The sequence below is a fragment of the Amedibacillus sp. YH-ame10 genome (assembly GCF_053848885.1).
Window position 1 is genome coordinate 1 of record NZ_JBSPFA010000020.1, and the last position, 57,671, is coordinate 57,671.

General features: G+C 35.7%; 52 protein-coding genes, 1 rRNA gene and 1 other annotated feature (1 of these 54 running past the window's edge). Of the genes, 9 read left to right on the forward strand and 44 right to left on the reverse strand.

Annotated features, from left to right (window positions below; genetic code table 11):
- The 8 genes from ACWG42_RS09615 to spx form a co-directional block, all read right to left on the reverse strand.
- Positions 1-87: ribosomal RNA gene (locus tag ACWG42_RS09615) — 16S ribosomal RNA — on the reverse strand; the annotation flags it as partial.
- A gap of 380 nt (positions 88-467) precedes the next feature.
- Positions 468-845 carry a DUF956 family protein gene (locus ACWG42_RS09620; RefSeq protein ID WP_455791899.1) on the reverse strand — a complete coding sequence of 126 codons (378 nt, stop codon included), beginning with the start codon at positions 843-845 and terminating at the stop codon, positions 468-470.
- Positions 846-914: 69 nt separating this feature from the next.
- A complete protein-coding gene (locus ACWG42_RS09625; RefSeq protein ID WP_455791900.1) occupies positions 915-1,832 on the reverse strand; it encodes a PTS system mannose/fructose/sorbose family transporter subunit IID in 918 nt (305 codons plus the stop codon).
- Between the two features lie 22 nt (positions 1,833-1,854).
- Positions 1,855-2,667: a PTS mannose/fructose/sorbose transporter subunit IIC gene (locus ACWG42_RS09630; RefSeq protein WP_455791902.1), complete on the reverse strand. Its 813-nt coding sequence runs from the start codon at positions 2,665-2,667 to the stop codon at positions 1,855-1,857.
- Between the two features lie 13 nt (positions 2,668-2,680).
- Positions 2,681-3,661: a PTS sugar transporter subunit IIB gene (locus ACWG42_RS09635; protein WP_455791904.1), complete on the reverse strand. Its 981-nt coding sequence runs from the start codon at positions 3,659-3,661 to the stop codon at positions 2,681-2,683.
- A 230-nt stretch (positions 3,662-3,891) separates the two neighbouring features.
- Positions 3,892-4,719, reverse strand: a complete 828-nt coding sequence (locus tag ACWG42_RS09640; protein ID WP_455791906.1) for a PRD domain-containing protein — start codon at positions 4,717-4,719, stop codon at positions 3,892-3,894.
- 16 nt (positions 4,720-4,735) lie between these two features.
- Positions 4,736-6,832 (reverse strand): glucose PTS transporter subunit IIA, encoded by a 2,097-nt coding sequence (locus tag ACWG42_RS09645; RefSeq protein WP_455791907.1) that lies wholly within the window; start codon positions 6,830-6,832, stop codon positions 4,736-4,738.
- Between the two features lie 99 nt (positions 6,833-6,931).
- Positions 6,932-7,363, reverse strand: coding sequence for a transcriptional regulator Spx (gene spx / locus ACWG42_RS09650; protein ID WP_455791909.1), 432 nt, complete (start codon positions 7,361-7,363; stop codon positions 6,932-6,934).
- Between the two features lie 131 nt (positions 7,364-7,494).
- Positions 7,495-7,686, forward strand: a binding site (T-box leader).
- Positions 7,687-7,717: 31 nt separating this feature from the next.
- Here spx and trpS point away from each other — a divergent pair.
- Positions 7,718-8,707 (forward strand): tryptophan--tRNA ligase, encoded by a 990-nt coding sequence (trpS, locus tag ACWG42_RS09655; protein WP_455791910.1) that lies wholly within the window; start codon positions 7,718-7,720, stop codon positions 8,705-8,707.
- A 36-nt stretch (positions 8,708-8,743) separates the two neighbouring features.
- On the opposite strand, the gene ACWG42_RS09660 is transcribed toward trpS, so the two are convergent.
- The 14 genes from ACWG42_RS09660 to ACWG42_RS09725 form a co-directional block, all read right to left on the reverse strand.
- Positions 8,744-9,544, reverse strand: a complete 801-nt coding sequence (locus ACWG42_RS09660) for a hypothetical protein (RefSeq protein WP_455791911.1) — start codon at positions 9,542-9,544, stop codon at positions 8,744-8,746.
- The gene (locus ACWG42_RS09665; protein WP_455791912.1) at positions 9,538-10,233 is read right to left on the reverse strand and encodes an ABC transporter ATP-binding protein; all 696 of its coding nucleotides are present in this window, start codon (positions 10,231-10,233) and stop codon (positions 9,538-9,540) included. Before ACWG42_RS09665 ends, ACWG42_RS09660 begins: the two co-directional genes overlap by 7 nt.
- Positions 10,230-10,601 carry a GntR family transcriptional regulator gene (locus ACWG42_RS09670; protein ID WP_455791913.1) on the reverse strand — a complete coding sequence of 124 codons (372 nt, stop codon included), beginning with the start codon at positions 10,599-10,601 and terminating at the stop codon, positions 10,230-10,232. The genes ACWG42_RS09665 and ACWG42_RS09670 overlap by 4 nt, the downstream gene beginning before the upstream one ends.
- A gap of 208 nt (positions 10,602-10,809) precedes the next feature.
- Positions 10,810-11,337: a cysteine hydrolase family protein gene (locus ACWG42_RS09675; protein WP_455791914.1), complete on the reverse strand. Its 528-nt coding sequence runs from the start codon at positions 11,335-11,337 to the stop codon at positions 10,810-10,812.
- 49 nt (positions 11,338-11,386) lie between these two features.
- Positions 11,387-12,217: an undecaprenyl-diphosphate phosphatase gene (locus ACWG42_RS09680; RefSeq protein ID WP_455791915.1), complete on the reverse strand. Its 831-nt coding sequence runs from the start codon at positions 12,215-12,217 to the stop codon at positions 11,387-11,389.
- An 89-nt stretch (positions 12,218-12,306) separates the two neighbouring features.
- Positions 12,307-13,620 carry a UDP-N-acetylmuramoyl-L-alanine--D-glutamate ligase gene (gene murD, locus ACWG42_RS09685; RefSeq protein WP_455791916.1) on the reverse strand — a complete coding sequence of 438 codons (1,314 nt, stop codon included), beginning with the start codon at positions 13,618-13,620 and terminating at the stop codon, positions 12,307-12,309.
- A 1-nt stretch (position 13,621) separates the two neighbouring features.
- Positions 13,622-14,584, reverse strand: a complete 963-nt coding sequence (gene mraY, locus ACWG42_RS09690; protein ID WP_455791917.1) for a phospho-N-acetylmuramoyl-pentapeptide-transferase — start codon at positions 14,582-14,584, stop codon at positions 13,622-13,624.
- Positions 14,575-16,002 (reverse strand): UDP-N-acetylmuramoyl-L-alanyl-D-glutamate--2,6-diaminopimelate ligase, encoded by a 1,428-nt coding sequence (locus ACWG42_RS09695; RefSeq protein WP_455791918.1) that lies wholly within the window; start codon positions 16,000-16,002, stop codon positions 14,575-14,577. Before ACWG42_RS09695 ends, mraY begins: the two co-directional genes overlap by 10 nt.
- Positions 15,980-17,899, reverse strand: a complete 1,920-nt coding sequence (locus tag ACWG42_RS09700) for a penicillin-binding transpeptidase domain-containing protein (protein ID WP_455791919.1) — start codon at positions 17,897-17,899, stop codon at positions 15,980-15,982. Before ACWG42_RS09700 ends, ACWG42_RS09695 begins: the two co-directional genes overlap by 23 nt.
- Before the next feature lie 89 nt (positions 17,900-17,988).
- Positions 17,989-20,172, reverse strand: a complete 2,184-nt coding sequence (locus ACWG42_RS09705) for a penicillin-binding protein (RefSeq protein ID WP_455791920.1) — start codon at positions 20,170-20,172, stop codon at positions 17,989-17,991.
- 15 nt (positions 20,173-20,187) lie between these two features.
- On the reverse strand, positions 20,188-20,499 hold the full coding sequence (locus ACWG42_RS09710) for a cell division protein FtsL (RefSeq protein WP_455791922.1): 312 nt from the start codon (positions 20,497-20,499) through the stop codon (positions 20,188-20,190).
- Positions 20,500-20,504: 5 nt separating this feature from the next.
- On the reverse strand, positions 20,505-21,440 hold the full coding sequence (rsmH, locus tag ACWG42_RS09715; RefSeq protein ID WP_455791924.1) for a 16S rRNA (cytosine(1402)-N(4))-methyltransferase RsmH: 936 nt from the start codon (positions 21,438-21,440) through the stop codon (positions 20,505-20,507).
- Positions 21,437-21,868 carry a division/cell wall cluster transcriptional repressor MraZ gene (mraZ, locus tag ACWG42_RS09720; RefSeq protein WP_455791925.1) on the reverse strand — a complete coding sequence of 144 codons (432 nt, stop codon included), beginning with the start codon at positions 21,866-21,868 and terminating at the stop codon, positions 21,437-21,439. Before mraZ ends, rsmH begins: the two co-directional genes overlap by 4 nt.
- 277 nt (positions 21,869-22,145) lie before the next feature.
- Positions 22,146-26,483 carry a PolC-type DNA polymerase III gene (locus ACWG42_RS09725; protein WP_455791927.1) on the reverse strand — a complete coding sequence of 1,446 codons (4,338 nt, stop codon included), beginning with the start codon at positions 26,481-26,483 and terminating at the stop codon, positions 22,146-22,148.
- A gap of 145 nt (positions 26,484-26,628) precedes the next feature.
- Between ACWG42_RS09725 and ACWG42_RS09730 the strand changes: the two genes are divergently transcribed.
- On the forward strand, positions 26,629-27,057 hold the full coding sequence (locus tag ACWG42_RS09730) for a potassium channel family protein (RefSeq protein WP_455791928.1): 429 nt from the start codon (positions 26,629-26,631) through the stop codon (positions 27,055-27,057).
- A gap of 134 nt (positions 27,058-27,191) precedes the next feature.
- On the opposite strand, the gene ACWG42_RS09735 is transcribed toward ACWG42_RS09730, so the two are convergent.
- From ACWG42_RS09735 to ACWG42_RS09760, 6 genes are read right to left on the reverse strand one after another with little or no spacing between them, the layout of a single operon-like run.
- Positions 27,192-28,148 (reverse strand): sodium:calcium antiporter, encoded by a 957-nt coding sequence (locus ACWG42_RS09735; RefSeq protein ID WP_455791929.1) that lies wholly within the window; start codon positions 28,146-28,148, stop codon positions 27,192-27,194.
- A gap of 13 nt (positions 28,149-28,161) precedes the next feature.
- Entirely contained in the window at positions 28,162-29,340 is a 1,179-nt protein-coding gene (locus ACWG42_RS09740) for a MalY/PatB family protein (RefSeq protein ID WP_455791930.1), read from the reverse strand.
- Positions 29,341-29,397: 57 nt separating this feature from the next.
- Positions 29,398-30,081: a ribonuclease III gene (gene rnc, locus ACWG42_RS09745; protein ID WP_455791931.1), complete on the reverse strand. Its 684-nt coding sequence runs from the start codon at positions 30,079-30,081 to the stop codon at positions 29,398-29,400.
- A gap of 33 nt (positions 30,082-30,114) precedes the next feature.
- Complete coding sequence (gene recG / locus ACWG42_RS09750) at positions 30,115-32,124, reverse strand: ATP-dependent DNA helicase RecG (protein ID WP_455791933.1); 2,010 nt, start codon at positions 32,122-32,124, stop codon at positions 30,115-30,117.
- Between the two features lie 50 nt (positions 32,125-32,174).
- A complete protein-coding gene (locus ACWG42_RS09755) occupies positions 32,175-32,888 on the reverse strand; it encodes an alpha/beta fold hydrolase (protein WP_455791934.1) in 714 nt (237 codons plus the stop codon).
- Positions 32,889-32,898: 10 nt separating this feature from the next.
- On the reverse strand, positions 32,899-33,741 hold the full coding sequence (locus ACWG42_RS09760) for a radical SAM/SPASM domain-containing protein (RefSeq protein WP_455791935.1): 843 nt from the start codon (positions 33,739-33,741) through the stop codon (positions 32,899-32,901).
- Between the two features lie 204 nt (positions 33,742-33,945).
- On the opposite strand from ACWG42_RS09760, the gene ACWG42_RS09765 reads away from it, so the two are divergent.
- From ACWG42_RS09765 to ACWG42_RS09775, 3 genes are read left to right on the forward strand one after another with little or no spacing between them, the layout of a single operon-like run.
- Positions 33,946-35,028 carry a hypothetical protein gene (locus ACWG42_RS09765; protein WP_455791936.1) on the forward strand — a complete coding sequence of 361 codons (1,083 nt, stop codon included), beginning with the start codon at positions 33,946-33,948 and terminating at the stop codon, positions 35,026-35,028.
- 12 nt (positions 35,029-35,040) lie between these two features.
- Positions 35,041-35,796, forward strand: a complete 756-nt coding sequence (locus ACWG42_RS09770) for an ion transporter (RefSeq protein ID WP_455791938.1) — start codon at positions 35,041-35,043, stop codon at positions 35,794-35,796.
- On the forward strand, positions 35,783-36,409 hold the full coding sequence (locus ACWG42_RS09775; protein WP_455791939.1) for a hypothetical protein: 627 nt from the start codon (positions 35,783-35,785) through the stop codon (positions 36,407-36,409). Before ACWG42_RS09770 ends, ACWG42_RS09775 begins: the two co-directional genes overlap by 14 nt.
- A 40-nt stretch (positions 36,410-36,449) precedes the next feature.
- Here ACWG42_RS09775 and ACWG42_RS09780 read toward each other — a convergent pair whose 3' ends face one another.
- From ACWG42_RS09780 to ACWG42_RS09810, 7 genes are all read right to left on the reverse strand, one after another.
- On the reverse strand, positions 36,450-37,784 hold the full coding sequence (locus ACWG42_RS09780) for a uracil-xanthine permease family protein (RefSeq protein ID WP_455791940.1): 1,335 nt from the start codon (positions 37,782-37,784) through the stop codon (positions 36,450-36,452).
- 94 nt (positions 37,785-37,878) lie between these two features.
- Complete coding sequence (locus ACWG42_RS09785) at positions 37,879-40,452, reverse strand: calcium-translocating P-type ATPase, PMCA-type (protein ID WP_455791941.1); 2,574 nt, start codon at positions 40,450-40,452, stop codon at positions 37,879-37,881.
- A gap of 120 nt (positions 40,453-40,572) precedes the next feature.
- Positions 40,573-41,013, reverse strand: coding sequence for a hypothetical protein (locus ACWG42_RS09790; protein ID WP_455791943.1), 441 nt, complete (start codon positions 41,011-41,013; stop codon positions 40,573-40,575).
- Positions 41,014-41,015: 2 nt separating this feature from the next.
- A complete protein-coding gene (ftsZ, locus tag ACWG42_RS09795; RefSeq protein ID WP_455791944.1) occupies positions 41,016-42,107 on the reverse strand; it encodes a cell division protein FtsZ in 1,092 nt (363 codons plus the stop codon).
- Positions 42,108-42,126: 19 nt separating this feature from the next.
- Entirely contained in the window at positions 42,127-43,383 is a 1,257-nt protein-coding gene (locus tag ACWG42_RS09800) for a cell division protein FtsA (RefSeq protein ID WP_455791945.1), read from the reverse strand.
- A gap of 169 nt (positions 43,384-43,552) precedes the next feature.
- Positions 43,553-44,989 carry a cadherin-like beta sandwich domain-containing protein gene (locus ACWG42_RS09805; RefSeq protein WP_455791947.1) on the reverse strand — a complete coding sequence of 479 codons (1,437 nt, stop codon included), beginning with the start codon at positions 44,987-44,989 and terminating at the stop codon, positions 43,553-43,555.
- A 13-nt stretch (positions 44,990-45,002) separates the two neighbouring features.
- Positions 45,003-46,919 carry a dockerin type I domain-containing protein gene (locus tag ACWG42_RS09810; RefSeq protein ID WP_455791948.1) on the reverse strand — a complete coding sequence of 639 codons (1,917 nt, stop codon included), beginning with the start codon at positions 46,917-46,919 and terminating at the stop codon, positions 45,003-45,005.
- Positions 46,920-47,134: 215 nt separating this feature from the next.
- On the opposite strand from ACWG42_RS09810, the gene rpmB reads away from it, so the two are divergent.
- From rpmB to ACWG42_RS09825, 3 genes are all read left to right on the forward strand, one after another.
- Positions 47,135-47,326: a 50S ribosomal protein L28 gene (gene rpmB, locus ACWG42_RS09815; RefSeq protein ID WP_004799868.1), complete on the forward strand. Its 192-nt coding sequence runs from the start codon at positions 47,135-47,137 to the stop codon at positions 47,324-47,326.
- A gap of 187 nt (positions 47,327-47,513) precedes the next feature.
- Positions 47,514-48,344 (forward strand): MerR family transcriptional regulator, encoded by an 831-nt coding sequence (locus ACWG42_RS09820; protein ID WP_455791949.1) that lies wholly within the window; start codon positions 47,514-47,516, stop codon positions 48,342-48,344.
- A gap of 13 nt (positions 48,345-48,357) precedes the next feature.
- A complete protein-coding gene (locus ACWG42_RS09825; protein WP_455791951.1) occupies positions 48,358-49,338 on the forward strand; it encodes a serine hydrolase domain-containing protein in 981 nt (326 codons plus the stop codon).
- A 49-nt stretch (positions 49,339-49,387) separates the two neighbouring features.
- On the opposite strand, the gene ACWG42_RS09830 is transcribed toward ACWG42_RS09825, so the two are convergent.
- Both ACWG42_RS09830 and ACWG42_RS09835 read right to left on the reverse strand, forming a co-directional pair.
- Positions 49,388-51,013, reverse strand: a complete 1,626-nt coding sequence (locus ACWG42_RS09830; protein WP_455791952.1) for a nucleoside kinase — start codon at positions 51,011-51,013, stop codon at positions 49,388-49,390.
- Positions 51,014-51,141: 128 nt separating this feature from the next.
- Positions 51,142-51,297, reverse strand: a complete 156-nt coding sequence (locus ACWG42_RS09835; protein ID WP_455791954.1) for a hypothetical protein — start codon at positions 51,295-51,297, stop codon at positions 51,142-51,144.
- 58 nt (positions 51,298-51,355) lie between these two features.
- Here ACWG42_RS09835 and ACWG42_RS09840 point away from each other — a divergent pair, with 58 nt between their 5' ends.
- Positions 51,356-51,703: a hypothetical protein gene (locus ACWG42_RS09840; protein ID WP_455791955.1), complete on the forward strand. Its 348-nt coding sequence runs from the start codon at positions 51,356-51,358 to the stop codon at positions 51,701-51,703.
- A gap of 72 nt (positions 51,704-51,775) precedes the next feature.
- Here the strand turns inward: ACWG42_RS09840 and ACWG42_RS09845 are convergent, their stop codons facing one another.
- From ACWG42_RS09845 to rpe, 7 genes are all read right to left on the reverse strand, one after another.
- On the reverse strand, positions 51,776-53,104 hold the full coding sequence (locus ACWG42_RS09845) for an ABC transporter permease (RefSeq protein ID WP_455791957.1): 1,329 nt from the start codon (positions 53,102-53,104) through the stop codon (positions 51,776-51,778).
- Positions 53,101-53,967: an ABC transporter ATP-binding protein gene (locus ACWG42_RS09850; protein WP_455791959.1), complete on the reverse strand. Its 867-nt coding sequence runs from the start codon at positions 53,965-53,967 to the stop codon at positions 53,101-53,103. Before ACWG42_RS09850 ends, ACWG42_RS09845 begins: the two co-directional genes overlap by 4 nt.
- Complete coding sequence (locus tag ACWG42_RS09855; protein ID WP_455791960.1) at positions 53,964-55,088, reverse strand: hypothetical protein; 1,125 nt, start codon at positions 55,086-55,088, stop codon at positions 53,964-53,966. The genes ACWG42_RS09850 and ACWG42_RS09855 overlap by 4 nt, the downstream gene beginning before the upstream one ends.
- The gene (locus tag ACWG42_RS09860; protein WP_455791961.1) at positions 55,085-55,819 is read right to left on the reverse strand and encodes a hypothetical protein; all 735 of its coding nucleotides are present in this window, start codon (positions 55,817-55,819) and stop codon (positions 55,085-55,087) included. Before ACWG42_RS09860 ends, ACWG42_RS09855 begins: the two co-directional genes overlap by 4 nt.
- Positions 55,816-56,331, reverse strand: coding sequence for an RNA polymerase sigma factor (locus ACWG42_RS09865; RefSeq protein ID WP_455791963.1), 516 nt, complete (start codon positions 56,329-56,331; stop codon positions 55,816-55,818). Before ACWG42_RS09865 ends, ACWG42_RS09860 begins: the two co-directional genes overlap by 4 nt.
- Positions 56,332-56,419: 88 nt before the next feature.
- Positions 56,420-57,040: a thiamine diphosphokinase gene (locus ACWG42_RS09870; protein WP_455791965.1), complete on the reverse strand. Its 621-nt coding sequence runs from the start codon at positions 57,038-57,040 to the stop codon at positions 56,420-56,422.
- Positions 57,028-57,671 carry the 3' portion of a ribulose-phosphate 3-epimerase gene (gene rpe, locus ACWG42_RS09875; RefSeq protein ID WP_455791967.1) on the reverse strand. 19 nt of this gene lie beyond the right edge of the window, so the window shows 644 of its 663 coding nt (coding positions 20-663); its start codon lies beyond the right edge, outside the window; it ends in the stop codon at positions 57,028-57,030. The genes ACWG42_RS09870 and rpe overlap by 13 nt, the downstream gene beginning before the upstream one ends.

Here is a 57,671-nt window from a genome sequence, read left to right on the forward strand (position 1 = left end):
GCAAGCTTTCTAAAGACTTCGTTCGACTTGCATGTATTAGGCATGCCGCCAGCGTTCATCCTGAGCCAGGATCAAACTCTCCATTTGATTTAGCTCAGACGTTTTGCCAACGTCTTGTTTTTTGTTTGTTTATCTGGAATATGATTATGTTCATATCTCATTGAAATCAACGTATTTCCTGTTCAGTTTTCAAAGACCGATTTGTTTTCACTCTCGTTGAGTGCCTGTTAATAATACTATACTTATCTCTTTATGTCAACCAAAATTATGCTTTTTTTTCTAAAAATTTAGAATCTATTTTTTCATCAGTTAGTATTACCACAATTCCTGCATTCTTACTCTCTTTTCATTACCTTTTCTCATAGAAAAAGGTCGTATATAGATAGACAGAGATTTCCTTTTCTTTCTATAAAACGACCTAAATTCTAATTTGTTATTATATATATATAATATATAACTATATATAACTATTTTCTATTTGGTATTAAAGCTTTACCACCTCGTTTGATTACATCGAAGAAGCTCAAAGATTTTACCATGCGCTGGGCATCAACATATCCTTGGATGGCTCTTAATAATCTCTTATTGTCTCGTGATGAAAATGTATACGTTCCATTTGTTTTTGTGATGATCGCAAAACGTGGAATCCATCTTCCTTTTAATATCACAGAAGCAGATACAAAATTTATCTCCTGCCAAGGTATTTGGATATAATCTTCTACATTCTTATCATTATAAAATTCAAATGCTTTATCCCCAATCATAACCTTCCCATAGGTCGCCATCCCCATATAAGATGTTGCGTTAATTGTAAGATCAACTTTTGTATTTAATGACTGTGCCATATGCTTCACTCCTTCTCATCAAACGACGTGTTCAATAGTTATAGTGCGTATCCTTTATTACGTATAGAATTACATGATACCTGCAACACGTGCAAGAATACCAATAATGAATAATGCTACGATAATAACGATTGGTGAAATTTTCTTTTTCAATAACCAGCAGCATAACAATGTCAACAATAATGCAGACAACCCTGGAATCAATTGATCAAGATTTTGTTGTAATGTTGTTACTTTATCTACATTTAATCCATTTGCTCCTAAAGAAGCGAATTGTTCCAATGCAGATTTGATACCATTTGCTCCTGGTTCAAGATTTGCCCAATCAATATAAGCACCTGGTTGTTGAGCAACCGTAGATACAATTGGTGTAAAGCTAATGCTTACCCAACGTTGTACCAAGGAACCAATGATGAACATACCTAGGATAGAAGCACCACTTGTGATTTTCCCTAAGATCCCACCAGACATATCCTGTGCGATAGAAGTTCCTACTTTATATCCGAATTCTTGTGTATACCATAAGAACGCAAGACGTAATACATTCCAAACAACAAAGAACAACAAAGGTCCAATGATATTTCCACTCAATGCAAAGGATGCACCTAATGCTCCTAAAATAGGACGAATTGTAAACCAGAATACAGGATCTCCGACACCAGCCAAAGGCCCCATCATACCAACTTTAACACCCTGAATCGCTGCATCTTCTACAGGCGCACCATTTGCACGTTCTTCTTCAAGTGCTAAGGTAACTCCCATAACTGGAGCGGATACATATGGATGTGTATTATAGAATTCCATATGGCGTTTTAAAGCAGCAATTTGATCTTCCTTATTAGGATATAATTTTTTAATTGCTGGAATGATGGAGAATGCCCAACCACCGTTCTGCATACGTTCATAGTTCCAAGACCCTTGAAGGAACTGGTGACGCATAGCTACTGAAAATCGTTCTTTTTTTGTTAATTGAATTTTATCTGCCATTTTCTTTTCCTCCTACGCCTTTCTAGTAATCATTCAGTATATCGCCTAATGGATCAGCGGAACCGCCATTACCACCATTTGAGCTACTGTTTGATTTTAATCCAAGATATACTAATGCAAGCGCAACACCAATTGCACCTAATGCGATCAATGTTAATTGTCCAATTGCTGCAAGAACAAATCCTAGAGCAAAGAATGGCCAAGTTTCTTTTGTAGACATCATGTTGATAACCATAGCATAACCTACAGCTGCAACCATTCCTCCACCAACTGCCATACCACCTGATAACCAAGCTGGCATTGCATTTAAAGCATCCGTTACTGCAGTTGCAGGAACGATACATAATGCTAATGCAGGAATTGCAATACGAAGACCTTGCATACAAATTGCAAGAATGTGCCACATACTCATACCACGCATGTTTCCTTTTTCAGCACAACCATCCATGAAGTGTACCATAGGAATTGCTAATGTACGACAAATCATTGTTAAGAATAAACCAGCTACTGATAATGGAATTGCAACTGCAATAGAAGTATTAATTGCATTTGTTACATCTGTATTTCCACCCTGTAACCCCAATACCATAAGAATGGCTGATGCTACCGATGCTAGTGCCGCATCCGGTGCAATCGCTGCCCCAACATTTGCCCATCCTAGAGCAATCATCTGTAAGGATCCACCAAGGATAACTCCTTCTTTTAAGTGACCACTTACCAAACCAACTAACGTACATGCAACCAATGGTTGATGGAATTGGAATTCATCCACAACACCTTCCATACCAGCCAGAAAGGCTACAATAACAATCAATAAAATTGTAATTACTGACATTTGATATTTCCTCCTACTTTATTTCCGCTTTCGCTTTTTTCATAATTGCTTTAAAATCATCTGCAGAATCGGTTGGTACTTTACGTACATCAATCTCAACTCCTAATGATAATAATTCTTCAAATGTTTCTACATCTTCTTTTCCCATTGCTACTGCTTTGGTAATAACAGCTTTTCCTAAGGAATGTGCCATAGAACCTAAGTTAATAGATTTGATATCTACTCCACCTTTAATTGCACGAAGTGCATCTTGTGGTGTTTCAAACAATAACATTGCTCTTGTAGAACCAAAACGTGGATCTTTTGCAACTTCAATCATTTTATCAACAGGTACAACATTTGCTTTTACTCCTGGAGGAGCCGCCTGTTCAATCATCTTTTTACGTAAATCATCTTTCGCAACTCCATCAGATACGACAATGATTCTTGTTGGTTTCACTGTCTTTGTCCAAGAGGTTGCTACTTGTCCATGTAACAATCGTGTATCAACACGTGCTAGAACATATTTGATATGTCCATCACCTACCACTGTTCCCTCTGGAATAGAACCTTGTACTGGTGCAGCTACAGGAGCTTGTTCACTTTTCTTTGGTTCTAATGCTTCTGGTAAAGGACGAACACCCTCTCTTCCAGTATCTACAATATGTGAAGCGATTTCGTGAGCAGTTTCCATAAAAGAACGAGAACCATAAGTTTCAATCAACATCGGTAAATTTAAACCGGTAACGATTGCCCATGTATCTTCATGTCCATTTAGTAATGTGCTCGCTTGGTTAAATGGAGTGCCTCCCCAAAGATCAACAAGAAACAAAACTTGATCTTTATCTTCAAATCCAGCAATTGCTTCCTCCATTTTGTTGCGAATGTCATCAGGTCCTTCGCTTGGCATCAGTGTACAAGCTTTCACGTTTGCTTGTTCACCAAAGATCATTGCACCAGATTGCAGTATGCCTTGAGCAAATTCACCATGACTAGCAAGAATAATTCCTACCATGTTATATCCTACCTTTCTTTTAAAAGTAAATACTCATTGCGCAAAAAAAGGACAGGCAACTATTCAAAGAATTCACATCTATACAAAAAGATGTTTCATTGCTTTAAATTAGTTAATGCCTGTCCTTAACAGTTACACACTAATGAGTATTCGGTTTTACTTTGCCATGATATCATGTAAAGCGCTTACTGTCAATATCTAATTTTTATTTTTTATACATTTTTTTCCTATTATGTTATGCACGATAAAATCCTTTCCAAATGCAGTGCTAAATATCCAATTTCATTATCTGGAAGATTTTTACTTAATGTTTTTGAGAGAGCCTCACATACATCCTTGGCCTTCTCATAAGCAAATGGAAATTTTTCTTTCGTGAACTCACTAATATCCATTTGTAACTTCTCATTTGTATTCAATCGCAATATCAAAAACTTAATATGATTCATCAAACGAACATACGATATGGATTTTGTATCAATCGTAATACCCAGATCTTGTTGTAAACTATCAATACTTTCATGGATGATGCGTGTTGCCTCCATGGTATCACTTACTTTATTTGCAGAAATAGCAGAATGCACATGCAATGTAATATACCCAATTTCATCTTCGTTGATTGTCTTTGATATCATTGCTTCTATGATATCTTTTCCCTTTTCAGCTACTTCATATTCATCAGGAAACAATAAACGTATATCATTTAGAAATGGATTGGAAGGCATTAAGTCATCCTCCATCCTTTTGATGGCATAACAAATATGATCCGCTAATGGCAACAAGACTCCCTCATCTACTTTTTCAAATTTCTCTTTTGCTAAATAAATGATTTCCGAAGCAATCTCTAAATAAATAGGATCCATTTGATACAAAAGTTCACTCGATCTTCTTGCATCATTGTTATCTTTTTGCATAATGTATTTTTTTGCTTGTTTGCTAACTTCAAATTCTTCATCGACTTTTCTGCCAAAGCCGATACCCTTAAACATAACAACCACTTCTTGTTGATTGTGGGCTGCAAGGATTGTATTATTGTTCAACACCTTAATCACTCGATACATTTGCCTTCCACCTTTCTTAATCACGGATGAGTTTCATCATGACTTCCCCTCTGCTCATTGATTTATATGTTTTTTCAATTTTATAATCATCTGAGAGATTTGTAAATACCACAAGTATATTTTCGCAAGTTGCTTCTTTTTGAATATAACGTAAATCTGCATTCCATAATACATCACCTTTTGAAACAGTCTGCCCGACTCTTACTAGAAGTTCAAATCCTTCTCCTTTGAGATTGACAGTATCTGTACCAAAATGAAGCAACAACTCTATACCATTCTCTAGCAATAGACCAATTGCATGCTTTGTTGGATAAATCATAGTTACAACTCCTTCACATGGCGCAACAATCAAACCATCGTTAGGTTTTACCATCACTCCATCACCAATCAGTTTTTGCGCAAACATCTGATCACAGGATTCTTCGATTGCCATGACTTCCCCATCTACAATACACCCAATTTCAACATTCCCCAAACATAATGATGCTTGTTCTTCTTCCATCTCATCTTTTGTCGTATGCAATAAATATTCTTTGATATTTGTACGAATCATCGAAGCCTTCGGACCAAATATGATTTGTAGTCCATTTCCATGCATAATAATCGCTGCTGCTCCAGCCTGTTTCAACAACGCTTTATTTACCTTTGCACTATCATTGATGGTAAGTCTAAGTTTCGTAATACAACTATCTAGATTACTAATATTATCACGTCCACCTACACCCACAACAATACGTTGTGCCTGTTTATCAATCACATAGGAATCACTTTCCTGTTTATCCTTCTTATTATGAATGGTAAGAGCCAATAAATCTTGCGCCCCTCCTCGCCCAATCGTCTTTAAATTAAAACGGACTATCATAAACTTAAATACAAAATAGTATAAGCAGAAATAGAAAAGCCCTACTGGTATTGCCAAATACCAACTCGTCTTATCATTCCCTTGTAAAACTCCAAACACAATAAAATCCAACAGTCCACCCGAGAACGTAAGTCCAATCGTGATATTCAATATTTGCGCCACCATATAAGCACTTCCCACAAAGATGACATGTATCACATACAAAATAGGCGCAGAGAATAAAAACATAAATTCTACAGGTTCCGTAATCCCCGTTAACACACTCGTCAAACATGCTGTCAAAAGGAAACTTCCCACAATTTTTTTATATTCTTTCTTACAACAGCGATACATTGCCAAACCAGCTCCTGGCAACCCAAAGATCATAAACAGAAACTCTCCCGTAAAATAACGAGTTGCATCTGCACTAAAATGTATGGTATTAGGATCCGCTAATTGTGCAAAGAAAATATTTTGTCCTCCATAAATCATCGTACCATTTACTTCCATTGATCCACCAACAACCGTTTGCCAGAAAGGCAAATAGAATACATGATGTAACCCAAATGGATTTAGTATACGCTTAATACAACCAAACACAAAAGTTCCAATATACCCTGACTGCGTTATAAAGTCCCCTGCTGAAAATATCATATTTTGAAAGAACGGCCAAATATAATACATCAAGAAACCCACAAACAAATATACAACTGCAGATATAATAGGTACAAAGCGCGTACCTTCAAAAAACGATAATACACTTGGTAGCTCGATGCGATAGAAACGATTATGTAAATACGCAACCCCTAAACCAACAAGAATGCCACCAAACACTCCCATTTCTAAAGATTGAATCCCACATACGAAATTGATTGTCCCATCCACTACATCACTTGCTACCTTACCATCAACGATTCTTCCATCCGCAACCAACATTCCATTGATGGTCGTATGCATTACTAAAAAGGCTACGATTGCGGAAAGTGTCGCAATCTCTCGCTCTTTTTTTGCCATACCCAAGGCAACTGAAGCCGCGAATATAATCGGTAGATTATTAAATATTGTACTACCTACTTTTGTTGTCACCTGTAACACATCATGCAAAAACATCCCCTGCCCTAAAATTCCTTCTAAATGCAGTGATGCAATGGTTGCTTCATTTGTCAAACAACTACCCAATCCCAAGAAAAGTCCAGCAATGGGCAATAAGGCAATAGGCAACATAAAGCTACGTCCAACACGTTGCATGATCCCAAATAAATTAGATTTCATAAGCTCTCCCATATCTCAATGATAATTATTACATTTGAACATTGTATCGTCAATCGTTTTGTTGCACAAAAAGAAAAGCAGTATGCTATACACACTACTTTATGCTTCTTCTCTTACTTTACCACAAATTGGATAATTTGCACAACTTGGATTACATGCTTTTTCCGCCATGATTCTAAGGCTCGGTGGAATAAAGGCTGTGATTTCATCATCGTCATACCCCACAACAAAACTTTTTTCATTGATCATAATTGGTCTTTTTAGAATACTAGGATTCTTCTGAATCAAATCAACCAATTCTTTTACGGATAAATCATCCAAATCTTTGTTTAATTCTTGAAATACTTTGGAACGTGTAGATATGATATCCTCCGTACCATTTTCGCTTCTCTGTAAGAGGTATTTAATCTCCTCTTCTTTTAATAGAGTCGTAAAAATATTTTTCTCAACGAACTTCATATCGTTGTCTTTGAGCCATTGTTTTGCTTTTCGACAGCTTGCACATCCTGGTGATGTATATAAGATAATCATCTATATCTGCCTCCTTTTGGTTTCACCCCTCTATTATATAGTATAGTGTTTTTTATGGAAAGCGAAATTTCAAGTTTTTTTGTTTTCCTCTTGCCAAGTATTCGTTGTGATAGTATGATAATACTGTTAATACATATGCAATGAAAAAGTAAGAGTAGAATGTTATGGATGCTAAATAGAGAACTGATGGTTGGTGAAAGTCAGTACACCTAATATTTGAAGTGGGACTTTCGAGCATACTCATCTGAGCGGAAACTCACCGTTATGAGAAGTGGCTTCATATGAAGCAAGTTGGGTGGTACCACGCTATATGCGTCCCTACAGGGTACTTTTTTTATTTTAGGAGGATATTTTATGAAACGAATGCTAAGTGGCATTAAGCCAACAGGAAGATTAACATTGGGAAATTATATTGGAGCCATCCGTAATTTTGTGGAGTACCAAGAAGATTATGAAATGTATGTATTCATTGCCAATATGCATGCTATTACCGTTCCTCAAGAACGTGCAGAACTAAAACAAAATACAAAGGATTTAATTGCTTTATATCTAGCTGCGGGTTTAGACCCAAACAAAGCGACCATCTTTTTACAAAGTGATTTACCACAACATGCAGAGTTGGGTTGGATTATGACGTGTAATTCCTATATCGGAGAAATGCAGAGAATGACGCAATACAAAGATAAAACCGCAAAAGGTGAAACTGGTATCACTGCTGGTTTGTTTACTTATCCAGCTTTAATGGCAGCCGATATTCTATTATATGATGCGGATTATGTACCCGTGGGACTTGACCAAAAACAACACGTAGAACTTACAAGAGATTTGGCAGAACGTTTCAATCATCGTTATGGAGATACCTTCGCGATTCCTGAACCATTGGTAGCTAAAGTAGGAGCGAAAATTTATTCCCTACAAAACCCAACAAAGAAGATGTCAAAATCAGAAGAGAACCCTAAAGGTACCATTGATTTATTAGATGAACCTGCAGTTGCTCGTAAAAAGATTATGTCTGCAGTTACAGATTCTTTAGGTGTTGTTACATATGATGTGGAACAACAACCTGGAATTTCCAATCTTCTTATGATCCTTTCTTCCTTAACTGGAGAAGAAATAGAATCCATCGTTCAACGTTATGAAGGAAAAGGCTATGGAGATTTCAAGAAAGAAGTTGGTGAAGCTGTATTTAACTTCCTTACTGATTTACAAAAGAAATACAAAGAAATCCTAAGTAGTGGTACGTTAGAAAAAGTAATTGCCGAGGGAAACGACAAAGCTCGAGCAATTGCGCAAAAGAAACTTATGAAAGTAAAAAAGAAAGTTGGATTTCAATTGTTCAACTAAAACACATAGAGGATGTCCTAAGACATCCTCTATTTTTTATTCAAGATTTAATTTATAATTCGCAAGAACCACAGATAGGACATGGAACACTACCATAGATATAATTGTAAGAATTGTTGTGGATATAAATATCAATTCTACATATTGCCAAACATCTGATAATAACGGATTCGATGTATTCATAACATCCATTAATTCTGGATTAATGAAAATATCAATCCCTAACATAATAAGACTCAATATGCTTTGAATAACATAGATAATGATAGCAGCTACAATTGAAAACAAGATCTTATTCATATTTTGCGTTTGCCCTATCATCAATGACGTAAATGCCATTTGAACATAGGAGATATAGCTAATCGCAAGTATAACAATAATCCAAATGAGTGCCTTTGTACTATCTACTCCATTTATCGCGAACACTTCACTTATTTGATCTAGGAAAGATTTAACCCCTCCTTGATAAAAGGCAAGGAATACACCAAGGATTACTACTGCTGTCGCAATCACCATGAACACAACAGATGTAAGCTCCTTAGATAAAATGATTTTATTTCTTGTGACTGGAAGAGTATGTGTTAAATACCCTTCATCCTTTAATACATTAAAGTAAAATTGTTTGACCGTCACGATAAATGTCCAAACAACAACCGCAATAAGTGCAAATACACACATCGTAACCATAAAAGAATAGACAACTGATACCACTGGAAATGCATCTACTACATACTTCATCCCACGAGTTGCTAATGCAAATCCTAACGCAATCAAATACATTGGCAACAAACTTTTTCCTTGAGACTTTATATCATACTTTAATAATTTCCCTAACATCTGAATTCCTCCCTAAAAATTTCATCAATAGATTTCCCACTCGCATTACGCAATTCATCCGCAGATGTATTCTTCACAATTTCACCTTTGGAAATAAATACAACATCATCCAAGATACGTTCAATATCCGCAATTAAATGTGTAGATATTAAGATTGATGCATCTTCGTTGAAGTTTGCTAAAATGGTATCCAAGATATAATCACGAGCAGCTGGGTCAACACCCCCAATTGGCTCATCTAGAATATACAACTGTGCATTTCTACTCATTACCATAATCAACTGTACTTTTTCTTTTGTACCTTTTGACATCGTCTTCAATCGATCATTTTCATCGATTTCAAAGTCTGCCAACAACTTATGTGCTTTTTGTTCATCAAAGTCTTCATAGAAGTCTGCGAAATAAGCAATCAGTTCTTTAACTTTCATATTGAAACTCAAATAGCTTCTCTCTGGTAAATAAGAGATTACCTTCTTACTATTCACTCCTGGTTTTTCACCATTGACTAACACATTACCAGTCGTTGGAACTAATAGGTCATTGACAATTTTTATCAACGTTGATTTTCCGCTTCCATTAGATCCCAACAATCCTATAATCTTTCCTTTTTCGATATTCAAGTTTACTTTTTTTAAAGCTTCTTTGTTTCCAAATCGTTTACTAACATTTTTAATTTGTACAATACTCATTTCTTCTCTTCCTTTCTAACATCCCTAATGAATGCGAATAATTCTTCATCTTCATACCCCAACGATTTCATCGCTTCCAGAAATTCTTCCACCTTTTCGACAGCCAATTCTCTTTTCAGCTGTGCGATCACATGTTTATCTTCCGTTACAAATCGTCCATTTGTACGCTCTGTAAATACTAACCCTGCACTTTCTAACTCTGAAAAGGCGCGTTGCATAGTATTCGGATTGACTCGATAACTTGCGGCTAGTTCTCGTACAGAAGGAAGTTTCTCTCCTTCATGGTATTTCCCCGATATGATATCCAATTTAATTAAATCAAGAATTTGCAGATAAATCGGGCGCTCATTACTGAAATCCGTAATCATTACACCACCTCCTGTGTCACTGTATTAAGTGCTTAACACAATGATACAGCACACTTTGTTTTTTGTCAACACCCAATGCAAAAAAAGTCTATCTACTAGGATAAACTCTTTCTATCATATCAACACTTCTTTTATACACCCCATGATAAAAGGCAAAAACAATACAACGACGCTTACAGCTTTCTCAACCGATGGATGTATAAAATCATCATAATCCTCGCATCCTTTGTAACGTTTCTTCCATAGATATACATGTAGCATAACGATCCTTCCATAGGAAATCGTTATAATAGTGATAACTTTCTTCTGCGCTCATATATTCATTATCAACTGTTGAATTCGCAAAAGCAGGCACGATGATTTGAAATTCATGTTCAAATCCACACTTTATATTCGCATCGATACAATATTCACTCTGTAATCCCGTAATGATAAGTTCTCTTTCTTTGTTACCTTTCAAATAATCCAATAACCCCGATTCCTTAAAAGCACTATTCACTTTCTTATCAAAAATCTTTTCACCTGCCTTAGGCGCAAATGGTTCATAGATTTCAAACGCATCGCATCCTCTTACAAGTTCTCCACCCTCTTTATCTTGATGGCGAACATAGATTATTTCGATGTTATTCATACGAGCAGTTTCAATTAACTTTTTGATATTTGATACAAATACAGCAAATGCATACACATCATCCTTCATAATACCTTTTTGAGTATCAATGACTAATAAGACCATATTTATAATCCTCCCTTTCACTAAAAAAGAGACTTTCGTCCCTTATATCTTATAAAATTCCTGTTAGGAAAGTAATTAAAACAACGATTCCTAACACAATACGATAGTAACCAAAAACTTTGAAATCATGTTTCTTAATATAGCTCATTAAGAATCGAATAACAATTAAGGAAACGATGAAAGCAGAAATCATCCCCACAATAAGGATTGTAAGTTCTGTTCCTGTAAATCCAAATCCGAATTTCACAATCTTTAACAAGCTCGCACCAAACATAACTGGAATCGCAAGGAAGAACGTAAATTCTGCCGCAATGGTACGACTAACACCAATCATCAAGCCACCAAGAATGGTTGCGCCAGAACGACTTGTCCCTGGAAAAATTGCAGCGATTAGCTGAAATCCACCAATCAACAAGGCGTCTTTATAAGACAACTCAGCTAGTGTAGTAACACGTGCGCGTTTTCCTTTGTTTTTATTCTCGATAAACAAGAAGGCAATACCTACCAATACCAACATGATCGCAACTACCCAACCATTGTATAAATATTTTTCTAGTATATCATCGAACGCCAATCCAATAATAGCCGCAGGAATACATGCAACTAAGATTTTTCCCCATAAATTCATAATATCATAACGAACGAATGGACGATTTTTATTCTTTAGATTAAATGGAAAGATTTTGTGCCAAAACAATAATACCACTGCTAAGATGGCACCCAATTGGATAACCACAAGAAATACACTCCAAAACTCTTTTGATACATCCATTGGCATAACTTCTTCTACCAATATCATATGTCCTGTACTACTGATTGGTAACCATTCCGTGATTCCTTCAATAATACCATATATAATCGACTTTAAAATTTCTAACATAATACTCCTCCTGTTTCATTTTAATATTTTACACGTTGCTTTACAAAAGCACAATCTTTCTTTTGTTTTATAACGAAATTGAAAGAATATTATTTCGCAAGTACTTCGTTTACCATATCCTTAAACATTTTTCCTCGTACTTCATAATTTGGAAATTGATCGTAACTAGAACATGCTGGTGACAATAAAATCACATCTCCTGGTGCACTGATACGAACTGCTTCATTAAGTGCCTCTTGCATAGTTTCTTTTGTAGTTACATTATGGAAGATATCTTTGAACTGTTCTTTTGTTTCTCCAAAAGAAATGCATTGTTTCACTCGTTCATCAAATGGTTTTAAATCATCAAAGCTAATACCTTTGTCATGCCCCCCTGCCAATAAAATAATATTCTTGGTAAAGGATTGTAAGGCTGCCACAACTGCATGGGTATTTGTAGCTTTGGAATCATTATAAAACTTAACTCCATCTTTTTCACCAATGTATTCTAAACGATGTTCTACTGGCTTAAATGCACGTATTGCTTGTTGAATGTCCTCGACACTTACACCGAGTTTGAATGCCATACAACTAGCCACCATAGCATTGGATAAATTATAATCCCCTACTACTTTTAAATCAGTTTCATCAAATAGCTTCATATCTTTTAAATATACACTACCTTCATGTCGATATAGTTCTACATCATCTCTCACAAGTGAAAAATCGATTACTTGACATGGGATTTTAACTGCATACTTCATCAAGGTTTCATCATCTACATTACGTAAAAACCAATCTTCACCTTTACAGTTCTCATAGATTCGCATTTTAGATTCATAATACGATTCTACACTTGGCATATAATCCAAATGATCAGGCGCAAGATTACAAACAACACTCACGGTTGGACGAAAGGTATCAATTCCTAATAATTGAAAATTACTCAATTCTAGCGCAACATCTTTTTCCTCACCTTCAAATTCAAAGGCTTGTTCACTCAATGGTACACCGATGTTTCCTGCAACAAGTGCTTTATGATTATATTCTAACATCTCATACAACATCGTCGTAATCGTTGTTTTTCCATTGGTTCCTGTAATCGCACCATAATGAAATTTCGATGCATAACGATATGCAATCTCCACTTCCGTTAAAACCTGTACTTGATGATCCACAAAATATTTCACAAAAGGTACGGTATATTTAATCCCTGGATTCTTTACAACAAATGCATACTCACAGTGCTTTAAAGTTTCAGGATGTCCTTGATCATACACTTCCATCCCTTGTTGAATAAGTTCTTCTTTTTCTTTGATTTCATTCATATCCGTTAGGATTACATGAAATCCATGTCGATGTAAAAGCTTCGAAACTGCAATGCCACTTCTAGCCGCTCCAATCACCAATACGTTTGTTTTCATGTTATATCACCCCTAGCCATAATCCTATAGCTGCTAGTACAAAACCAATACTCCAAAACATAATCACTACTTGTGTCTCTTTCATTCCACCTTCTTCAAAATGATGATGAAGAGGTGCCATACGGAAAATTCTTTTCTTCGTACGTTTATAATAGGTAACCTGAATCACAACAGATAACATTTCCATTAAGAACACGCCACCAATCACTAACAATAACAATTCTTTTTTCAAAATCATAGCGGATGCCGCAATCAAACCACCAAGGGCGAGAGATCCTGTATCCCCCATAAAAATCTTCGCAGGATGAATATTGAATCGTAAATACCCTAAAAGACTTCCACTGACCGCTAACAAGAACATTGCTAAATCGCTATTTTCTTGTAGTAAGGCAAAGATGATAAATGGCGCAATCGCGATAAGAGAAGTCCCAGCACAAAGTCCATCCAAACCATCTGTAAAGTTGACCGCATTACTCTCTGCCGTAAACATGATAAAGATTAACACAAAGTACAAGAATCCTAGTTCAATTGTCATATGGAACACTGGTATTTCTACAAATGTAGCCGCCATGGATTGATAAAACAAATAAAAGACGATAGCTAGTACAGATTGCATTAGAAATTTAACTTTCGGTTTTAATCCATCGTTATTCTTTTTCACAACAATTAAGAAATCATCAATAAACCCAATCATTGCATACCCAAGATATGCAAAGACTACAATTAACATTTCTTTTGAAAAGAATGCTTTATAATCCAAGATTAACAATACCAATACTGGGACAATTACAAAGACACACCCACCCATGGTTGGCGTTCCTGTTTTTGCCATATGGCTTTTTGGTCCTTCTTCTCGAACACTTTGTCCGAATTTGATTTTATGTAGAAACGGAATGAGGATTGGCATGACAATGAAGGTCGCTACCAAACTACATCCGAATGCAAGTAGATATTTTAATTCCACTCTAGTTCCTCCTTATATAGCAACTTGTATATACAAGAGCGATCAGAAAAGGGGTATTCCACTACACGAATGGTGATGGTATCCTCGTCTCCTTTTCCAGCGATTATTATTATATCATCTTTTTGGGCAATTTTAACAGAATGTTTTATCGCAAAATAACGATTCTCAAAAATCCTTACATTATCATGTGGATGAAGACACATATCTTCTAGAATTTTATATACACTTTCTCCTCTAGGATTATCACTTGTATAAATCGCAATATCACTATACGTAGAGGCTACATCCGCCATCATAGGACGTTTACTACGATCGCGATCTCCCCCACATCCAATCAGTGTTATGATTCTTCCCTTTTTCACAAGATTCGCAAATTCCAAAAGATTCTTTAACGCATCATAGGTATGCGCATAATCCAACCAAATATAAAAATCATTTGCCTCTATTAGTTCCATTCTTCCCGCAACACCCTTCATTCCACCAACCAAGTCTTGTAAACGCTCATAACTTGTCCCTAATCGATGCACCGCTATCAATGCTTCACATAAATTATAAACATTGATCATTCCCAACAAAGGCGCACGATATGGATATCCTTGAACCTCAAACGCAATATCATGATCACTAAGCATAACTTTACGAATAGGAAAATGTGCTTGATCCATACCAAAACAAATACAATTATAATTCGCTAGATGAACAAGCTCTTGCATATATGGCATATCTGCATTATAAATGATGGCGCCATTGGTCTTTAAGTATTGACGCAATTTAAACTTTGTATAGCGATAATGTGTTGAAGTTAAATGATAATCTAAATGATCTCGTGTGATATTGGTATATAAAATCATATCAAAGTTAATAAAACGTATACGATTTTGATCAATTGAATGTGAACTTACTTCCATTACTATATAATCACATCCAAAGTCCAATGCCTTTTGAAACCATTGCGCGAGTTGAAAACACCCGGGAGTCGTATTATGTGTTCTTTCTATCAGTTGATGATATTTTATAAATCCAGTCCCAATCTGCAATACCCTTTTCTCTTCCATTTCCAATAATTGTGTAATATAAGAGGCAACACTTGTTTTCCCACTTGTTCCCGTTACCCCAATAACACATAACGCAGTACATAAGTCTCCATAAAACCTATTGATCAACACCCCTACAACAAATTCAATATGTGCCACTCTATATACATGTTCTTGTTGCAGTTCTTGATCACATAACACAACTCCACCATTCTTTAATGCTTCCTTTGCGTATTCTTTCGCATGTTCACTATGATCACGTAACACAAATACCCAATCTTTTTGTATCTCTTTACTATGGTCACTGATCCCTTTTACAATCCTATCATCTTGACAAGGAATTTGTAGTGCTTCCAATAGTTTACTTAACGTTATCGTCTCCAAGATAAATCCAAACCTCCCCTCCCTGTGAACTGAAGGTTGTGCCAGCTTCTGGCATTTGTTCTAACACAGTATCTCCTTCACCAATAAAACTAAAACGTACACCTTCTTGTACTACTTCTTTTTTCTTCTTCCCAACGAAATCCGCAACTTTGATATTTTCTGTTTCTGGCCATACCAATTTCTTTGGTATTTGATCGTCTACTTTCTTGACTCCTAAATAAGGCAAGATATCCTCATAACAAGCTTTTGCGATTGGCGCAATCACCGTACCCCCGTATTGAATATTATTTTGTGGACTATCGGCCGCAATATAAAGTACGATTTCAGGATCATCAATTGGTGCCGCAGATAAGAAAGATAGAATATAACTAGAACTTGAATACACTCCATTTTCTGCCTTTTGTGCAGTTCCTGTTTTTCCACCGATTTTATATCCTTCTAAATAGGCTTGTTTACCACCACCATTGGCTACAACACTCTCTAATGCATAGCGCATTTTTTTACTTGTATCTTCACTAATTACTTTACGTTTGATGGTTGGTTTATATTCTAATATCGGATCATGGGTAATCGGATCATTGATACTTTTTGTAATATATGGTTCATATAAAGTGCCTCCATTCACAATCGCAGAGAATGCAGTAACTAACTGAATTGGTGTTACACTCAATCCTTGTCCAAAGGCTACGGTTGCTTGTTCTACTTCTCCCATCGCACTCTTTTTAAACATGATCCCCTTAGATTCTCCGGGTAAATCTATTCCTGTCTTCTCTCCAAATCCAAATTTTTTCACATACTCATATTCATTATCTAAACCTAAACGTCTAGAGATTTCCACAAACCCTGGATTACTAGAGTTCTCAAGCACTTGTAAGAACGTCTGTTGTCCATGTCCTCCAGCTTTCCAAGACTTGATTCTAGCACCCCCTACCATTTCATACCCTTTGTCATAGTAGGTATCTTTAAACATATCAAACAAATTTAATTCTAAAGCTGACGCAAAGGTTACCGACTTGAAAGTAGAACCAGGCTCATAACTCATCCAAATAGGAAGATTTCGATTATAAATATCACTAGAATACTCTTGATATTTATTTGGATTATAGTCTGGCTTTGATACCATCGCCAATATCTCTCCTGTTTTCGGATTCATCGCAAGTGCTAAACAACTCTTCGGCTTGTATCGTTTTACAAGATTGTTCATTTCTCGCTCTACGATATCTTGTATCTTCGCATCGATGGTTAATACGACATCCATTCCTCTTCCAGGGGCCTCATAAGATTCATTGTATAATTCAACGTTGTGTCCTTTCGCATCAAATGGAATGTTTAAGGCACCACTTTGTGCAGTAAGAATATCATTGTATTGTAACTCTAAACCCGCAAGTCCTTGATTATCAATCCCAGTAAAACCCAATACTTGCGCAAGATAATTGTTATTAGGATAATTACGCAAGGAATCTTGTACCAAGTATACCCCTGGCAAATCCAAAGCCTCTAATGCATTTGCTTTCTCATTGCTAATAAGCCTTCCTTCTGGTTGTATCTTTTGTGTACTTACCTTTTTACTAATCGTTTCATAAATCTTTTTTTCATCTGCTTCTAGTATCTTCGCAAGTTGTTTCGCTGTACCACTTGCGTCTGTAATTTGGGCAGGCACCACCATCACCGATGTACTTGGGATATCATGAGCGAGTACAGTTCCATTTTTATCAAGAATCGACCCACGTAATCCTGCCACCGTAAAATCCCTCTCCCAAAGATTTAAGGCTTTTTCCATGATGTCCGTATGATGAAAAATTTGTTCGTACCCAAGCTTACCTAAGATGCATGCAAATATCATCATTGCACATAAGAATATAATATGTATTCGACTCTTTACTTTACCACGGATCATGATATCACCTCGTTGTATCTTATGACGAAGACATATAAAAAATGATAATGAAATAGAAAACACTCAAATCCAAGGACTCGAGTGCTCATTTATTCCATTTTTACTTTTATGATACTATCTTTATCAATCGTCTTACCTTCTGCGATATCTTGACTCACCACAACTCCTGAACCATCCATTTCTACAGAAATGCCAGTCAATTCCCAAAATGCAGTAATATCTTTCTTTGTCCAACCACTCATGTTTGGCATCGTGATAACTGCCCCATCGGTTAAGATAAAGACATTTTGATTCGATACAATCGTAGAATTACTAGCAGGATACTGCTTAACTACACTTGTTCCATCTCCAATTACAATCTGTCCAACTTTCATATCTACTAGCTTATTTTTCGCATACTCTAAAGTATGGTTGGTAATGGAAGGCATTGTATAATCTTTCCATTCAGAATATGTTTTCTTTTCTTCGGATGCATTTGCGCCACTAGAAACATTCGCTGCGACAAGTGCTGCACGCATAACATCTTTCATAGGAGAACGATCAAAATTAATAATATCAGAACCTTGGAAACAATAATACACCATGACTTTTGGGTCGTCATAAGGCGCTGCCAGCATAACAGAGCTTGTCCAAATTCCTGAATTATATCCTTTTTCTGCTGTGGCAACTTCCCCTGTACCAGTTTTCGCAATGACACTTACATCATCTAAACGATACGCTTGTCCTGTCCCCGCACTATCTTCCACAACCGTCTTCATCAAACTACGCATATATTCACTCGTTTTTTGTGAAATTGGAGTACCTACTTGTTTGGTACCATATTGTTTGATGATTTTATTGGAATTGGCATCTGTAATACGTTCTACAACATATGGACGCACCATTTTCCCATCGTTTAAAATCGCTGTATAAGCTTGTGCCATTTGGAGCGCATTTATTTGTATTGCCTGTCCAAATCCAACAGATAATTTATCGGATGGATAAGTCCAACTCATGCCACCAGCCTCATTGTTCACAAAAGGAATCGCAACTTGTTTTACAAAGCCAAACTTTTCTACATACTCTTTGTATACCTCTGGATTCATATACTTTGAAAGTAACTCACAAATCCCAATATTACTCGAAATAGTAAATCCTTTATCAAATGATAAAGTACCATGATTTTTACCCAATGCATCTTGAATCGCCGCATAGGGTCCATCATTTGCGGAGGTGCGATAAATTTTACCATCACCATCTACATTATAATAGAAGGTTCCACTTGAAAAATTTGTGTCATAAGGATATACCCCAGAATCAACTGCGGCCGCATATGTGATTCCCTTCATAACAGAACCTGGTTCATAAAGGTACATAGCAGGGACATTGGTTCCATTTTCTGCAGAGCCTTCTCGTGTATTCAAATCATATGTCGGATACGATGCATACCCTAATATTTTCCCTGTTTCCACTTCCATGACAATTCCCCAACCTATTTTACCTGATTTTTCCACCGTCTTCTGTAAACTGCTCTGTAACGTAAGTTGTACGTTACGATCAAGGGTAAGGGTTACATTATTTCCGTCTTGTTCATATTCTTTTGTATATGGTGTACCTGGAATGATATTTCCATTTACATCTTTTTGATAGGTTTCTAATCCATCCGTCCCAGTCAAATACTCGTTTAATGTACTTTCAAGCCCTTGTACACCTGCAAGCATTTCATCTGTATCACTATATTGTGCAAATCCAATGAGTTGTGAAGCAAATATACCATTTGGATAATTTCTTTTTACAGACTTTTCAAAGGAAATCCCTTGCAATTCTAAAGACTCAATGCCTTCTTTAACATTCGTACTTAAATTCTTTCCTTTTGTACCTAAATAGGTTTGATAGCTCCCTTTTTCCTTAGCGTCACTTAGTTTTTGATAAATGTCATCTTCACTCATATCAAGTTTCGTTGCTAATAGTCTTGCGGTTTTACGAACATCCGCAACATAGGCTGGCTTATCACCAATTCCTTTACGCGATTTATCTAGATACGCAATGATTGTATAAGAATCTTCATCCTGTGCGATTACTTCCCCTGAGCGATCATAAATGGTTCCACGTTTTGCCTTAATAACATTCGTATTTGATATAGAAGAATCTTTGTATTCCTTTATATTGATACCACTACGTAGATGCGTATGTGTAACCATAGTAAAAAGGACATTGGAAATAACGATTGCTCCAATAATCCCCATTATGATTAGTGTAAAAAATAAGGTTCGATTGCTTCTTTTGGGATTCATTTAATCACGCCTTTATTACTTGGAAGACTCATCTTCGATTGTTACTATATTTCCTTGATTATAGCTGATTCCTTCGGATTCAACCATACCTACCACTCGTTCACGGTTTTCAAGGTTATTTACATCCGTTTCAAGATTTGCGACAGCAGCTTTTAAAGTACCTGCCTTTTCTTGAATATTTTGTGCTTCTTTTTGCAACATGATATTGTATGACTGAAGTCCAAAAATAGCGCCAAGATACATAAAAATTGACAATGTAAATACTAATGTCGCTATTGCCTCGATTCTTAATCTTCTTTTTCTTTTTACTAATTTTGCCTTCGCCATATAACTCACCTTACTCTTTCAATTATTCGAAGTTTAGCGGAATGAGAACGATTGTTTTCTTCTAGTTCTTCTTCATTCGCTGTAATAGGTTTGCGATTCACCAAACGAAATGGTACTTCTTCCATATCCTTTGGAAGGATAGGGATACGTTTGTCCACTTTTTTAGGTGTCGCAACTTTATGGAATGCTTCTTTTACAATGCGATCTTCCAAGGATTGGAAGGATATCACACAGAGTCTTCCATTTACATTTAACATATCTAGTGCATCCTGTAGGACTAACTCAATTTCTTTGAGTTCATCATTCACCGCAATTCGTATTGCTTGAAATACTTTCTTTGCAGGATGTCCTTTTTTGTTTAGCACTTTGGATGGTAAAGCAGATTTGATGACATCTACCAACTCAAAGGTTGTTTCTATTGGTTTTGTTTCTCTTTGTTTTTCAATTTTTCTTGCGATTTGTTTAGCGAAGTTTTCTTCTCCATATTGATAGAAGATACGAACCAATTCATGATAATCATATGTATTAACGATATCATAAGCACTAATTGCTTGTGTTTGATCCATTCGCATATCCAATAACGCATCGTAACGATAACTAAAGCCCCGTTGTGCATCATCAAATTGAGGAGATGAAACTCCTAAATCTAGTAACATACCATCAAAATGTTCAATGCCTAATTTATGTAATTCCTGTTTCAAGTTTGAAAACTGATTATGAATCAGGGTGAAATTGTCACCAATTTCATGTAAACGTTGTGTTGACTCTGCAATTGCTGTTTCATCTCGATCGAACGCATATAGGTGACCTTGTGGAATATGTTTTAATATTTCACAACTATGTCCACCTCTTCCCAAGGTTCCATCTACATAAATACCATCGGGTTTTATATGTAATCCTTCGATACATTCTTCTAAGAGAACGCTGTAATGTTTACTCATAACATGAACTCCGTAAGATTTTCTGCGATTTCTTCAAACGTCGCATTTGCTTCATCGTCCACTGGATCCCATTTCTCTTTGGACCAAATTTCTACATGATTAGCAGCACCAATGACCATACATTCTTTTACCAATTCACCAATACGAATGAGCGGTGCAGGTATCAAGATACGTCCTTGACCATCAATTTCACATTCAGCAGCTTTGCTCGTCATCATACGTACAAACATACGAGCATCTTTTTTTGTAGAAGGCAGTTTCAACAACTGTTCATAAATTGTCTGCCATTGCTCATTGGTATAGATCGTAAGACAGCCATCAAGACCTCTTGTGACAATTACCTGTTCACCAAGTTCCTCACGGAATTTGGCTGGGATAATAATACGACCTTTTTTATCAATATTATGAGCGTATTCACCCATGAACATAAGCCATTTCCTCCACTTTCTACCACTTCGCGCTACTATCTACCACCATTATACCCTTTTCTTTATATTTTGTATATATATTTTTTATGTTTTTTTATTAAGTTTTGAAATTCTCCCCTCCCTTTCATATAAGTAGAATTTTTCGCAAAAAAAAGAAGGACATTTTTCAATACCCCTGTATTTTAAGTCTTATACGAAAACTTGTTTAAAATTCATCACATTCTCTTTTGAAACCTCCTTCTACTCTAACATACAAAAAGAACAGGTTTCCCTGTTCTTAAAACAATGCCATTTGGTTCTCATCTTGCAAGCCTTCAAGTACACCCATGGATTCTAGTTTCTTTACCAATGTTCCACTTAATGACGTACGTCTTTGCAAGTCTTCTTTTGATAAGAAAGGACCATTTTTACGTGCTTCAATCACTGTATCCGCAACGTTCTCTCCAAGTCCATCGATGGATGTAAAAGGAGGTATGATGCGTGATTCATTTTCTGGATCTACAATAAACTCATTGGACGCAGAACGATTCAAATCGATATTTTCAAAAAAGAAACCACGCAGTACCATTTCTAGTGCTAACTCAAGTGTATTGTAAATATCTTTATCTTTCTTTGTCACATCACGTTTTAAGTTGTTATCTTTTAAACGATCATCGATATCCGTCATCTTACGACGAATTGCTTGTTCCCCCTTAATCATCGTTTCAATATCATAAGCATCACAACGAATAGAGAAGAACATGCAGTAATAGTATTGTGGTTTATGCACTTTAAACCATGCGATACGAATGGCCATCATAACGTATGCCGTCGCATGGGCTTTCGGGAACATGTACTTGATTTTCAAACAAGAATCAATATACCAGTCTTCCACTCCACACTTTTTCATTTCTGGAATCCATTCATCTTTTAATCCCTTACCTTTACGTACAGATTCCATGATTGTAAAGGATAGTTTTGGCGCGAGCCCTTTATGCAACAAATATACCATGATGTCATCTCGACAACCTATAACACTCTTCAAGGTACAGATTTGTTGATCGATTAAATCCTTGGCATTTCCCAACCAAACATCAGTACCATGGGACAATCCGGATATCTTTAGAAGTTCATCAAAGGTCGTTGGCTGTGTAAGTTCCAAAATGCCACGTACAAACGGTGTACCAAACTCTGGTAATCCCGCAGCTCCTGTCTTCTCTGTAGATCTTGATGTATCAATTTTTAAAGCATCTACTTTAGAGAAGATACTCATAGTTGCTGGATCATTCATTGGAATACTTACTGGATCAATACCACTGATTCTTTCCAACATTTTCATTGCAGTTGGATCGACATGTCCTAAAATATCAAACTTTAATACATTATCATGAATGTCATGGAATTCAAAATGGGTCGTCTTCCAATCGGCATAAGGGTTATTGGCAGGATATTGCACAGGAGTGAAATCATGCACATCCAAATCCAAAGGAATGACAATGATACCACCAGGATGTTGTCCTGTAGTACGTTTTACACCTTCGCACCCTTTTGCTAGATTAAGTACTTGCGCATTACGCATAGTACCCTCAATACCCATTTCCTCTTCATATCCTTTTACATACCCGAAGGCTGTCTGTGTCGCAACAGTACCAATGGTACCTGCCCGATATACGTGATCATCACCAAATACTTCTTTGGTATATGCATGTGCTGTTGGTTGATAATCTCCTGAGAAGTTCAAATCGATATCGGGAACTTTATCCCCCTCAAAACCTAAGAACGTTTCAAATGGAATATCATGTCCATCTCCACGAATGGTTTCGCCACACTCTGGACACTGAATATCAGGCAAATCAAATCCATCCGCCACACTTCCATCTGTAAAGAATTTTACATAATGACACTTTGGACACACATAATGCGGTGCGAGTGGATTTACCTCAGTAATTTCCGACATTGTAGCAACAAAACTAGAACCTACCGAACCACGTGAGCCAACCAAATATCCATCATTCAAACTCTTCTTCACAAGAAGATGAGAGATATAGTAAACCACATAGAAACCATGTCCAATAATACTATCCAATTCCCGCTTCAATCGCTCTTCCACAATTTCAGGTAAATTAGGCCCATATTTCTTATGTGCATTTTCATAACATATATCAATTAGCTTTTGATCAGATCCTTCGATATCTGGTGGATACAAACGATCTTTTACTGGTAATACCAACTCTATCATATCTGCGATTGCATTGGTATTCTCCACTACATACTCATATGCCTTTTTATTTCCAACCCATTCAAATTCTTTCAACATTTCATTTGTAGTAAGGAAGTGTTGGCTTGGCGCTTTAATTTTACGTCGTTTTTCTTGATTATAGATATATAAAGGATGACGTACTCCACCAATTGCTTGGGATGAAATATAAATATCGCGAATCATTTTTTGATTTGGATGTACATAATGACAATCCCCAGTAGCCACAATTCTTTTTCCTAACTTATTAGCCGCATCCATAATTGATTGTAAGATTTCTTTCAAACGATCCATACTTCCTATGGAATCACGTTCAATCAAATGCTTATAATTCCCCAACGGTTGTATTTCGATATAATCATAGAACTGCATCACTTCCAACAATGTTTCTTCATTACGCGTCTGTGCCATATCAAACACTTCGCCATTTAAACAGCTAGAACCAATTAACAAGTTTCCATTTCTTCTACGTTTTTCAATTTCACTACGTACAATTCTTGGTTCCGCCACTATGTTGTTAGTAGACTTACTGTTATAGGCCAAATAATCCGTATGCGATAATGTCACTAATTCAAAAAGTTCTTTTAAACCCGCCATATTCTTCACAAGTATCGTAACATGTTTGGTACGTACTTTTCGAAAGCTTCCATCACTTTGCATATCTTGAAGTTCTTGTAGATTCTTGATTTCCTTTAAGTCATTCAACATATTCATATATGTTTGAGCTAGTACTTCCGCATCATAATCCGCACGATGGGCAACATCTTCATCATATCGAATACCATAAGAACGAGCAATCTGTCCTAAACGATATCCTTTACGATCCGCTTGCATACTTCTTGCTAAATCCAATGTATCGATAACTGGATTCATCAATGGAGGTCTTCCAATACGAGCGAGTTCATCATTCAAAAAGTTGTAGTCAAAGCTTGCATTATGCGCAACCAAGATGCTATCCCCAATAAACTCAAGGATTTCATCAATACACTGCGCAAACGGCTTGGCATCTTTCATATGCTCTTCACTAATACCTGTTAATTCCGTAGTAAACGCACTCAAAGGAACAGGTGGTTTAATAAACATCTGTAAACTCTTTACACAAGCACGGTCCTTCACAATTTGACCACCAAATTCAATGATATGATCAAATCGGCTTGATAACCCCGTAGTCTCTAAGTCAAATACGCAATACGTTCCTTTTTCTAACTCGATATCTGCGATATTGCGTACAATCTGTAACTTAGGATCTACCATGTTCATTTCAATCCCATAAATCATTTTAAATGGTTTTTCTCTGCCTTTATTAATGGCAGATACTTTGTGTTGTGCTTTTGGGAACGCCTGTACTACTAAATGATCTGTACATGCGACCGCATCCATTCCCCATTCATTTGCCGCATTGATATACTCTTCAATATTACAAACGCCATCCATTTCTGAAAGCTTGGTATGTACATGCAATTCTACACGTTTTACCTCTGCCTCATCCACACGTTTTACTTCATGAATTTTCTCAATAACATCTGGCATAAATACAAGATCACGCAAGAAGGAATCAAACTCTACCTTTCCATAAGCAATGACCATATCTCCTACCTTGATTTCACCCAGTACCTCTTTTGTAATGGCACCACGTTCAAAACGTTTCATGACAATCGCATCATCTTCATCCGCAATCCATAACGTTTGAATATCTTTCCCTGTACGTAGAGTTCTTGTTTCACTCTCAAATATTTTCCCTTGTATCTTTACGCCGTGACATTCTTCGCTAATATCATGAATAGAGAATGCCATATATTGATCCAATCCCTTTTTCCCTTTCGGTTTAAAGTTCATCGCCTTCTTTTCTTCAAAGATTTTCATAGGTTTTGGCGCATCATCACGTACACGTACACTTTGTACGTTCTGTGTAATTTTCATATCTTCCACATGAATCTCTAAATCAAATCCACACTTCGCAAGAAAATCTTTTACTAAATGCTTATTTTGAATTGCCTTATCTTTACAAGCTTCATCCCCAATTTGATAGATAACATATTTATCCTCTTCAATTTTAGGAAGGAACTCAGAAAACAATTTTAAATGAGGTTGTAAACTAACGAAATGATGTATATAGTTGGAAACATTTAAAACATCCGCACTCGGTTGATCACATTGAATATGCATATCTACTTTACAACGTGTCGCTTTCATCAATCGTACACAAAAAACATCCCATACCTCATATGGTAAAGGAGTCTTTAAACGAACATCCAATCGTAACGTATTACTACCCTTCATATATACTGGCTTCATAGTAAAAGAACCATCTTCAAAGTATCCTAAATCGGAATAGTTCTCATCTATTTTACGCACTAAATCTATCAATTTTAATTCCATCAAATACCTCATTTCCACTTTCTATATGATACCATATTTTCAATGAAATTTTAATTACTTTATGCATTTCTCATTTTCCTTTTCTTGAATCGTTTCTATACGGTATAATGATAAATAGATAAGAACAGAAAAGGAGTACTTCCAAATGAAAAATTCTCGCGTATTCATACGAATCTTAAGATTCACAAACACCGATAAAATCGTCACCTCTTTTATAGGGTTTACGTTAATAGCCGCATTCTTCATTTTGTTAGTGGAGCCTGGCATCCAATCATACGGAGATGCTTTATGGTTTTGTTTTACCGCAGTTACCACAATAGGCTTTGGAGACTTTACTGCGACTACACTCATTGGAAGAATTATCATTGTTGTAATTGCGCTCTATGGCATCATAGTGATTGCGCTTATTCCTGGTGTATTGGTAAGCTATTATACAGAAATCATGAAGATGAAATCAGACGAAAGTATGATGTTGTTCCTCGATAAACTAGAACACTTACCTGAATTATCAAAGGAAGAATTAAGCGAAATAGCAACTCAAGCTAAATCGCGAAGAAAGAAACACAAACAATAGAAAGCTACCCCATAATATGAAGATGCTCTTTCTACTCCTGTTTATTACTGTAAAAAAGCCGTAGAACACAATATATGTATCCTACGACAACCTTATTGCGTTATCCTTTTACTTTCTTTTGTTTTTATTCTTTCTTAAATAGACAACACGATACTTGTTACATACGAAGCTAATATCAATACACTACATAATAAGACAAGTATGCGATGCTTCTTAAACTTAATCACCCCTAAAGTCGCAATCATAGATAACACGCCAAACCCTAATAAGTTCAACACTTGTGTCTCATGAATATAGATACTTCCTTTTAAGAAGATTACATCCGCAAAACAAAGAATGATGAAATTAAATAAATTACTTCCTACAATATTTCCAAAAGAGGCGTTGAAATTACCAATGCGCACAAGATTCACGGATGCGCTAAGTTCTGGAAGTGATGTTGCCACGCCCAAGAAGATAGCTCCAGCAACTGTTGCGCCTAAGTTTAATTCATCTGCTATTTTATCTGTTACCGTTGTCAATAAAATAGAAACTATGACAAGCGCAATACTATATGCGATAAAACGAATTACGATTTGTTTTAAAGTAAGTGAAATATAAACTGTTTCTTCATTTTGAACACTTTCATCATTGCCCATGAATTTCACATTGATTGCATATACTACTAGAATAAGAATGGACATAAGATTCACATTCAAGAAGCCAAGACGAATTTCTTGGGGATAAAGAATTGCCAGGAACACAAGCGCGTACATTACAATTCCATAGAGTAACGTAGATGTGTGTGATTTGGATAAGGATGCACTTTGATATCTGCGCACACTAAACAACATCAGCCCTCCAATCACACAAAGATTAAAGATATTGCTTCCTAGTACATTCCCTTGTACAAGACTTGGTTGTTGTAAAGCCAACACCGCTGTAAGAGATGTAAATAACTCAGGAAGTGATGTTACGGCAGCTAATAAAACCCCACCAATAAATGCACCTGATAAAGATGTTTTCTTATCTAGACAATCCACATAATACGATAGTCTGACAGAAAAAAACACTACAAAAATCGCTAATATAATATATTGTAAATATAACATACAAACATCCTTTCTATACTTCTTTTATCACTGTTGTGAACACTTCAAGACAACGCATTAACAAATCTTTGGGACAGGCAACATTGATTCTTTCAAAACATGAACCTTCTTTTCCAAAGATATAGCCCTCATTCAATATGACGCCATGTGATCGTAATGCTTGTTCCAGTTTTTTCTCATCCTGACAGTACGCTCTCACATCCACCCATAACAAATACGTTCCTTCTGGATACGTCACTACTGCATCTTTTAAGTACGTATTTAAATACTCTGTTGCACAACGAATGTTTCCATCGATGTACGTATTCACTTGTTGTAGCCATTCTTCTCCATGTTCATATGCCGCAATGCATGCACTGAGCGCAAAACTATTAGGGGTAGAAATGGAAAGTCGTTCTTGTACATACTCTTTCCATAAAGTTTGATATTCTTTATTAGGAAGGATGATATTACTGTTTTGAAGACCTGCTAAATTAAAGGTTTTACTAGGTGCAGTGCACGCGATGATACGATGTTCGTAATCCTTACACAACTTTAACAAAGGGATGTGTTGTTGATTGCTACGTATAATATCACAATGGATTTCATCCGATATAATCCATTTATCATATTTCTTCGCAATTTCAACCACACGCAACAACTCTTCTTCTTTCCAAACTCTTCCCACAGGATTATGAGGGGAACAAAGAATCATACCTTTTACATCGCTTCGACTCATCTGTTGTTCTAAAGTTACATAATCCATTGTATAGTATCCCGCTGTATTTATAAGAGGGTTTTCCACAACCTTGCGCTTCGTTGCTTCTATTTTTTTACGGAATGGATGATATACAGGTGTTTGAATGATAATGCCATCTTGTTCATCACTTAAGATTTCCAACACATACGCAAGTGCAGATACTATCCCACCACAATGAAAGATTGCATTCTTATCCACAATCCAATCGAAACGTTTCTTAAACCAAGAAGTTACGACCTCTTTATATTCCTCATCGAATCCTTTATTGTATCCATAAATACGTTCATCCACGCGTTTATGAAGAGCATCTATAATCTCATCGCAACATGCAAAATCCATATCTGCCACCCATAGTGGATAAATCTGTTTTGCTTGTGTATGAAAATCTGCTTCCCATTTCACACTGTTTGTACCTGTTCTTTCGATTACTTCATCAAAGTTATATTGTTTCATTACACTCACCTCTTATATATATCCTAATGAACCAGAAAATAGATACCTAACCGGTATCTATTTTGCCATTTTTTCAAATGCATCTTTCGCAGCCATTTGTTCTGCACGTTTTTTTGAGAAACCCTTACCTCTCCCCAAATTAATTTCATCTAATTTAACGACGACTTCAAATTCAGGTTTGTTACTAGGTCCAAGTACATTGACTGTTTCATAATGCACGGTTTTACGTGAATCGGATTGTATGTATTCTTGTAGCTTTGTCTTATAATCAATCACTCTTTCACTTTTGGGTTGATTGATTGCTGGTGTTAACACACTTTCTAATATAATATTTACAGCTTCCATTCCCTGATCTAAATAAATTGCGCCTAACAATGCTTCAAACATATCCGCAAGAATGGAATCACGTTCACGTCCACCTGTTTTTTCTTCCCCAACGCCTAAACGAAGGTACTTTCCTAAACCAAGAGTACGATTGTACTCAGCTAAGGCTTCTTCACAAACAAGTTGGGCACGAAGCGTTGTCATTTGTCCTTCACTCAAAATCGGTTCTAATTTAAACAGTTTTTGAGTCGACCACAACTGCAATACCGCATCTCCCATAAATTCTAATCTTTCATTATCACAATCCAATGCTTTATGTTCATTTACATAAGAGGAATGTGTCAATGCCTCGTTCACTAATTCTTTATTGATAATATGGATATTTCTTTCTTTTAGCCAATCAAATATCGTATGCATAGTTTCCACTCCTTATTGTCTCTTATTATATCATCAATCCAAATATGTTCCACTATCAATTGTAGTTTTCAAGTAGTTACGAATTGCTTCGTAAGATGCTTCTTCGATATGTTTCAGTATGTAGGTGGCATCATCTCGTGCCACTTCTAAGATATTGCTATCTTGAATCACGTCTCCTAAGATGAAACCAGGTACTCCACTTTGTCGGGTTCCTAAGATATCACCAGGTCCTCTTAGCTGTAAATCTGCACGTGCAATTTCAAATCCATCACTTGTTTTCTCACATATCTTCATACGTGCTAAACTATCCGGATCACTACTGCTTGTCAAGAGATAACAATACCCTGCCTTATCTCCACGACCTACTCGACCACGTAGTTGATGAATTTGACTCAATCCAAAACGATGGGCATCATAAATAACCATAATATTGGCATTCTTCACATCAACACCAACTTCGATAACAGTCGTAGAAACCAAGATATCGATCTTACCACTTACAAAACGTTCCATCACATCATCTTTTTCTTGCGGACTCATTCTACCATGTAATAGTCCAATTTGATAGCGTCTTCCTAAGGATTGACACATTCCTTCATAAATATCCATCACATTACGCATATCATAGTCTTCATTTTTTTCAATGGCAGGACATACTACATAACATTGATTTCCTTGATCTATCTTCTCTAGTACATCTTCTAAGATAGGCGCCATAGATTTAGAACGGATCAATCTTGTCTCTACTTTCATGCGTCCTTTTGGTAATTCTTGAATGGTGGATACATCCATATCTCCATACAAAGAAATCGCAAGCGTTCTTGGAATTGGTGTTGCGCTCATCAATAAGAAGTCAACTTTATCCCCTTTTTCCAACAATCGTCTACGTTGGGATACACCAAAACGATGTTGTTCATCCGCAACTACCATACCTAAATCATAAAAATCAACGTCTTCTTGAAACAATGCATGCGTTCCAATCAAGATATCAATTTCATTGTCTTTTAATCTACGTAAGATTTCTTTCTTTTCTACTGGCTTTAAACTGCTGTATAACACTTCAATTTCAATTTCTATATCTTGAAATGTTTTCTTTAAATTTTGGTAATGTTGTTTTGCTAAAATTTCTGTAGGTGCCATAAAGGCAGCTTGTTTATGCGCTAATACACACGCATATAAACCAAAAGCCGCAACAAGCGTTTTTCCACACCCAACATCTCCTTGTACCATACGATACATTACTTTATCACTTTTTAAATCATCCAATATTTCTTCAATAACTTTATTTTGATCATTGGTCAATTCAAAGGATAACGTATGTTTTAAGTCCATTACTTCTTCCATTAAAAATTCCTTTTGATGTCCATGCATAACGGCTTTTTCTTTTGCCTTAATCGCTTGCATAGCAAGTTGAAAACGAAGAAACTCTTCATATTTTAGAAGTCGTAAGCTTTGTTTAAGAGCGTTTCTATTTTGTGGATGATGAATGTGATATAAGGCATCTTTTCGATTCATCAACTTATATTTCTCTTTGAATATTTCTGGTACAAAATCTTGTATTTGATCTTGTAATTGTACAAATGCTTTTTCTATATATTTTTGAATATCTTTTTGTGTTATACCATCCCTTAAGTTATACACTGGATGGATGCCCAATTGCTCCTGTAAGGGTTGAAAATTATATTGTAATGCGGTGATACGACTTCCACCATCATACTTTCCTATGATAGTGATAGATTTTCCAACCGTGAAGGTGCTCACCCAAGGTCGATTAAACAAGGAGATATCAAACTCTTCTTCCTCATATAGTACTTTAAACTTCGTAACGCTTTGTTTTCCTTTGAAGCGAATCACACGTGCTCTAGAAAGGATGATGGCTTCTATTGTTATTTTTTGATCTTTTTCCCATGTAGTTCGTGGAGTAATTGCCATTTCTTCATAACGGAAAGGATAGTATGTCAAAAGGTCTTCCGCTTGGAAGACATTCATTATATGTAGAATCTCTATTTTCTTATCTGAAATTCGTAAATCCTTCAGTTCCATTGAATCACCATCTATCTATAAGTATAACGGATTAGAAAGAAACTCGCAATCTATTGCCCTTGACTTGTAAGAAACTTTTCAATAGCTTGATTGTATTCTTGTGGACAGTCTTTATAAATAAAGTGACTTCCCTGCAAGATAACAAGTTCTCCATGTTTTACATGCGTTGCGATGGATTTAGAATGTTCTTCTTTCACCATATCTTTATGTCCCACAAGTACAAGTACAGGTATTTCAATAGTTTCCAATTGCTCATATGTAATATGCGGATAACGTACCATTAACCCCATTACTTGTTCTCTTTTTTTCAAGCTATGAAAACAATGTGAACATACAAATATCATCCAATAAGCGAGCACAATAAAGAATTGGATATGCCCCTTAATTCCTTTGGTATTAAGGTCTGCCCCATTAGCAATGATGCTTTTTACACGGTTTCCATAAGACAATGCAAATTGAATCGCTGTATTTCCTCCATCACTAAATCCAAGAATATGAACTTGATCCATGTGTAAAAGATCAAGCATAGCAAGTACATCTTGTGAAAATACATCAAAATTTAAAGGTGTAGTTCCTAGTGATGATTTCCCATGCCCTCGCATATCCATCGTAATTACGTAATATTTTTTAGAGAAGTAGGCGATTTGTTTTTCGAAAATTGCGCCATTCTCTCCATTCCCATGCAACATCAACAAGGCTTCTTTTGAAGAATCTCCAAACGTTTCATAATATATCTGACAATCTTCTTTTTGAAAATATGGCATATGGTTCCTCCTATTTTGAAAATCGTAAACGATAGGAACAATGTTTACAAAGTTCCTCTTCTATTTTCCCTTTTAAAAATCCTTCTACGATTGTTTGTGCTTTGGAAGAAGTGATGATATCCTCAAAGCTTTGTTCATAGATGTTTCCCAAGCTACATTCCCCTTTGCTATCTAAACAACAAGGAACGACTTCTCCATTACTAAGAATGGCACACATATCCTTCATGCCTAAACACCTTCCTGTTGCATTCACAAAAGGATGTTGTAACGATGGCCAAGCAAATACTTCCTCAAAGTGTAGTGATATGTTTTTTTGAAGTGAAATACGTTGTAATCGTTTAATATCCACTTCCTCATTCCCCATGTTATAGCGTTTTAATACATCCTTTAAGATATCTTCACTCTCACTTTGTAATCCTTGTTCTTGAATACTCCATAATCGATAATTGATATAAACACCAAGAGACGCCAGTTCTTCACATACGCTAAATACATCTTCAAAATAATGTGCTCTCATATGTTGTGGAAAGCTATGTAGGGATACATTGATCTGTCGTATTGTATGTGTTTTTAGTACTTCTTTTTGTTTTGCTAGTAATGTTCCATTCGTTGTAATATTCACATGTATTCCCATGTCATTTGCCACATCTAAAAGTTCATTAAATTGAGGATGTGACAAGGGTTCTCCTAACACATGCAAATAGATATATTCGCAATATGGTTTCATTTGTGAAAGAATATTTGAAAACTGTGTAACTTCCATAATTCTAGGTTCTCTTTGATTTTGTATACAAAAAGAACAAGATAAATTACACGTATTGATCACTTCTATATAAATTCGTTTAAATCGCATATAATCACCGGTTCTATCTTACCATTTTATAAGAAATAATTCATTCTTTTTTGCTTTCTATATTTTAAAATTAACCTTTAAAGAGAGGCTAGGAAAGATATGTAAAAATTATTTTCGCAATTTTTTATATTCGATAAGGAAGTACGCTATAATGATGATGCCGTACAGGTTTTAGATATGAATAGAAAAGGGAGAGATAAGATTATGAAGTTTAAAGAACTTGACAAAGGTCAAAAGAAAAGACTATTGATCACCATGTTGTTGGTGATTGGGATAGCCACAACCTACATCGCTTGTGCTGTCACAACACTTTATAAAGATAAGACCTCAGAGGATGAATATTGGGATAGTTATATGAAAACCCCTGTGGAATATACACAAGCCGTAGAAGAACGAGGACAGGACTCCATTGAAGTAGAAGTTGGCACATACGTTGAAAACTTGAAGGAAATTAATATCAAAGGTTCAAGTTTCCGTGCTTCTTATGAAATCTGGTTCAAATGGGAGGGAGATCCTGAATTGAATATGATTAATCATTACCGTATTTATAAGGGAACGATTAATAAACAAGAAGTTATTAAAGATTATCATGAAGGAAATATGAATTATCAAAAAGTACGTGTTGATGTAACTGTCACAAAGGAATATTGGACAAAACGATTCCCATTAGAATCTCACCAATTACGTATGTATCTTATGTCAAATTATCCAATTGAAAAAGTACATTTCTTAGGAGATGACAAACTTAGTAGTTGTAATCCAAACCTAAGCATTACAGGATATGATTTAACACGATTTGGTACGGGTGTTACAGGGTATACCACAAAGAGTACGGGAGATCCAGAAATTAAGGGAGATATCACTTCTAGTGAATATATGACCGCAATTGAAATCAATCGTACAAGTGCTGGTTTGTATGTAAAATGTTTTATTGCTTTAGTTGGTACGATTACTTGGGTGCTGATTACCTTGTTCTTATGTAGTTATCACCATGTGGATCCATTAAGTATGATACCTGCAGCTTTATTTGGTACGGTATCCAATATTATGGTTGGGGCGAACTTATTACCAGATGCTCTTGATTTAGGATTATTAGAATATGTAAACTTCTTTGGAGTTCTATCCATTCTTGCAGTTGCGTTAACCGTTATTAATGTGAATCGAATACGTAACAAATATCAAGATAAAGCATTTGCTAGTTATTATGGAAGAAGAATGTTCTATATTTTATTACTTTACATCCTATTAGGAAATATCTTAATGCCATTAGCTGCCTTTATATTTTAATTGGTGTAAGACATGAGAGAGCGAATATATACACTAATAGAAAAGGCACATGACCACGACCCTCTTAGTAAAGCATATGATTGGTATATTATGCTCATTGCTTGTGTAAGTGTCGTACCGTTGATGTTTCGTACAAGTAATAATATTTTAAATACCATTGAAACAATTACCGTTTATTTATTATTCTTAGATTATATTTTACGATGGATCACACATGATTATCGTGTGAAGAAGCATTCTCCATGGGCATTTATAATGTATCCTATTACACCATTTGCCATTATGGATATCTTGTCCATCCTTCCATCCATTGGTTTACTTCCAAAGAGTTTTATGATCTTGCGTTTGTTACGTTTAACAAAGGTAATTCATTACTCAAGAAGTTTCCAACATGTTGTAAATGTGTTTAAGAACGAAAGAAAGACTTTATTATCCGTCTTGTTGATTGCGGTATTTTACATCATCGTATCTGCGTTGATTATGTTTGTTTATGAACCGAAATCTACGTTTGGAAATTTCTTTGATGCGTTATATTGGGCTACGACAGCATTGACCACGGTTGGATATGGGGATGTGTTCCCACATACCGATGTCGGTAAATTAATTAGTATGATTTCCTCCTTGTTTGGAGTTGCGGTCATCGCAATGCCTGCTGGTATTGTTACAGGTGGTTTCTTAGAAGAAATACATCGTGATATTGAAGAGCGCGAACAAAGAAAACTAGAACGCAAGAAACAAAAGGAGGAAGAGCATAATGGAAAAGCGTAGTAATGTAAAACGTTATGCCTTCATCATGGTGTTAGGTATGATTTTGAACCTTGGATTCTATCAGATTGCTCATGTATTCCATTTGCCATTTTGGATGGATAATATTGGTACTGCTTATGTAGCCATGATTTTGGAACCAACGGCTGGATTGTTAGTTGCTTTCGCAACCAACTTCTATCAAGCTGCCGTTATTTACGATAGTAGTTCTCTCGTATATTATGCAGTAAGTGCCATGGCTGCCTTATGTGTTGGTATTGCCTTACGTAAACAAGGAGTTATCTCTTGGAAACGCCTTGGTATAGCACTTGTAAGCTATTTTGTACTAGCTACAATATTATCTACCCTTCTAACACTTTGGAGAACCTCAGGGGTTCCAGATAGTGGATGGGAACGTCAATTTTATCAAAATGCATTACAGTGGGGGTGGCCTGCTCCACTTGCTTGCTTATTGGGAACGGCTGTTTTAAAACTTAACGATTCCCTATTATTAGCTGTGCTACTACCATTCCTATACACAATCACTCCAAAGAACTTTATAAATATGAAATTAACAAGTATGGTTTCTTGGAAACACCCTTATTTCCATCATGAAGATGATGAGATGAAAGAGTAAAAAAACTCGTATGTGGATACATTTCACATACGAGTTTTTTCTATTGCTTTGGTAAAATCAGATTTAATATAATTCCCACTAAAGCAGATAATGCAGTACCGCTTAATGTCATAAAAGAACCAATCGGAAGTATTGCTCCACCTAATCCAATAACTAACATAGCACTGGCGATTACTAGATTTCTTTGTTTTCCAAAATCAATTTGATTATCCACCAATACACGTAATCCATTACTAGCGATAACCCCATACAACAAGATACTCATACCACCAAGAACACAAACTGGAATGGTAGATATAAACGCAGAAATTTTACCTACACAGGATAATAATATGGCAATACAAGCAGCACCAGATGTAACATATACACTAGCTATTTTTGTCATTCCAATAACGCCTGTATTTTCTCCGTAAGTCGTATTTGCAGGTCCACCAAGGAATGCAGATACTGCTGTCGCAATACCGTCTCCCATCAATGTTTTATCCAAACCTGGATCTTTTAAGAAGTTACGACCACAAATCTTTCCTAATACGGTATGATCTCCAATATGTTCCGCTATCGTTACAAAGGCAACTGGTAAAATCGCCCATGTTTCAGGTCCAAAGTGAAGACTATACGTTTTGAATCCAGGCACTGAGAATGGTAGTATAAACTCCGGTAGTGAGAACCATTTCGCATCCACCACTGCTTGAAAATCTACCAATCCTAAACAAAGAGATATTACATATCCACATAAAATTGCGACTAGAAATGGAATGATTTTGAAAAAACCCTTTGCTTTTGTAGATATAAGTGCCGCAATCAAGAAGGTAACCACCGCCACTAACATGGAACGTCCATCTCCATTTTCCACAAAGCTAGCATTCTTAACCGCATTTGCCGCAAGACCTAATCCAATCACCGCAATCATTGGACCAATTACAATTGGAGGTAACAAGCGATCAATCCAAGCTTTCCCAATCACTTTTACAATGCAAGCTACAATCACATAAATAAGTCCCACCATCATAAGTCCTGTTTGTGCAGCGGATACATCCCCATTCATTGCTTCAACCGCAATGATAACAGCTCCTATGTACGCAAAGGAAGATCCCAAATATACTGGCACTTTACGTTTTGTGATAAAGGTATAAATCAAAGTACCAATACCGCTCGCAAACAATGCAACTGAAACAGGAAATCCTGTTAATGTTGGAACCAAAATAGTTGCCCCAAACATCGCAAATACATGTTGGAAAGACAAGAATAACCACTGCAATGGTTGTGGCTTATCTTGAACATCCAATAGTAAGTTACCGTTATCCGGTTGTGAGAATTCATGCTCGTCTAATACCAAAGGGATATCATCCGCACGTTCTTCTATAATTTTTTTCATACATTCTCCTTTCATCGCATGAAAAAACAGAGGGATTCGTCTCGCTCTGTTTATTCTGCACGACTTGTACAATATTATATCATAAAAATCGATATTATTTTTCTTTTGCTACCCATTTACTTATCTCATTTATTACAATTACTCCAATAGACAATGTCATAACAATTATCCATTCCATCCAACCTAGAGATACCGTCTTTAATAGTATATGGAAAATAGGTAGTTGACATACCGCAATTTGCAATACAATTCCAAACACTATCGTTAATAGTAACCATTTGTTCTTCAAGATTCCCACCTCAAATATGGAATGTGTTCGTGAACGTAAATTCAAAGAATGAAATAATTGAGAAATAGATAAAACCATAAATGCCATTGTTTGCGCTTTTGCACTTGATTCATTCAAACCATATCGAAATGCAACTAAGGTAATCGTTCCAATAAATAACCCATTTAATATTGTAAAGGACATTCCTCCATGTCCAAACAAGCTTTCCTTAAGACTTCTAGGCTTTTCTTTCATAATGAATTGATCTTTGGGATCTACACCCAATGCTAGAGCTGGAAATGCATCCGTCACTAGATTTACCCATAAAATCTGGATTGCAGACAGAGTAGATACCACGTGTGGCATACAAACTATCGCAAGGAATAAAGACATAATTTCTCCCAAGTTACAACTTAATAAATATAAAACTGCTTTTTGTATGTTTAGGTATATATTTCTGCCTTGTTCAACAGCTTTTACGATAGTCGCAAAATTATCATCCGCAAGGATCATATCACTCGCTTGTTTACATACATCTGTTCCACTTTTCCCCATCGCAATACCAATATCCGCATTCTTTAAACTTGGCGCATCATTTACTCCATCCCCTGACATAGCCACCACTAGCTTATGTTTCTTAAATGCTTTTACAATACGTACTTTATGTTCCGGAGTCACTCTTGCGAACACACGATAATTCTTCACGTGTTGTGCGAGTGTCTCATCACTCATTTCATCCAAGTCTTTTCCTGTAATCACCGACTGTTCATACTTCGCAATTCCCAGTTGACGAGCAATCGCAAATGCAGTAATAGGATGATCTCCTGTTATCATTACTACTTGAATATGGGCATCGTGACACAGAGCAATCGCATCTTTTACTTCTTCTCGTGGTGGATCAATCAATCCTACAAAGCCAACAAAGGTCATCTTATGTTCGACATTGCCTTCCATAGGTCCACGAAGCGAGCGCTTCGCTAATCCCAATACACGTTGTGCATCCGCACTCACTTTCTTACTTGCTTCTAGGATACGATTTCTTTCATATTCATTCAAACGAATACTTTCTCCATGTACTTCCACATTGGTACACAAATTCAGTATTTTTTCAATTGCTCCTTTGGTATATGCAATGTATTGGCGTTCATGATGATGAATCGTAGTCATAAGCTTACGGTTGGAATCAAATGGAATTTCATTCACTCGCACATATGTTAAATCTTCATGATCTTTATGAACACCCTCTTTTTCCGCAAAAGCCAACAATGCCATTTCCGTAGGCTCCCCTAGTATTTCCCCTTGCTGCACACGTGCATCATTACAAAGCGCAAATCCTCGTAAGAGTTCTTTACTTATGGAAGATAATTCCCCATCCGCAAAGCTACTTACAACATGCATTTTATTCTGCGTTAAAGTACCTGTTTTATCACTACAAATCACACTTACAGATCCCAGTGTCTCAACTGCATGAAGCTTTCTAATAATCGCATGGTTTTTACTCATGACTTGTACACCCAAAGCTAGTACAATTGTCACAACCGCTGGTAATCCTTCTGGAATCGCCGCAACTGCCAGGGATATAGACAACAACAACATATCAAAAATATCCCTTCCCTGTAACAAGGATACAACAAACATAGCGACACATATCACGACACATAACATCCCTAATATCTTTGAAAGATGAGCTAATCTCACCTGCAATGGTGTCATATCCTCATTTGTTTCATCTAGCATTTTAGCAATTTTGCCCACTTCGCTATCCATTCCACAACGTACTACAATTCCTCTAGCTTTTCCATATGTAACATACGTCGACATAAACACCATATTTCTTTGATCGCTGATATTAATCTCATTCTCATATAATGTATCTGCTTCTTTTTCTACTGCCTCACTCTCACCCGTTAATGTACTTTCCTCTACTTTTAAATTGCTAGTAGAAAGTAAACGCATATCTGCTGGGATATAACGTCCTACTTCAAGTTCAACAATATCTCCTACCACCAAATCTTTCGAATCAACTTCTCTTAAGAAACCATCTCGTATAACATACGCTTTGGGAGTAGATAACTTTTCCAATGCATCGATTGCTTTCTCCGCTTTATATTCTTGTATCACACCGATTACCGCATTCAACACAATAACAGTAATAATGATAATCGCATCTATGATTTCTTGAAGAAAGACAGAAATGATTGCGCCTATGATTAAGATGATTACCATAGGATCTTGAAATTGTTCAAACAACATCGCAAAAACTGTTTCTTTCTTCTTTTTTGTTAATTCATTCTTTCCATTCTTTTGAAGCCTTTGAAGTGCTTCTTGTTCACTTAGTCCTGTATTTAAATCACTATCATATTCCTTTACAACACTTTGTATATTCTTACGATAAGGCATACAATTCCTCCTTTGCTTAGTAAAGCCTATGTATAGAAACCTTCTCTATGCTACATTTGACAAAACTAGAGGAAATGGGACAAATCACGCAAAAAAAAAGCAGAAACTTTCGTTTCTACTCTAGTTAAGCATTGTTTTCTTCTTCATTTTTATAATTTTCTCATGTAACATTTGTTCCATTTCACGAACAATAAAATCCACATCAAAATCATGTTCCATAAAAAGTTCTAAGTAAATTCTTTGAACGATTCCTGTGTTTGTATCGAATGCAACAAACGAACCACTAAATGTTTGCATAGATGGAAAATCTTCAATTGCCAATAAGGTATTTAACAAATTTCCACGAACACCCTCTACATCAAAAAGACAAGGACTCACAAGAACATTTACATTTCCTAACGATTTTCTAAACCGCTCAATATTGACATCATCTTCATGTGCCGCACTAATCAGTATCACATCACATGCATGTCTTTGAACATAGCGTTCAAAACGATACAACGTTTGTGTTGCGAACTGAGACTTTTGAAACATAGAATCATCAATATAATATAATTTCATAATTAACGGCGAGTAAAGAATGAAGGAATTCCTTCACGATCCTCTTCTTCCACAACTTCTTCTACAACTGGTTGTGGTGCGACAACTGTCTTAGGAACTGTAAACGTTGAAGCTTTTGTTGTTACTACTGGTGTTGGGATAGCTTCTTCAATACTATCGAAACCAGTCGCAATTACAGTTACAATAATGGAATCACCAAGTTTTTCATTGATGGCAACACCAAAGATTGCATCAATATCATTACCTGCAGCATCTCTTACAAGAGCCATTGCATCTTCCGCATCAAATAAAGTAATAGATTCTCCACCTGTAATATTTACGATGGCATTACGTGCACCATTAATTTGTGCTTCTAATAGTGGAGATTGGATAGCTTTTTCTGCAGCCATTCTTGCTTTATCTTCACCTTCAGCCATACCAATACCGATCAAAGCAGAACCCTGATTTTGCATAATTGCACGCACATCCGCAAAGTCTAAGTTGATAAGTGCAGGTACTGCAATTAAATCTGTAATTGTTTGCACTCCTTGACGAAGTACATTATCTGCAGCTTGGAAAGCCTCTGTTAAAGGTCTTCTTCCAATCACTTCAATTAAGTTATTATTAGAAACAATAATCAAAGAATCCACATACTGTTTCAATTCCGCAAGTCCTGCTTCTGCAGAAACCATACGTTTTTTTCCTTCAAATGTAAAAGGTTTTGTAACAATACCTACTGTTAAAGCACCTTCTTCTTTCGCAATTTTTGCGAACAATGGAGCTGCACCAGTACCAGTACCACCACCTAAACCAGTCGTAATGAATACCATGTCACTTCCTTTGATTGCTTCACGAATTTCATTTTCGCTTTCTTGTGCTGCGCGTTTTCCCATTTCTGGATCTGCACCAGCACCAAGACCCTTTGTAATTTCTCTACCTAGTACAATTTTATTTTCTACTGGAGAAATATTAAGTACTTGTAAATCTGTATTTGCAACAAAGAATTCGACACCTTTAACACCTTCTGACACCATGCGGTTTACGGCATTACAACCACCGCCACCAATTCCAAATACTTTTATATTTGCTACTTGCTCAAAATGTAAATCGTTCATATTTATTCCTCGCTCTCTTCTATTTATCATTCAGCAAAATGCTTTTTAACTTCTTGGTAAATCCACCTTCATCGCTCATTACTTTAGGCGCCGCAACATTCAATGATTTCTCAACACTACTTGCATCTACACTAATACGATCATCATATCGAATGTTTTGTTGTTCTTTCCAACTATAGAACAATCCCAAACATGTTACATATGCACAATCTCTAGCACCAATCGTTTGTGGTACATAGATTTGAGCAGGCGCATTCATTATGCTAATCTTCTCTGCAAGTGATTGTATTTCACAACCCTCACCAGTGATCAAATAACGTACATCACCACTCTCAATAATTGGCAAACATGTTTCATTCATCTTTTGGATCCATTCGTCGATCTTAGGAACTACAACTTCACATACCTGTTTCTCTGTAAGCTGTTTTTGTTCATTACCGCTAGACCATATGTAGATAACAGAATCTTTAGCATTTGCAGTATCAAATGTACAAGTATTCTGAAGTAATCTAAAGCTTATTTTATTTGAAAGTTGATATTCAATCTCAAATTCATGTAGCCAAGTTCCATATCCTTCAGGAATCACTTCACTACTTACCAATTTTCCATGTGAGAACAAAGATAGAGTTGTATCATCTCTTGATAAATTCACTAAGATTACATATTTATCAACCGTCTGTTCAAATACCGCAGCCTCTTGTGCAACTGCATAAGAATCCAGACATATATCCATGATTTCCAACCCAGCCTTTTCCACACATCGTGCATAAGAATAGACGATTTCTTTATCCGCAAAGAGTAAATCTACATTCATAATAAGTATATCGCTCACTTCTTCTAAAGGCATTTTACGAGATGTAATTCCATTCGTTATGTATTTGATACATCCTACATTCACCAATTCAAGATCAGATTCAGGTTTAAACGTAATCGCTTGATTCAATCCCTTTTGGATATCACTTAATCGAATACGCTTTGAACTAGCCTCTGGAACGATAGAAACTTTTTTATTATGACGAGTCACATGCACACTTGGTATCGACATCAATACGCGATCAATGCGAAAACCTAATGCTTCTTCTACTTTCTTTACAGTTTTTATAATTGCATTGACCACAAGTTGTTCATCTTGAATTTCTTTATGTTCAATACCCTTCACTTCTGTTTTTTCAACACGCAGAATATTAAAACGCGTCTCATAAAACTCGCCAACTACCATACGAATTTCGTGATCTGCAATTTCCACGGAAGCATATATTTCCTTTTTATAGTCCATAAGGTTATACCCCCTTAGTATATTTTAGCTTTTTCATCTCATATATCATACCATAATTTGTGGTGTTTAAAAACATTTTCATGATATTTATATAAATTTTTTCTTTTTTTTAAAGCTCTTTCATTTCTTTGAAACAAAGAGAAGACATTTCATCTTCTCTCCTAGTATTTTAGTCTTTATTTAATAACGATTTTGCTTCTGCACTTAAACTCTCGTTTTCTATCTTAACCTTTTTAAATTTCGTATTATTTTTACGTTTTATAAATAAGGTGGTCGTAGTAATAAGAAGCCCAACACTAAGTAAGGAAATTACACAAATAGCAATCAAATATGTTTGGTTGCGTCCTTCCATTTTCTCTACATATGTTTGATAGGAATCCTGCGTAATCGCAGCGGCTTGCGAAAATAACTGCAAGCTGTTTTCTTTCTTTTCATATTGGTAATACACCATATTTCCTGCTTCATCCATGACATATAACAATGCATAATTCGCAAATGTTTTATCTTCAAACACCCACGCAGTTACTTCTACATCTCCTAATTTAACAGTAGATAACTTCATCCCTTTACGTTCTTGTAGTTCCTTCGGAATATCCACCATTACTAAATTTTTACCTGCAAAAGCAAATGGTTTGTAAATGGAAGTAACTTCCTTCTTTGCTTCATCGTATATATAGAGATTCTTTTCTCCTGTTTTTTCATCTTGCATGTACAACAAAGTCATCTTTAAGGCTTCATTCTTCCAAGCAATTACCTCTTTTCCATCAATGGTAACCTTTGTTTCCGTAAATAGTTTACTCACATCCGTTGATTGATTAAGTACACCCAACGTTTTCTTACCATATTTGATAGTAGCGACAGGCTTTTCACTTACATTTACTTTGATCTTATAAACCGTACTTGCACCATTTTCAGCTGTACAAACTACTTCTAAGTTATTTTCTCCAGTTTTCACATCCAATGCACCAGTTCCAGATACACTCGCTTTCGCACTCTTTGCTTTCGCATCCACTGTTAATTTCGTAGTACCTGCTGGAAGATTTACTTCATAAGAAGTCGTTGCACTAGCAAATGCTGGAGATAGTTCTCCAACACTTACAGATAAAGAAGCTAAAGAGCTATCACTATCTTTTGTTTCATCTTTTTCTTCTTTTTCATCTGGATTGGTTGGCGTTGTAGGTGTAGTGTTTCCTGTGTTACCTCCAGAAGTACTACCATTGTCACCAGGATTAGATGGTGTCACAGGTTTCGCAATGACATTTACAGTAGCTGAACCAGATACGGGTGTATCAACCTCTGTATCATAATCCGCTATCACACCATTTACAGAAACTTGTAATTGCCCTACTGATGTTGCCGTAACTGTATATGATTTAGAACTATTATCAAACCATCCATAATCCTGTGCAGCACCACTTACTGTTAAATATCCTGCTCCGTTTTGCGCACTTACTGTAAATGTTACAGACTGTCCTACATATATCGTAGACAAACTAGCTGTAACAGAAGCCCCTGCCGCAACAATATCCGCAGAAAATATGAGAGATGTCACAATCAAGGCCATGATACAGCATAATCCCGTTATGCTCTTTTTTATATTTTTCATGTAAATCTCCTCACTATTTATCCATAATACTATTCTTAATTTTTACATAATCAGCTGGCGTGATTGTACCATCACCATTCATATCGGCAGCTTTTAGTGAATCTCCAGTAAGTGTTGATTTACCCATTATGTGATTTTTAACCTTGACGTAATCTGCAGGCGTTATAGTACCATCACCATTCACATCGCCAGGTATCATCCCATAATCTCCATCACTAAAATTGCCATCGTTCAACACACGAACATACTCTGCACTTACATAGGCATAGTTATTTGTATAAATATACTCTCCACCTTGTCCATGTCCACATCGTACAATTTGTGTACGGCTAGCATTTAATGGTGGATCTGTGGCTATCTTATACCACTTTGTATTTCCATTTACACTTTGACCTGTTACTGTATCCAATATAATAAATGAATAATTGTTCCAAGCACCTGTTTTATAAAGCGAAGTAGAAGAAGTGCTTGCTTCCTTACGGATGTTGATATTATCTCCGTTTGTTTTGATACCGATGCTATAATTTCCAAAGTCTTTATTATTAGGAGTATTCTTTTCTAAATTGTATACATGAGATGCTGCTTTTTCACTCCAAAATGGATCAGATGCATATTTCACATTAAAGCCAACCGATTTATCTCCCAGACTAGAGCCATGATATAAACCACTTGCATCAAGAGGGTCTGTATAATCTATAGATACAATATCTCTTGAAAACTGTAAGATACACTCTTTGACACTAGGGAATTTAGTTGCATTATCTGGATCACTGTCAAAAGCAGCGATACCAAAAATATTATTTCTATTTAATGCATAGTCACTTCTTCCCCAGCCACTCTCATTTACAGAAATACCAAAAGCTAATGCAGCATTTACACCAAATGTATTTTGTACGTCAATATAATTTGCACCTTGATTACTTAATGCAGATTTATTACTTCCAACTACAGAAGCTACACGTGTATTGAAATCGGTAGCACTAAATTTCGTTTTTGAGCGGAAAGATAAAAACTGATAATAGCTATAATATGGCGTTTTTGGATTGATAGAATTGTTGTAAGTATTTGCTTTATAATCCGCAATCATTCTTGCATAAGAAGTATAAAAATAATGTCCATCATAACTGTAGTATGTCGCTCCTTCGCTCATATAAGATTGTTTAGGTCCTATATCCTGTGTAGAGTCAGTTCCTGCATAATTCATATTCGTTGTGACATTATGATAAATACGTCCACCTTCTACAGTATAGTTACTTATCGATTTTACTTGGGATTTATTGTCATAATCATAAATTTGTACTTCATCTTTATTCACCCATCCAGTAACTCCAGCTAATCTAAACTTAACCTTTGTTCCATCTGTATTGGTTCCTAAATAAGCAGCATCTGCTCCATAGCATCCATTCGTATATCCATCAGGATCTTCTCCATCACCTAAATAATTAGTATTGACACTGCACGCCTTTGTTCTAAAATTCACAACACCATTTGTTACTGCACGGATTTGATCATTTGTGTAAACTGCCAAATTCCCAACACTTCTCGATCTTGCTTTTTTATTCATCGCAGTGTTTGCTTCCTTAAACGTATCATAGCTTGCGATTGTTTCTGGTTCTGCATTTCCTATTTGTACCTTTAAGTCAAACGTTGTTTCTGTATCCGTTTTTTCAGGTAATTCTAATTCATCCGTAATATCTTCATTCGTTTGTTTTATGTAGGTAATGTTCCCATCTTTATCTAATGCAGTAAATATGCCTTCTTTCTCCAAGGTGCTTTGAGCATTTGATACATCATTTTTTTCGTCAGACGCAAAAACACTGTCCATCTGCATAGATGTCAGAGTGATTGCAGTTAACATAAATCCTAGCCCTATTACCTTAGCTTTTTTTGCATATTTCATTTCATCACAATCCTTACTTAACGGCGACATGAAAACATATCGCTCTTCTTTCATTATATAAGAAAAGCACTTTTGTTTCAATTTTTAAGGGGCTTTCAAATCTTAAGATTTTCATACATTTTCATCAAAGAAAATTTGCAAATATAAAAATAAAAAATAGCCTTGCTTTTTTATATACAAAATGGTATACTAATCTAGCAAATCGTGTTTTAATAAATGTGTATTGTACGGAAGGAGGTAACGGTATGTCAAAAGTCTGTGCAATTACAGGTAAAGGTCCTTTATCTGGTAACAAACGCTCTCACTCTATGCGTGCTACTCGTCGTAACTGGAATGTAAACTTGCAAAAAGTTAAAGTTATCGTTGATGGAAAACCTCAAACGATCCGTATCAGTGCTCGCGCGTTAAAAACATTAAAAAACAAAAACGCTATCTAATGAGTGAATGAACAGGGAAACCTGTTTTTTTTATACCTATGCCCTATGTGTATAGGTTTTTTTGTATTCTATTTTTAATCATGTTATGCTCTATAAGAGTACACTATTCCTTTCTTGTTGTACCTTGACTTTTCCCTTACGGCAAGGTGTAACATAAAGACACAGGATAAATAAACAGGAGGAAACCATGTTATCTATAGGAGAATTTTCAAATATATGTAAAGTATCTACTAAGACGCTTCGTTATTATGCAGAAATAGGTTTGATATTACCAGGAGTTATTGACCCAAATAATGGGTATCGTTACTATACCATTGACCAATTACATACCATGTTGTTTATCAATCGTTTAAAGTCGTATAGTTTCTCGCTTGATGAAATTAAGAATATTTTAAAGACAGAGGAAGCTTATGATGATTATTTACAAATAGAACTCATGCGAAAGAAAAAGGAAATGGAAAAGCATTTGTTAGCATCTACGGAATCGCTAGCACAGTTAAATCAAGATATCACGAACTTAAAGGAAGGAAAAAACATGATGTCTTATTATGAAGACATTGATGTCAAACTTCTAGATGTACCTATGATGAATATATTATATATTCGAAAGTGTGTTCATCAAAGTGACTTTGAAGATGAATATAAAACATGTTTCTATAGGCTCTTTCAAAAGATTAGCGATGAGTTGCTAACAATAATAGCTCCACCAATGGTTCTTTTTCATAGTGCTGAATTTGATGTACATGGATTGGATATTGAATTCGCTGTTCCTATTAGAGAATGTGTTACTGGGACAAGGGATTTTAAACCTGGACTGTGTCTTTATACAAAACTACATGGTTCTTATACACAGCTTCCTTCTATTTACGCAAAGCATCAAGAATGGGCAGAAAAAGAAGGATACATAAACAATGGACCTTTATTCGAAGTCTATGTGAATGATCCTTCTTCTATTACTGATGAACATGAGCTTGTCACGGAAGTTTATTATCCTGTAAAAAAACTATCTAAAAGATAAAGGAGTATACAACATGGAAAAAGAAAAACAACTAGAATTAGAACAAAGGATTGCTCAGGAGTATGACAATATGGCTGGTATTGTCCTTATGAAAGATAACAATATGGTGTACGAGAAGTATTTTAATGGATGTGATGAGAATAGTTTCATTCATGTGTACTCTGTATCAAAAAGTGTTTTATCTATTTTGTTTGGGATTGCGATCGATTTAAAACTCATTCAAAGTGTCGATCAATTGGTGTTGGAGTTCTTTCCTGATTATAAGGTAAAGAAACAAGAACACACCATACAAAACATCACTATAAAAGATGTATTATCAATGTCTGCCCCTTATTCATATAAAGACAATCCTCTTACGTACATACGTTACTTTATGAGTAAGGATTGGGCAAAGTTCGCTCTGGATAGATTGGGAGGAAATGGTACTATTGGAGAGTTTCGTTATACACCTTTAATTGGTCCAGATATTCTAAGTGCAATCCTTGTACAAGCAACTGGACAAAGTGTTCTTTCGTTTGCGAAGAAATATTTGTTTGATCCTTTGGGAATCATCGTTGAGAAAAGCATAGTCTTAAAAAATGCGAAAGAACAGATGGAATTTAATAAAGCTACCAATATCAGTGGATGGGTTGTGGACTCTTGTGGTTTACAGAGCGGTGGTTGGGGGTTAACACTTCGGCTAAAGGATATGGCAAAGATAGCCCAACTCTTCTTACAAGGCGGTGTATGGAACCAACAACAGCTGGTATCCTCTTCATGGATAAAGGAATGCACAAAAGAACACAACCGTTACCAAGAAATGAATCTTGCCTATGGGTATTTATGGTGGATCCTAGATGATCAATCTTATGCGGCAATGGGAGATGGAGGAAACATTATTTACTATAATACAAAGAAGAATCTAATTGTTTGTAGTTCCTCTCTATTCGTGAAAGATGCTAAAGATCGCATCGCATTGATTAAGGATTTTATAGAACCAATATTAGAAGATTAAACAAAAGAACTACGATGTACACAAATGTGTAGATGGTAGTTCTTTTCATTTATGAAACATCAAAAATGCTATTACCAATAAATTCCGCAAGGATGGAATGACGTGGTATCGCACCTTCTTCTCCTTCCACAAAGTATTCCAAGAATTTATTTAGTCGATTCGCTTCTAGATATTCAACTTCTTCTGGTTTTACTTGCGCTAGTAATGGTACAACTGTCTTCTTTAGAATAGATAGCTCATAAATCATAGATGTATTAAAGATGACATCGGCTTCCTCTTGATATGGATAAATATACGTATCTTCTCCATGTTTTACATTTTTCCAAAAATGAATGGTAGATTGTGCACTCCAAGTACGTGTACGATAATCTCTTGCGATTCTTCGAATCAAACGATAATCACTCGTAGGTATACGATTATGCTCATCTAAGTTTAGGTGCGTAAGTGCATTGATATAAATTTTAAATTTCGCATCTTCTGGTAGATACGCAGATGTTTGTGGATTTAAGCCATGAATTCCTTCTATTATGAGGATATCATCTTCTTGAAGTACAATTTCATGAGATTGCCATTCCCTCATACCAGTCATAAAATTAAATACTGGTAATTTCACAGGTTGTTTATGAAGCAACTTTAACATCGTTTCATTGAACAAGGTTAAATCCAAAGCTTCTAAACTTTCAAAATCATAACTTCCATCCGCAAGTTTTGGACAATCTTCACGATTTCGATAATAGTTATCCATAGAAATCGCAACTGGATTCTTTCCTAATATTTTTAAATGAATGGACAAACGATTCGCAAAGGACGTTTTCCCTGCCGAACTAGGACCTGCGATCAAAATAAATTTGGTATGAGCGTGTTGGGTAACAATGTTACTTGCCAACTCACTTAGCTTCTTTTCCACCATGGTTTCACTCATGAGTACCATATCATCCATTTTTCCATCTATGATATTTTGATTTAACGAAGATACATTGGATACACCAATGAGTTTTCCCCATTCTTCATATTCTTGAAAAACTTGGAATAATTTCGTTTGATTTTTAAATGTATCACTTGGAGAAATCCATAGTCCTGGAGCATAATAACGAATTGAAAAATGCTGTATATAAGAAGTATCTGGTAACATGATCCCATAAAAGTAATCTTCATATCCACATAACGTATAAATACTGCTAGATTTACTTTTTCGATTTTTTAATAACTGTGCTTTATCCTTCATACCCTTTGCGCAAAACAATGTGACCGCATCTTGAGTAGATACAACATTTCTAAAAATCACTTCTTTTCGTTTGATGATTTCTTTCATCTTTTGTTCTATATTACGAACATCTTTCGGCGTTAAAAAACCATCCTTTTCAATTTCACAATATTGTCCATCAGATAAGGAATGTTCTACATGTACAATTGCATCTTTATCGAGTTCATAAACAGCCGCAATCAATAGAAAACTCAGTGTCCTTTCATAAATAAGACGCCCTGTTTCACTTGTATCATATACAAACTGTAGTGTTCCACCATTTTTTATTTGGTAATTAAGATCATGCAGTTTGCCATTCAAAATTATGGCATAAATATGTTGAGCATCTGCACGCTTTTGTACAACAGAAAAAAGTGAATCTCCTTTGTTTATCTCAATAACAGAATGATCTTCTAATATTAAATGTATCATATCATTCACCTTCCTTGTGATTTCTTTGCTTATATTATTTTAATTATACTACATCTTTATGCAATACATGAGAAAAAGTATCTCTAAGTTTATCATATCTTTCCACTTGTTATTCCTTATAGATAAATTCACAAGATTACAAATATGGTCATGATAGATTGAATGTACAGCATTATACAAGCTTTCATATATTTATCACTTGTGCGTTCATAAGATACCCAACGGATTTCATTCACACAATCTATCGTATCAACACTACGAAAAGCAGAAATATTATGAAACATAATTGTGTTTCATAGATTCCTATGATAATATAAATGTATAAGGAAAAGGGGAAATTTTATGAAAAAAATTCTATTAGTATTATGTATGGCATTCTTATGCATCTCACTTACAGCATGTGGAGGTGGAGGAGAAAGCAGTATCCCAGAAGGAATGTCCGAGGACACTTACAAAGCAGGAGAAAATTTATTGGAATTGGTTGAAGATTATATTACAGGAGATGAAACCGCAACAGTTGCATCAGAAAAAGCAGATGATTTGGCTTCACGTTTCACTGGAGATGATCACAATACAACTATGTTAGGCATGTCAGCACAATTAATAGCAAGCGAATTATTGAGACCTAGCCCTGATTTAGATTCCATCAAATCTGAAAGAGATAGAATAAAATCATATTTAGGAAAATAAGAATTTGAAAAAGAGGAACTAAAACTTCCTCTTTTTTTCGTTTTTTATTGATACAAAACCATTTGTTTACAATTATGATATGCATCTATATTTCCTGTTCTTATATGTTTTACATGTAATATACAGCATCACTCCACATATTGGAAACCATACCATTGGTAATACAATCCATGTATATGCAACCGTTGAAAACAAGGTTGTTATTGGATCATATATTGTCATATCTCCTGCCTTCATAAGCTCTATTGGAAGATAAATATCAAAAGGGAAAAGATACGAGCTTATAAAACTAGGCACAAATATTAGTAGGAATAGAACCGCTAAACTGCGATAACTAGATTTTATATAAGTAGATACTACAACTCCTATTGTTCCAACAATAATGACTCCTATCATAAGATAAAATATAGATATACAAAACGCCTCTCCATATGTAAATAGACAAATTGCATATTTTCCTTCCGTCATATTTACCATAGCGTCCCCTATATAACCACCTAGTCCTGCGTATACCATAAATGCTCCCACCATAACTGCGATTCCAATCATTCCACACGCGATAACTGCCGCAACCTTTGAGAAAAACAAGTTTGTTTTTCCTTTTGGACAACTAGATAATACTTCCAACATATTTTTTTTACGTTCTTTATTGAGTATATCACTTGCGATAAAAACCATCCAAATCAACAATAACAAACCAGTCATTGCGATAGTTTCAATGATATTCAGCCACTCTTTACTATTTCCATAATGGAAAGTACCTTTATTGTTCATCACATCTTTCATGAACAAAAGCTCACTCTTGGAATATACCAATCTTGGATAAATGAAAGAAGGTGTTTTTGAATTATCATACATAGAATACAATGCTCCATCGATACCATCTTTATAATTCCAAGGCTTTTTCACTACCATTGTTTCCGCATAATTCATATAAATGCTATAGATTACATTATCCTTAAGAGATTCTTTTGTATGTGTAATATTATCATTATAGAATAAAACTCTCCTTCCTTCTTTTTCAGCTTTAGGCGCATCCTCCGATACATACTTACTTCCATTAGATTTATAATCCTCGTACCAATCAGTTCCATAGGTATTTTCTATTTTTTTAAAATCATAAATTTGCTCCTCCATACGGCGGTCAGCTATAAGATACTCTTTTTCTAGTTTTTTGTACCACTCCTCATCCATAGCGCCTGTCCACTTTTGTTTTTCTTCATCAATGTATTGTGCAACTTCTTTTTCACTCATTAGCGATCCATCCGCATGTGTATAAGAAGTATTTGTTTCTAAATTGCTTTGAAAAAAGAAAATAGATAGAACTGTAAATAAGACTAATAGTATTAGATTTAATCTGGAAGATAATATTTTTTTACACTCTAATTGAAAGAGTTTCATTCTGTCTCCTCCTCAAAGTAGTATAAGTAAAGATCGTTTAGTGTCTCTTCCACAACATTTGCCTCCACTTTATTATGTTCATCAATAAGGCGTAAACAAATTTCATCAGCGCTTTCCTTTTGACTACAAATAAGACAGTACTTTGAAAGTTTGTTTGCCTCACTACGCGGCAATGTGATTTCTTTTACTTTTCCACGAATCGCTTCTAAAAGATGTTCACTTGTATCATAAGCAATCAAATCCCCTTGTTTCATAATCATGATTTGATGTGCAATACTTTCTACATCAGATACAATATGTGTTGATAACAAAATGATTTTATCTACAGCAATTTGAGATAACATTCTAGAAAATTGATTTCGCTCTTTGGGATCTAAGCCTGCTGTTGGTTCATCTAGTATGAGTATGTTAGGATCGTTCAATAGAGCTTGGGCAATGCCAAGACGTTGTTTCATTCCACCCGATAATGTTTTTATTCTTTTCTTACGTACCTTATCTAAATGTACAAGAGGTAATAGTTCATTGATTCTTTGCTTTGTATAGTCTTTGGACAACCCTTTTATGGCCCCCATATATTGTAGAAATTCTTCCACTTTAAAACTAGGATACATTCCTATTTCCTGAGGTAAATAGCCAACTTCTGATAGATACTTTTCACGATGTTTGCTAATTTCTAAATCATCGTATAAAATCGTCCCTTCATCTGCTGGTAGTACATCTACCAACATTCTTAATAAGGTCGTTTTCCCACTACCATTTGCCCCTAAAAGACCAATGATGCCAGAATGTAATTCCACATTCATATGATTGACTGCCGTTAGGGAGCCATATCGTTTTGTAAGATCACGTATAGATAAGTTCATGATATACCCTTCTTTCTTATGAAATTCTGTTTTTTTCTACAATGTAAATACCACGTTAATAGAGTCAAGATAACGCATAGAACACCCCAAATACAAGTGAGACCTACCGTCCTAGAAACAGCATAGTTATTTGGAAATACAAGCCATGGGCTACTCATGATTTGTATACGTCCTTGAAACTGTACAAATACAGAAGGAAACAATTGTGTGAGTGAGAACCCTTGTATTTCAATTGCAATATACTGTGGAATGATAAAGATACAACCAGCAATCATCAGGGAATGCAGTGGCTTTTGAAACAATGTGGAGGTGAAAAGAGAAAGCGAGGAACACCCTAATCCCGCAATCATCGTCAATAGAAAAGCTTGCATATTGATTTGCGAAAAATTATAGATTTGGAAAGCATTTTCAAACATCAAAATGGTTGTATCACTTCCAGAAAGATCTAGAAAGATCTGTGAGGAAACCTCTAGCACTCCATACATCAATAGTCCCATGATAATCGTAATGATCCATGTGGAAAGTATTTTCGCCCACGCAAGTTGTCGTTTGCCTAGCTTTGAACTTTTCAACAAATCCATAATACCTACCGCATGTTCTTGATTAAACAAATTTCCAAACAACAACACACAAACCACCAGGTAACATAAAGCACTGTTTTTATAGATTTCCATTCGATCAAGCCATCCCTCATATGGTCCATATTGGGGTGTATGATTGAGAATATCTTGTTTCACTACATCGGGTGCATCCTTAGAATATAAAATACCTTGCCTAAAATTGTAGTAATTAAAGGTATCATAGTACGCATGGTGAATTGTTTGATAGTGAATATCATTGACATCTACACTTTCTTCTTGTAAGGCATTCAATTCTTGTTTTCTTTTTTCTATATAGGTGGGAGTTACACTTCCAGCAATATCTTTGCGTAAAGTGTCCATCTCCTCTTTTTGTTGTTGAACGCTTATTGATGAATTTTCGTTGTATATTACATTTCTTTGATCCATCCACTCAACAACAAGAACTTGAACAAATGGACTCAAGATAACAATGCCAAGTAAAGCACAACGTTTCCAAGAATACAAAAGCTTTTTTATTTCATAATATAATACGAGTTTCATAGTTCATCCCTTCGATATCGTTTGTGAAATATAGTGATAACCCAGTAGAGAATGATAAGTGTTAACGTAAATACTCCCCAGCGCTCTAAAAAACTAGCAATATATTCAGCGATATTTGTGCTTTCCATAAGAAATGAAAGGGAAAGCAAAAATGCATATAAAACAACAAAAATATTCATCACATGATGATGTTTAAAAAAGTGCAGAATAAGGGCATTGATAAAAAAGAAAGGAACACAACCACCGCTCATTAATACCCAAAAATTATACTCACTATAGAAAGATAAATATAACGAAACAACAAGTATTCCTGCAATCGAAACCAACGTTAATAATAGCATCTTCCAAAGTAGTAAACGTTCAAATGCTATTCCACATGCACACTCTACTTCTTGCATACCGAAGAAATCACTTGAAAGAAACTCAACAGCGATCACACTTGAAAGTATCGTCGCAAAGAGCATCAATAAGGCGAGTGTATTACTTTGTAGTGAAAGCTTTATGTGCATCCAAGCAGCTATTAAAATACAAACAACCAGCACACTTTCTATTACAAAGAGTTTCCAAGCTTGTAGTCGAAATACATCTAGGAACGTTTTATAGAATTTTGTTTCTTTTTTGAACCGATTTCGCTTTATAATTTTTTGAGAATATTGTATCGTTTCCAAAATGTCCTGCGTTGATATTTCTGGAATTTCAATGTTTTCTAATGTTATCCATTCTTCTTTCATTTCCAGCCCTCCTTTCGAGCTTTTTCTTGTAATAAGTGGATGGCCAATTTCACCCTTGATTTAACTGTTGATACATTTACGTTTGTAATCAAAGAAATGTCTTTAAATTTTAAATCTTCATCAAAACGTAATACAATCACCTCTTGTAAGTGCTGGGGAAGTTCTTTGATCCATTTGCGTAAGATATGCTTTTCTTCATTGCTTTGAATTACATATTTTACATCATTTTGATGATCCACTAGGAGTTCTTCTTTCAGTTCTTCTGTAATCTTTCTTGATTTTGTATAATCAAAGATTAGATGCGCCGAAATACGATATAAATAAGGTAGTAGTTTTCCACGTTCTTCGTATTTTTCTACATTTGCGAAAAAATGATAGAAAGTCTCCTGTGTAATATCTTTTGCCAAAGAAGTATGTAAGATTCTACGGTAGACATATGCATATATCTTTGGATAATTCTCATGAATCATCTGTTCTATTTCATCTTCAGCAAGTGTTGCTGTTTTTTTCACACAAGTTCCTCCCTTCATACTGTTTAACGATTTCTATATAAGAAAGACGAAATTATTTTCATAAATTCGCAAAAAAAATACACAGAACTTAACATCCTGTGCATGTATTATCATCACTTTGCATCATCAACATACGTCCATAATGTAAAATGATATGGGCTTCTTCTCCTTCAAACTCATTGGAAATAGAGTAGATATCAGAAGGTACTAACTTCTGCTCATAAAGAGGATACGCTACTCCTGTTTCGCTTATACAGCTTTCCTCTAGTGCTAAAAAGGATAAATACTTATGTTCCTTTTGTATTGTATATTCACCAGGCAACAGTACTTTTAGAATGTTGTTTTTATCCATAAGAGTAATTGGCAAACGTCGATGTATCATCAAATGCAAGTTCGCAAGTTCATGATCGATACGACCACCCAATCCACCATATAAGATAATTTCTTCATATCCAAGCTTCATTGCGTAATGAATCGCTTCTTCACTATCGGTTTCATTTTTTTGTGCAGGTAGTTTTTCAACATTTGTATACGTTACTAATTGTTGGTATACTTCTTCACTGATACTATCAAAATCTCCGATAGCTGCCACTAATGGAATCCCTAATTCCATGCATACAAAGGCACCATGATCTACACCGATATAATCGTAAGTTTCATCATAGCTAAGTGTATCACTCATGCCCGCAACTAATATTATTTTACGCATAACAAGGAGTCTACTGCTTGTGCAATGTTTTGTTTGAAGACATAGCTTCCCGCAACCAATGCATCACAACCCGCTAGAATAGCTTTGCGTCCAGTTTCTTCGTTGATTCCACCATCGATTTCAATTCGTGTATCCAAGTGTTGAGCTTCTATGTTCTCACGCAATATGCGTACTTTATCAAGTGTATCTTCCATAAAGGATTGTCCACCAAACCCTGGTTCTACAGACATAATCAAAACCAAATCCATTTCATGTAAGTGAGGAAGTAACGCTTCTACCCCTGTCTTTGGTTTTACAGATACCCCTGCTTTTACACCCATGGAACGAATATGACGACATAAGGCAATACATTCATCTATATCATTAAGTGCCTCTACGTGAAAGGTAATGATATCCGCTCCAGCCTTTGCGAATACATCCGCAAAGAATTTAGGATCGCTTACCATAATATGTACATCCATGACCATATCCACTGCCTTCTTGAACCCTTTTAATAAATCAGGTCCAAACGTTAGATTTGGCACGAAATGTCCATCCATGACATCAAAGTGCATCCACTTTGCATTACTTTCATTTAATTCCTTTAATTGTTCACTCACTCTAGCATAATCTAAAGAAAGGATCGATGGCG

Coding starts and splice junctions, on each gene's coding strand:
- ACWG42_RS09835 (WP_455791954.1), bottom strand. CDS start 51,297: ATGTTTCATAATATTTCTGCTTTTCGTAGTGTTGATACGATAGATTGT.
- ACWG42_RS09660 (WP_455791911.1), bottom strand. CDS start 9,544: ATGTTAGGGAAATTATTAAAGTATGATATAAAGTCTCAAGGAAAAAGT.
- ACWG42_RS09870 (WP_455791965.1), bottom strand. CDS start 57,040: ATGCGTAAAATAATATTAGTTGCGGGCATGAGTGATACACTTAGCTAT.
- ACWG42_RS09820 (WP_455791949.1), top strand. CDS start 47,514: ATGTTATCTATAGGAGAATTTTCAAATATATGTAAAGTATCTACTAAG.
- trpS (WP_455791910.1), top strand. CDS start 7,718: ATGAAACGAATGCTAAGTGGCATTAAGCCAACAGGAAGATTAACATTG.
- ACWG42_RS09665 (WP_455791912.1), bottom strand. CDS start 10,233: ATGAGTATTGTACAAATTAAAAATGTTAGTAAACGATTTGGAAACAAA.
- ACWG42_RS09800 (WP_455791945.1), bottom strand. CDS start 43,383: ATGGACTATAAAAAGGAAATATATGCTTCCGTGGAAATTGCAGATCAC.
- ACWG42_RS09740 (WP_455791930.1), bottom strand. CDS start 29,340: ATGAAACAATATAACTTTGATGAAGTAATCGAAAGAACAGGTACAAAC.
- ACWG42_RS09730 (WP_455791928.1), top strand. CDS start 26,629: ATGAAAAATTCTCGCGTATTCATACGAATCTTAAGATTCACAAACACC.
- ACWG42_RS09675 (WP_455791914.1), bottom strand. CDS start 11,337: ATGGTCTTATTAGTCATTGATACTCAAAAAGGTATTATGAAGGATGAT.
- ACWG42_RS09825 (WP_455791951.1), top strand. CDS start 48,358: ATGGAAAAAGAAAAACAACTAGAATTAGAACAAAGGATTGCTCAGGAG.
- ACWG42_RS09845 (WP_455791957.1), bottom strand. CDS start 53,104: ATGAAACTCTTTCAATTAGAGTGTAAAAAAATATTATCTTCCAGATTA.
- ACWG42_RS09645 (WP_455791907.1), bottom strand. CDS start 6,832: ATGAAATCTAATTTATTTGGGATCATGCAACGTGTTGGACGTAGCTTT.
- ACWG42_RS09855 (WP_455791960.1), bottom strand. CDS start 55,088: ATGAAACTCGTATTATATTATGAAATAAAAAAGCTTTTGTATTCTTGG.
- ftsZ (WP_455791944.1), bottom strand. CDS start 42,107: ATGAACGATTTACATTTTGAGCAAGTAGCAAATATAAAAGTATTTGGA.
- rsmH (WP_455791924.1), bottom strand. CDS start 21,440: ATGAGTAAACATTACAGCGTTCTCTTAGAAGAATGTATCGAAGGATTA.
- ACWG42_RS09635 (WP_455791904.1), bottom strand. CDS start 3,661: ATGGTAGGAATTATTCTTGCTAGTCATGGTGAATTTGCTCAAGGCATA.
- ACWG42_RS09630 (WP_455791902.1), bottom strand. CDS start 2,667: ATGTCAGTAATTACAATTTTATTGATTGTTATTGTAGCCTTTCTGGCT.
- ACWG42_RS09725 (WP_455791927.1), bottom strand. CDS start 26,483: ATGGAATTAAAATTGATAGATTTAGTGCGTAAAATAGATGAGAACTAT.
- ACWG42_RS09640 (WP_455791906.1), bottom strand. CDS start 4,719: ATGTATCGAGTGATTAAGGTGTTGAACAATAATACAATCCTTGCAGCC.
- ACWG42_RS09850 (WP_455791959.1), bottom strand. CDS start 53,967: ATGAACTTATCTATACGTGATCTTACAAAACGATATGGCTCCCTAACG.
- murD (WP_455791916.1), bottom strand. CDS start 13,620: ATGAAAACAAACGTATTGGTGATTGGAGCGGCTAGAAGTGGCATTGCA.
- ACWG42_RS09700 (WP_455791919.1), bottom strand. CDS start 17,899: ATGATCCGTGGTAAAGTAAAGAGTCGAATACATATTATATTCTTATGT.
- recG (WP_455791933.1), bottom strand. CDS start 32,124: ATGGAACTGAAGGATTTACGAATTTCAGATAAGAAAATAGAGATTCTA.
- ACWG42_RS09620 (WP_455791899.1), bottom strand. CDS start 845: ATGGCACAGTCATTAAATACAAAAGTTGATCTTACAATTAACGCAACA.
- ACWG42_RS09760 (WP_455791935.1), bottom strand. CDS start 33,741: ATGCGATTTAAACGAATTTATATAGAAGTGATCAATACGTGTAATTTA.
- rpmB (WP_004799868.1), top strand. CDS start 47,135: ATGTCAAAAGTCTGTGCAATTACAGGTAAAGGTCCTTTATCTGGTAAC.
- rnc (WP_455791931.1), bottom strand. CDS start 30,081: ATGCATACGATATTTGATTGGCTAAAAGAAAGAAATATCCATATTATC.
- ACWG42_RS09765 (WP_455791936.1), top strand. CDS start 33,946: ATGAAGTTTAAAGAACTTGACAAAGGTCAAAAGAAAAGACTATTGATC.
- ACWG42_RS09710 (WP_455791922.1), bottom strand. CDS start 20,499: ATGGCGAAGGCAAAATTAGTAAAAAGAAAAAGAAGATTAAGAATCGAG.
- mraZ (WP_455791925.1), bottom strand. CDS start 21,868: ATGTTCATGGGTGAATACGCTCATAATATTGATAAAAAAGGTCGTATT.
- ACWG42_RS09755 (WP_455791934.1), bottom strand. CDS start 32,888: ATGCCATATTTTCAAAAAGAAGATTGTCAGATATATTATGAAACGTTT.
- ACWG42_RS09705 (WP_455791920.1), bottom strand. CDS start 20,172: ATGAATCCCAAAAGAAGCAATCGAACCTTATTTTTTACACTAATCATA.
- ACWG42_RS09810 (WP_455791948.1), bottom strand. CDS start 46,919: ATGTCGCCGTTAAGTAAGGATTGTGATGAAATGAAATATGCAAAAAAA.
- ACWG42_RS09770 (WP_455791938.1), top strand. CDS start 35,041: ATGAGAGAGCGAATATATACACTAATAGAAAAGGCACATGACCACGAC.
- ACWG42_RS09805 (WP_455791947.1), bottom strand. CDS start 44,989: ATGAAAAATATAAAAAAGAGCATAACGGGATTATGCTGTATCATGGCC.
- ACWG42_RS09670 (WP_455791913.1), bottom strand. CDS start 10,601: ATGATTACGGATTTCAGTAATGAGCGCCCGATTTATCTGCAAATTCTT.
- ACWG42_RS09840 (WP_455791955.1), top strand. CDS start 51,356: ATGAAAAAAATTCTATTAGTATTATGTATGGCATTCTTATGCATCTCA.
- ACWG42_RS09790 (WP_455791943.1), bottom strand. CDS start 41,013: ATGAAATTATATTATATTGATGATTCTATGTTTCAAAAGTCTCAGTTC.
- ACWG42_RS09735 (WP_455791929.1), bottom strand. CDS start 28,148: ATGTTATATTTACAATATATTATATTAGCGATTTTTGTAGTGTTTTTT.
- ACWG42_RS09785 (WP_455791941.1), bottom strand. CDS start 40,452: ATGCCTTATCGTAAGAATATACAAAGTGTTGTAAAGGAATATGATAGT.
- ACWG42_RS09860 (WP_455791961.1), bottom strand. CDS start 55,819: ATGAAAGAAGAATGGATAACATTAGAAAACATTGAAATTCCAGAAATA.
- ACWG42_RS09680 (WP_455791915.1), bottom strand. CDS start 12,217: ATGTTAGAAATTTTAAAGTCGATTATATATGGTATTATTGAAGGAATC.
- ACWG42_RS09780 (WP_455791940.1), bottom strand. CDS start 37,784: ATGAAAAAAATTATAGAAGAACGTGCGGATGATATCCCTTTGGTATTA.
- ACWG42_RS09775 (WP_455791939.1), top strand. CDS start 35,783: ATGGAAAAGCGTAGTAATGTAAAACGTTATGCCTTCATCATGGTGTTA.
- ACWG42_RS09830 (WP_455791952.1), bottom strand. CDS start 51,013: ATGATACATTTAATATTAGAAGATCATTCTGTTATTGAGATAAACAAA.
- spx (WP_455791909.1), bottom strand. CDS start 7,363: ATGATTATCTTATATACATCACCAGGATGTGCAAGCTGTCGAAAAGCA.
- ACWG42_RS09625 (WP_455791900.1), bottom strand. CDS start 1,832: ATGGCAGATAAAATTCAATTAACAAAAAAAGAACGATTTTCAGTAGCT.